At 58.5% G+C, this 55,510-nt stretch carries 54 protein-coding genes, 1 tRNA gene and 3 pseudogenes (1 of these 58 cut by a window edge); 32 read left to right on the forward strand and 26 right to left on the reverse strand.

Annotated elements, in window-relative coordinates; genetic code table 11:
* Positions 1 to 193: 193 nt before the first annotated feature.
* The gene (gene mrdA, locus AC30D7_RS08320) at positions 194 to 2,086 is read left to right on the forward strand and encodes a penicillin-binding protein 2 (RefSeq protein ID WP_490133705.1); all 1,893 of its coding nucleotides are present in this window, start codon (positions 194 to 196) and stop codon (positions 2,084 to 2,086) included.
* Positions 2,087 to 2,097: 11 nt separating this feature from the next.
* On the opposite strand, the pseudogene AC30D7_RS08325 reads toward mrdA, so the two are convergent.
* Positions 2,098 to 3,057 (reverse strand): annotated as a pseudogene (locus AC30D7_RS08325) (LysR family transcriptional regulator).
* Positions 3,058 to 3,178: 121 nt separating this feature from the next.
* On the opposite strand from AC30D7_RS08325, the gene AC30D7_RS08330 reads away from it, so the two are divergent.
* On the forward strand, positions 3,179 to 3,934 hold the full coding sequence (locus tag AC30D7_RS08330; RefSeq protein WP_490133706.1) for a class II aldolase/adducin family protein: 756 nt from the start codon (positions 3,179 to 3,181) through the stop codon (positions 3,932 to 3,934).
* Positions 3,935 to 4,059: 125 nt separating this feature from the next.
* Here AC30D7_RS08330 and AC30D7_RS08335 read toward each other — a convergent pair whose 3' ends face one another.
* Genes AC30D7_RS08335 through mfd form a run of 3 tightly spaced genes read right to left on the reverse strand, consistent with a single transcriptional unit; the run spans position 4,060 to position 10,803 of the window.
* Complete coding sequence (locus AC30D7_RS08335; RefSeq protein WP_490133707.1) at positions 4,060 to 6,753, reverse strand: SNF2-related protein; 2,694 nt, start codon at positions 6,751 to 6,753, stop codon at positions 4,060 to 4,062.
* An 11-nt stretch (positions 6,754 to 6,764) separates the two neighbouring features.
* Complete coding sequence (locus tag AC30D7_RS08340) at positions 6,765 to 7,343, reverse strand: CsiV family protein (RefSeq protein ID WP_028939824.1); 579 nt, start codon at positions 7,341 to 7,343, stop codon at positions 6,765 to 6,767.
* A 10-nt stretch (positions 7,344 to 7,353) separates the two neighbouring features.
* Entirely contained in the window at positions 7,354 to 10,803 is a 3,450-nt protein-coding gene (gene mfd, locus AC30D7_RS08345) for a transcription-repair coupling factor (protein ID WP_490133708.1), read from the reverse strand.
* Positions 10,804 to 11,156: 353 nt separating this feature from the next.
* On the opposite strand from mfd, the gene AC30D7_RS08350 reads away from it, so the two are divergent.
* Positions 11,157 to 12,620 carry a glyceraldehyde-3-phosphate dehydrogenase gene (locus AC30D7_RS08350; RefSeq protein WP_026331975.1) on the forward strand — a complete coding sequence of 488 codons (1,464 nt, stop codon included), beginning with the start codon at positions 11,157 to 11,159 and terminating at the stop codon, positions 12,618 to 12,620.
* 100 nt (positions 12,621 to 12,720) lie between these two features.
* Here AC30D7_RS08350 and AC30D7_RS08355 read toward each other — a convergent pair whose 3' ends face one another.
* From AC30D7_RS08355 to AC30D7_RS08365, 3 genes are all read right to left on the reverse strand, one after another.
* The gene (locus tag AC30D7_RS08355) at positions 12,721 to 13,410 is read right to left on the reverse strand and encodes an endonuclease (RefSeq protein ID WP_018930291.1); all 690 of its coding nucleotides are present in this window, start codon (positions 13,408 to 13,410) and stop codon (positions 12,721 to 12,723) included.
* Between the two features lie 4 nt (positions 13,411 to 13,414).
* On the reverse strand, positions 13,415 to 13,705 hold the full coding sequence (locus AC30D7_RS08360; RefSeq protein ID WP_007940214.1) for a DUF1654 domain-containing protein: 291 nt from the start codon (positions 13,703 to 13,705) through the stop codon (positions 13,415 to 13,417).
* A gap of 164 nt (positions 13,706 to 13,869) precedes the next feature.
* The gene (locus AC30D7_RS08365) at positions 13,870 to 14,958 is read right to left on the reverse strand and encodes an asparaginase (protein WP_490133709.1); all 1,089 of its coding nucleotides are present in this window, start codon (positions 14,956 to 14,958) and stop codon (positions 13,870 to 13,872) included.
* Positions 14,959 to 15,295: 337 nt separating this feature from the next.
* On the opposite strand from AC30D7_RS08365, the gene AC30D7_RS08370 reads away from it, so the two are divergent.
* From AC30D7_RS08370 to AC30D7_RS08405, 8 genes are all read left to right on the forward strand, one after another.
* Positions 15,296 to 15,748, forward strand: coding sequence for a hypothetical protein (locus tag AC30D7_RS08370; RefSeq protein WP_490133710.1), 453 nt, complete (start codon positions 15,296 to 15,298; stop codon positions 15,746 to 15,748).
* 175 nt (positions 15,749 to 15,923) lie between these two features.
* On the forward strand, positions 15,924 to 16,880 hold the full coding sequence (locus AC30D7_RS08375) for a sugar ABC transporter substrate-binding protein (protein WP_490133711.1): 957 nt from the start codon (positions 15,924 to 15,926) through the stop codon (positions 16,878 to 16,880).
* Between the two features lie 56 nt (positions 16,881 to 16,936).
* Positions 16,937 to 18,490, forward strand: coding sequence for a sugar ABC transporter ATP-binding protein (locus tag AC30D7_RS08380; RefSeq protein WP_490133712.1), 1,554 nt, complete (start codon positions 16,937 to 16,939; stop codon positions 18,488 to 18,490).
* Positions 18,487 to 19,464 (forward strand): ABC transporter permease, encoded by a 978-nt coding sequence (locus AC30D7_RS08385; protein WP_490133713.1) that lies wholly within the window; start codon positions 18,487 to 18,489, stop codon positions 19,462 to 19,464. The genes AC30D7_RS08380 and AC30D7_RS08385 overlap by 4 nt, the downstream gene beginning before the upstream one ends.
* 3 nt (positions 19,465 to 19,467) lie before the next feature.
* A complete protein-coding gene (locus tag AC30D7_RS08390) occupies positions 19,468 to 20,487 on the forward strand; it encodes a LacI family DNA-binding transcriptional regulator (protein ID WP_477747231.1) in 1,020 nt (339 codons plus the stop codon).
* A gap of 58 nt (positions 20,488 to 20,545) precedes the next feature.
* Positions 20,546 to 21,463, forward strand: a complete 918-nt coding sequence (gene rbsK, locus AC30D7_RS08395; RefSeq protein WP_490133714.1) for a ribokinase — start codon at positions 20,546 to 20,548, stop codon at positions 21,461 to 21,463.
* Positions 21,460 to 21,864 carry a D-ribose pyranase gene (gene rbsD / locus AC30D7_RS08400; protein ID WP_019582833.1) on the forward strand — a complete coding sequence of 135 codons (405 nt, stop codon included), beginning with the start codon at positions 21,460 to 21,462 and terminating at the stop codon, positions 21,862 to 21,864. Before rbsK ends, rbsD begins: the two co-directional genes overlap by 4 nt.
* A gap of 33 nt (positions 21,865 to 21,897) precedes the next feature.
* Complete coding sequence (locus AC30D7_RS08405; RefSeq protein WP_490133715.1) at positions 21,898 to 22,926, forward strand: nucleoside hydrolase; 1,029 nt, start codon at positions 21,898 to 21,900, stop codon at positions 22,924 to 22,926.
* A gap of 38 nt (positions 22,927 to 22,964) precedes the next feature.
* Here the strand turns inward: AC30D7_RS08405 and AC30D7_RS08410 are convergent, their stop codons facing one another.
* Positions 22,965 to 23,177: a hypothetical protein gene (locus AC30D7_RS08410; protein ID WP_490133716.1), complete on the reverse strand. Its 213-nt coding sequence runs from the start codon at positions 23,175 to 23,177 to the stop codon at positions 22,965 to 22,967.
* Between the two features lie 132 nt (positions 23,178 to 23,309).
* Between AC30D7_RS08410 and AC30D7_RS08415 the strand changes: the two genes are divergently transcribed.
* Together AC30D7_RS08415 and AC30D7_RS08420 are read left to right on the forward strand one after the other, a co-directional pair.
* Complete coding sequence (locus AC30D7_RS08415; RefSeq protein WP_490133717.1) at positions 23,310 to 23,615, forward strand: hypothetical protein; 306 nt, start codon at positions 23,310 to 23,312, stop codon at positions 23,613 to 23,615.
* 167 nt (positions 23,616 to 23,782) lie between these two features.
* Positions 23,783 to 24,100 carry an I78 family peptidase inhibitor gene (locus AC30D7_RS08420; RefSeq protein ID WP_490133718.1) on the forward strand — a complete coding sequence of 106 codons (318 nt, stop codon included), beginning with the start codon at positions 23,783 to 23,785 and terminating at the stop codon, positions 24,098 to 24,100.
* A gap of 71 nt (positions 24,101 to 24,171) precedes the next feature.
* On the opposite strand, the gene AC30D7_RS08425 is transcribed toward AC30D7_RS08420, so the two are convergent.
* Both AC30D7_RS08425 and AC30D7_RS08430 read right to left on the reverse strand, forming a co-directional pair.
* Positions 24,172 to 24,384, reverse strand: a complete 213-nt coding sequence (locus AC30D7_RS08425; RefSeq protein ID WP_003179963.1) for a cold-shock protein — start codon at positions 24,382 to 24,384, stop codon at positions 24,172 to 24,174.
* A 290-nt stretch (positions 24,385 to 24,674) separates the two neighbouring features.
* Entirely contained in the window at positions 24,675 to 24,977 is a 303-nt protein-coding gene (locus AC30D7_RS08430) for a hypothetical protein (protein ID WP_490133719.1), read from the reverse strand.
* 373 nt (positions 24,978 to 25,350) lie between these two features.
* Between AC30D7_RS08430 and thrS the strand changes: the two genes are divergently transcribed.
* The 9 genes from thrS to AC30D7_RS08475 all read left to right on the forward strand — a co-directional run bounded on the left by thrS (position 25,351) and on the right by AC30D7_RS08475 (position 32,807).
* A complete protein-coding gene (thrS, locus tag AC30D7_RS08435; RefSeq protein WP_007940231.1) occupies positions 25,351 to 27,273 on the forward strand; it encodes a threonine--tRNA ligase in 1,923 nt (640 codons plus the stop codon).
* Positions 27,273 to 27,824, forward strand: a complete 552-nt coding sequence (gene infC / locus AC30D7_RS08440) for a translation initiation factor IF-3 (protein ID WP_172435341.1) — start codon at positions 27,273 to 27,275, stop codon at positions 27,822 to 27,824. Before thrS ends, infC begins: the two co-directional genes overlap by 1 nt.
* Positions 27,825 to 27,884: 60 nt before the next feature.
* Positions 27,885 to 28,079, forward strand: coding sequence for a 50S ribosomal protein L35 (rpmI, locus tag AC30D7_RS08445; protein ID WP_002553160.1), 195 nt, complete (start codon positions 27,885 to 27,887; stop codon positions 28,077 to 28,079).
* A gap of 28 nt (positions 28,080 to 28,107) precedes the next feature.
* On the forward strand, positions 28,108 to 28,464 hold the full coding sequence (gene rplT / locus AC30D7_RS08450) for a 50S ribosomal protein L20 (RefSeq protein WP_007905879.1): 357 nt from the start codon (positions 28,108 to 28,110) through the stop codon (positions 28,462 to 28,464).
* Positions 28,465 to 28,573: 109 nt separating this feature from the next.
* Positions 28,574 to 29,590, forward strand: a complete 1,017-nt coding sequence (pheS, locus tag AC30D7_RS08455) for a phenylalanine--tRNA ligase subunit alpha (protein WP_007940232.1) — start codon at positions 28,574 to 28,576, stop codon at positions 29,588 to 29,590.
* A 26-nt stretch (positions 29,591 to 29,616) separates the two neighbouring features.
* Positions 29,617 to 31,998, forward strand: a complete 2,382-nt coding sequence (gene pheT, locus AC30D7_RS08460) for a phenylalanine--tRNA ligase subunit beta (protein ID WP_490133720.1) — start codon at positions 29,617 to 29,619, stop codon at positions 31,996 to 31,998.
* Positions 31,999 to 32,001: 3 nt separating this feature from the next.
* Complete coding sequence (gene ihfA / locus AC30D7_RS08465; RefSeq protein WP_002553164.1) at positions 32,002 to 32,304, forward strand: integration host factor subunit alpha; 303 nt, start codon at positions 32,002 to 32,004, stop codon at positions 32,302 to 32,304.
* Positions 32,285 to 32,641: a MerR family transcriptional regulator gene (locus AC30D7_RS08470; RefSeq protein ID WP_003179985.1), complete on the forward strand. Its 357-nt coding sequence runs from the start codon at positions 32,285 to 32,287 to the stop codon at positions 32,639 to 32,641. Before ihfA ends, AC30D7_RS08470 begins: the two co-directional genes overlap by 20 nt.
* Positions 32,642 to 32,730: 89 nt before the next feature.
* A tRNA-Pro gene (locus AC30D7_RS08475) sits at positions 32,731 to 32,807 on the forward strand.
* Between the two features lie 275 nt (positions 32,808 to 33,082).
* On the opposite strand, the pseudogene AC30D7_RS08480 reads toward AC30D7_RS08475, so the two are convergent.
* From AC30D7_RS08480 to AC30D7_RS08490, 3 genes and pseudogenes are all read right to left on the reverse strand, one after another.
* A pseudogene (locus tag AC30D7_RS08480) lies at positions 33,083 to 33,893 on the reverse strand (LysR family transcriptional regulator); the annotation flags it as partial.
* 133 nt (positions 33,894 to 34,026) lie between these two features.
* The gene (locus tag AC30D7_RS08485) at positions 34,027 to 35,106 is read right to left on the reverse strand and encodes an alkene reductase (protein ID WP_490133721.1); all 1,080 of its coding nucleotides are present in this window, start codon (positions 35,104 to 35,106) and stop codon (positions 34,027 to 34,029) included.
* 88 nt (positions 35,107 to 35,194) lie between these two features.
* Entirely contained in the window at positions 35,195 to 36,034 is an 840-nt protein-coding gene (locus AC30D7_RS08490) for a pirin family protein (protein WP_490133722.1), read from the reverse strand.
* 176 nt (positions 36,035 to 36,210) lie between these two features.
* Here AC30D7_RS08490 and AC30D7_RS08495 point away from each other — a divergent pair, with 176 nt between their 5' ends.
* On the forward strand, positions 36,211 to 37,137 hold the full coding sequence (locus tag AC30D7_RS08495) for a LysR family transcriptional regulator (RefSeq protein ID WP_490133723.1): 927 nt from the start codon (positions 36,211 to 36,213) through the stop codon (positions 37,135 to 37,137).
* 359 nt (positions 37,138 to 37,496) lie between these two features.
* Here the strand turns inward: AC30D7_RS08495 and AC30D7_RS08500 are convergent.
* Together AC30D7_RS08500 and AC30D7_RS08505 are read right to left on the reverse strand one after the other, a co-directional pair.
* Positions 37,497 to 37,592, reverse strand: a pseudogene (locus AC30D7_RS08500) (PAAR domain-containing protein); the annotation flags it as partial.
* Between the two features lie 404 nt (positions 37,593 to 37,996).
* A complete protein-coding gene (locus AC30D7_RS08505) occupies positions 37,997 to 38,359 on the reverse strand; it encodes a DUF6124 family protein (protein WP_490133724.1) in 363 nt (120 codons plus the stop codon).
* Between the two features lie 521 nt (positions 38,360 to 38,880).
* Between AC30D7_RS08505 and AC30D7_RS08510 the strand changes: the two genes are divergently transcribed.
* A complete protein-coding gene (locus tag AC30D7_RS08510) occupies positions 38,881 to 39,288 on the forward strand; it encodes a DUF3224 domain-containing protein (protein ID WP_018930269.1) in 408 nt (135 codons plus the stop codon).
* Between the two features lie 163 nt (positions 39,289 to 39,451).
* Here AC30D7_RS08510 and AC30D7_RS08515 read toward each other — a convergent pair whose 3' ends face one another.
* The 10 genes from AC30D7_RS08515 to AC30D7_RS08560 all read right to left on the reverse strand — a co-directional run bounded on the left by AC30D7_RS08515 (position 39,452) and on the right by AC30D7_RS08560 (position 47,138).
* Positions 39,452 to 40,078, reverse strand: a complete 627-nt coding sequence (locus tag AC30D7_RS08515; RefSeq protein WP_207238826.1) for a LysE family translocator — start codon at positions 40,076 to 40,078, stop codon at positions 39,452 to 39,454.
* Positions 40,079 to 40,204: 126 nt separating this feature from the next.
* Positions 40,205 to 40,411, reverse strand: coding sequence for a hypothetical protein (locus AC30D7_RS08520; protein ID WP_028939807.1), 207 nt, complete (start codon positions 40,409 to 40,411; stop codon positions 40,205 to 40,207).
* Positions 40,412 to 40,498: 87 nt separating this feature from the next.
* Entirely contained in the window at positions 40,499 to 41,407 is a 909-nt protein-coding gene (locus tag AC30D7_RS08525) for a MurR/RpiR family transcriptional regulator (RefSeq protein ID WP_007940239.1), read from the reverse strand.
* Between the two features lie 178 nt (positions 41,408 to 41,585).
* Positions 41,586 to 42,350 carry an ABC transporter ATP-binding protein gene (locus AC30D7_RS08530; RefSeq protein WP_019581925.1) on the reverse strand — a complete coding sequence of 255 codons (765 nt, stop codon included), beginning with the start codon at positions 42,348 to 42,350 and terminating at the stop codon, positions 41,586 to 41,588.
* A gap of 18 nt (positions 42,351 to 42,368) precedes the next feature.
* On the reverse strand, positions 42,369 to 43,481 hold the full coding sequence (locus AC30D7_RS08535) for a succinylglutamate desuccinylase/aspartoacylase family protein (protein ID WP_490133725.1): 1,113 nt from the start codon (positions 43,479 to 43,481) through the stop codon (positions 42,369 to 42,371).
* Positions 43,482 to 43,490: 9 nt separating this feature from the next.
* Positions 43,491 to 44,189, reverse strand: a complete 699-nt coding sequence (locus AC30D7_RS08540; protein WP_018928327.1) for an ABC transporter permease — start codon at positions 44,187 to 44,189, stop codon at positions 43,491 to 43,493.
* A gap of 14 nt (positions 44,190 to 44,203) precedes the next feature.
* Positions 44,204 to 44,893, reverse strand: coding sequence for an ABC transporter permease (locus AC30D7_RS08545; protein ID WP_490133726.1), 690 nt, complete (start codon positions 44,891 to 44,893; stop codon positions 44,204 to 44,206).
* 91 nt (positions 44,894 to 44,984) lie between these two features.
* Positions 44,985 to 45,761: an ABC transporter substrate-binding protein gene (locus tag AC30D7_RS08550; protein WP_007940249.1), complete on the reverse strand. Its 777-nt coding sequence runs from the start codon at positions 45,759 to 45,761 to the stop codon at positions 44,985 to 44,987.
* A gap of 264 nt (positions 45,762 to 46,025) precedes the next feature.
* Entirely contained in the window at positions 46,026 to 46,487 is a 462-nt protein-coding gene (locus tag AC30D7_RS08555; RefSeq protein WP_018928325.1) for a MarR family winged helix-turn-helix transcriptional regulator, read from the reverse strand.
* 198 nt (positions 46,488 to 46,685) lie between these two features.
* Positions 46,686 to 47,138, reverse strand: a complete 453-nt coding sequence (locus AC30D7_RS08560) for an Ohr family peroxiredoxin (protein ID WP_028939803.1) — start codon at positions 47,136 to 47,138, stop codon at positions 46,686 to 46,688.
* 283 nt (positions 47,139 to 47,421) lie between these two features.
* On the opposite strand from AC30D7_RS08560, the gene AC30D7_RS08565 reads away from it, so the two are divergent.
* The 7 genes from AC30D7_RS08565 (at position 47,422) to AC30D7_RS08595 (ending at position 53,834) form a co-directional block, all read left to right on the forward strand.
* Complete coding sequence (locus AC30D7_RS08565; protein ID WP_490133727.1) at positions 47,422 to 48,402, forward strand: quinone oxidoreductase family protein; 981 nt, start codon at positions 47,422 to 47,424, stop codon at positions 48,400 to 48,402.
* Between the two features lie 14 nt (positions 48,403 to 48,416).
* Positions 48,417 to 49,262 carry a TauD/TfdA dioxygenase family protein gene (locus tag AC30D7_RS08570; protein ID WP_230138950.1) on the forward strand — a complete coding sequence of 282 codons (846 nt, stop codon included), beginning with the start codon at positions 48,417 to 48,419 and terminating at the stop codon, positions 49,260 to 49,262.
* Between the two features lie 88 nt (positions 49,263 to 49,350).
* The gene (locus tag AC30D7_RS08575; RefSeq protein ID WP_028939801.1) at positions 49,351 to 50,403 is read left to right on the forward strand and encodes a beta-keto acid cleavage family enzyme; all 1,053 of its coding nucleotides are present in this window, start codon (positions 49,351 to 49,353) and stop codon (positions 50,401 to 50,403) included.
* A gap of 92 nt (positions 50,404 to 50,495) precedes the next feature.
* Positions 50,496 to 51,827 carry an MFS transporter gene (locus AC30D7_RS08580; RefSeq protein WP_490133728.1) on the forward strand — a complete coding sequence of 444 codons (1,332 nt, stop codon included), beginning with the start codon at positions 50,496 to 50,498 and terminating at the stop codon, positions 51,825 to 51,827.
* Positions 51,824 to 52,504: a DsbA family oxidoreductase gene (locus tag AC30D7_RS08585; RefSeq protein WP_490133729.1), complete on the forward strand. Its 681-nt coding sequence runs from the start codon at positions 51,824 to 51,826 to the stop codon at positions 52,502 to 52,504. The genes AC30D7_RS08580 and AC30D7_RS08585 overlap by 4 nt, the downstream gene beginning before the upstream one ends.
* Positions 52,501 to 52,827: a Rieske (2Fe-2S) protein gene (locus AC30D7_RS08590; RefSeq protein WP_026286598.1), complete on the forward strand. Its 327-nt coding sequence runs from the start codon at positions 52,501 to 52,503 to the stop codon at positions 52,825 to 52,827. Before AC30D7_RS08585 ends, AC30D7_RS08590 begins: the two co-directional genes overlap by 4 nt.
* The gene (locus AC30D7_RS08595; RefSeq protein ID WP_490133730.1) at positions 52,824 to 53,834 is read left to right on the forward strand and encodes a YeiH family protein; all 1,011 of its coding nucleotides are present in this window, start codon (positions 52,824 to 52,826) and stop codon (positions 53,832 to 53,834) included. The genes AC30D7_RS08590 and AC30D7_RS08595 overlap by 4 nt, the downstream gene beginning before the upstream one ends.
* Positions 53,835 to 54,051: 217 nt before the next feature.
* On the opposite strand, the gene AC30D7_RS08600 is transcribed toward AC30D7_RS08595, so the two are convergent.
* Positions 54,052 to 55,104: an AraC family transcriptional regulator gene (locus AC30D7_RS08600; protein ID WP_490133731.1), complete on the reverse strand. Its 1,053-nt coding sequence runs from the start codon at positions 55,102 to 55,104 to the stop codon at positions 54,052 to 54,054.
* Between the two features lie 356 nt (positions 55,105 to 55,460).
* On the opposite strand from AC30D7_RS08600, the gene AC30D7_RS08605 reads away from it, so the two are divergent.
* Positions 55,461 to 55,510 carry the 5' portion of an RBBP9/YdeN family alpha/beta hydrolase gene (locus AC30D7_RS08605; protein WP_490133732.1) on the forward strand. The gene runs 517 nt beyond the window's last position, so only the first 50 of its 567 coding nucleotides appear in the window; its start codon is at positions 55,461 to 55,463; the stop codon falls past the right edge of the window.

The raw sequence follows: 55,510 nt of genomic DNA on the forward strand, positions 1-55,510 counted from the left end.
GCCCGCAGGAAAGTGCTTTGGCAACAGAGAGCTAGAGAATGGCCATTCCTGGTAACGGTCGCATCGTTCGTGAAACTTCGGCAGCATGCGCTAAAAACCACGTCGTTTTTGGTATGGTGCAGCTCGTTTCAACGGACTGATTGCAAGCCTACGGATCGGACTCCCGTTTTATAGTCAAAGAGTTGCTACAGAAATGCCCGAACCGATACCGATCAAGGACCACGAAAAAGAGACGCAACTGGTCAACAAAAGACTGATGGCCTGCGCCTTGTTCGTTGCCGCCATTACTTGTGCGCTGGTGGTGCGCATGTACGTCCTGCAGGTCGTCGAATTCGACTATCACTCGACGGTCTCCGAAAACAACCGCGTCCATGTCCTGCCGATCACTCCAACTCGCGGGCTGATCTACGACCGCAATGGTGTGGTCCTGGCAGACAACCGGCCCAGCTTCAACCTGACCATCACCCGCGAGCGCGCCTCTGATGTCAAAGGAGAGCTGGATGAAGTGGTCAACCTCCTGCATCTGCCAGCAGAAGACCGCACACTATTCGACAAGGCGATGAAACAGGCGAGACACCCGTTCGTGCCCGTCACCTTGTTCTATGAACTAAGCGAAGAACAGATCGCCGTGCTTGCGGTCAACGAATTCCGTCTGCCGGGAATCGATGTCGAACCACAGTTCGTTCGCCACTACCCCATGGGCGCGCACTTTGCCCATTCGATCGGCTACGTCGGTCGTATTAACGAAAAAGAATCCAAAGCCTTGGACACGGTGGAGTACCGTGGCACCCAATCCATCGGCAAGACCGGTATCGAGAAGTTCTACGAGTCTGAATTGCACGGCCACGTAGGTTACGAAGAGGTTGAAACCAATGCTCAGGGCCGCGTGTTGCGAGTGCTCAAACACACCGATCCGATCCCCGGCAAAAACATCGTCCTTAGCCTCGACGTCAAACTTCAGGAAGCCGCTGAGGAGGCGTTGGGTGATCGCCGCGGCTCGGTGGTCGCTCTCGATCCGTCGACCGGCGAAGTATTGGCCATGGTCAGCAAGCCAAGTTTTGACCCGAACCTGTTCGTGACGGGCATCAGCTTCAAGGAGTACGCGGCACTGCACGACTCAATTGACCGGCCGCTGTTCAACCGTGTGCTGCGCGGGCTTTATGCACCAGGCTCGACCATCAAGCCGGAAGTGGCGATCGCCGGCCTCGACGCCGGCGTCGTAACCCCGCAGACCCGTGTCTTCGATCCGGGCTATTACCAGTTACCGGATTTCGATCACAAGTACCGTAACTGGAACCACAGCGGCGATGGCTGGGTGAACATGGACACGGCGATCATGCGCTCCAACGACACCTACTTCTACGATCTGGCCCACAAGTTGGGCATCGATCGTCTGCATGACTACATGGCGATGTTCGGCCTTGGCGAGAAGGTATCGCTGGACATGTTCGAAGAGTCTCCCGGGTTGATGCCGTCTCAGGCCTGGAAGCGCGCCACGCGGCGACAGGCATGGTTCCCCGGCGAGACCGTGATCCTCGGCATCGGCCAAGGCTACATGCAGGTCACCCCTCTGCAACTGGCCCAGGCCACTGCGCTGATCGCCAACAAAGGTGTATGGAACCGACCGCACCTGGCCAAGACCGTGGATGGCGTCGCGCCGGTGGACGAGCATCCGATGCCGAACATTCTGCTCAAGGATCCGCGTGACTGGGAGCAGGTTAACCACGGCATGCAGATGGTGATGCATGACGCCCGCGGGATTGCCCGAGCGGCGGCGGAGGGCGCGCAGTACCGCATCGCCGGCAAAAGTGGTACTGCGCAAGTGGTGGCGATCAAGCAGGGCGAGCGCTACAACCGGGCGAAAACCCTTGAGCGCAACCGCGACAACGCCTTGTTCGTCGGTTTCGCCCCGGCTGAACATCCGAAGATTGTCATCTCGGTAATGATCGAAAACGGCGAAGCCGGTGGTCGCGTTGCCGGTCCTGTCGTGAGGCAGATCATGGATGCCTGGCTACTTGATCAGGACGGCCACCTGAAGCCGCAATACGCCGCGCCGAGCAAAGCCCCGGGCGACCCTCACGTTTAAGAATCAAGGTTTCACAGCACAGGCTCACGAATGCTGAGCATGTGCTGGAAGCTTTCCAGGAACACGGTTTCGGCCTGACTCATCTTCTGCTCGCGATTCCACAACAGCTGGATATCGAAATCCACCACGCCATCTTCTGGCGGCAAACGCCAGAGCAAACCTTGCTCGACATCCCTGCGCACCAGATGAGTCGGCAGACACCCAATACCAAACCCTGCGCAGATCAAGCGGTAAATCTCTTCGAAACTGGTGGATGAGGCAACGATCTTGCCGGTAAAACCTTGCTGGTCGCGAAACAGGGTCAGGGGGGAAAGGTTGCCGCCGAGCTGATCGCTGGTGAAGCTGACGAAGTTCTCTGCAGCGAGCTGTTCCAGGGTCAGATTCTCTTGTCCGAAAAGTCGATGACGCTGCCCGCAAAAGTACGCATAACGCTCGCGAAACAATACCCGCTGTTCCAGTCTCGGTTGCGGTAAACGGCACAATCCGACGCCAATGGTCGCGGTCTTTTGCAGCAACGAACTGATGATGTTCGAACTGCCCATCACCTCGACTTCCAGCTCGACTTTCGGGTGGGTTTCGTGGAAATCGGCGAGGAACTCATCGTAGTGTCGCGCTTGCACGCCGCTGACGGTGAGGATGCGAATCTTGCCGACTACGTCATCGTGCCGACTCTCCAGCACAGTTCCCAGGCGCGAAATATCGCCGTAAATGTCCGTTGCGATGCGCAGGACTTCTTCCCCGGTTTCCGTCAGATCGAACCGTCGCCCGCTGCGGGCGATCAACACACATTCCAGTTGTTCTTCCAGACGCTTCAATGCCTAGCTAACCGCCGACTGGGTGATGTGCAGTCGCGCGGCAGCCCGACTCATGCTGCCTTCCTGACCGATCACCAGATAAGTGCGCAGCAAGTTCCAGTCGAGGCGGTCATTCAGAAAGCGGCGACCGACCCACGGGTTGGAGGTGGAGGGCATAAAGATTCCATGTAGTAGCAGTGCTAATAGTAAAGATAAGTATATGAAAATTGACTAATCCTGGCACGGAAGCGATAAAGCCCACAAGCGCCACAGAGTGCGCTGCTAAAGAGGTGTATTCGTGAGCAAACCTGAACACATTGATACGGTTGAATGGCAAGCCCGTTGCGAACTTGCTGCGTTGTATCGCCTGGTCGCGCACTTTCGCATGACCGACCTGATCGACACCCACATTACCCTGCGGATTCCAGGGCCTGAGCATCACTTTCTGATCAACCGCTACGGGGTGATTTTCGATCGCATGCGCGCCTCGGATCTGGTGCGCATTGATCAGGAGGGGCGAGTGGTCGATCCGGCGTACGAAGGTCATCGAGTCAATGCAGCAGGTTTTGTGATCCACTCAGCAATCCACATGGCTCGCCCTGACCTGAATTGTGTGATCCATACCCACACCGCCGCCGGCATGGCCGTCGCCGCGCAGAAGCACGGCTTGTTGCCGATCAGTCAGCACGCGTTGAAGTTTTACGGCAAATTGGCGTATCACACCTATGAAGGCATTGCCCTGTCACTGGATGAGCGCGAGCGTCTGATTGCCGATCTGGGGCCGCATCGCGCGATGATCCTGCGCAATCACGGCCTGCTGGTCGGCGGCTCCGGCGTGGCCCAGGCATTTCAGGAAATTCACTTCCTGGAGCGTGCCTGTCAGGCACAGGTCCAGGCGCTGGCCGGTGGTTCGGCGTTGCATTACCCGTCTCCGGAAGTCTGTGTGCACACCGCCGAGCAGTTTGACCGCGATGAACAGGACAACATTATCGACCTGGCCTGGGAGGCCGCTCTGACCCTGATCGAATCCCAGCGCGAGTCCTACTTATCGTAAACTCTGTCATCAACACCATTGTTTTGCTGTCCCGCGAATGCGTCAGCACATTCAACATCAGACGTTGTCTGACACACTGCCTTCGCGGGCAAGCCTCGCGCCTACAGATGGCGATCTGATTCCTGCTACTTATCAATTTTTTCCGGCAACGGCGCAAACAACGCTTCAATATCGTCGCTCTGCAACTTCCAGTCCCCGGTCTTGCGTCCATCCAGCACGCCTGCGGCCAGATCGGATTTTTCCTTCTGCAGATGCTGAATCTTCTCTTCCACCGTGCCCCTGGCAATCATCTTGTAGACGAACACCGGCTTCTCCTGACCAATGCGATACGCACGATCCGTCGCCTGATTTTCCGTCGCCGGGTTCCACCAAGGGTCGTAGTGAATCACCGTATCGGCTTCGGTCAGGTTCAGGCCCACACCGCCAGCCTTCAAACTGATCAGAAAGATCTGACGCTTGCCGCTCTGGAATTCCTTGACTGGCGTGCGTCGGTCACGGGTCTGGCCGGTCAGGATCGCATACGCCACGCCGCGTTTGTTCAGCTCGTCCTCGATCAGCGACAACATTGAGGTGAACTGCGAGAACAGCAGAATCCGCCGACCTTCCTCGAACAGCTCTTCAAGCATTTCCATCAGGCTATCGAGTTTGCCGGAGGTGCTGCCGCGAGCGGGCAGGGCGGCATCGTTGACCAGGCGCAAATCACAGCACACCTGACGCAGCTTCAGCAGTGCCTCAAGAATGATGATCTGGCTGCGCGCCACGCCTTTGCGGGTGATCTCGTCGCGGACTTTCTTGTCCATGGCCAGGCGCATGGTTTCGTACACATCGCGCTGGGCTTCATTGAGCTCGACCCAATGGACGATTTCGGTTTTCGGCGGCAGTTCGGTGGCCACTTGTTCCTTGGTCCGGCGCAGCAGGAACGGTTTGATCCGACCGTTCAGGTGTTGAAGTCGTACTTCACTGGCACGCTTTTCTATCGGCACGCGGTAATCGCGGTTGAAGCTTTTCACGTCACCGAGCCAACCCGGCAGCAGGAAGTGGAACAGCGACCACAGCTCGCCCAAGTGATTTTCCAGCGGCGTGCCACTCAGGCACAGGCGCTGGCGAGCATTCAGCTCACGGGCGGCATGAGCGGCCTTGCTGTTGGGATTCTTGATGTACTGCGCTTCATCCAGCACCAGTACGTGCAACGGCTGCGCGGCCAGGTGTTCGACGTCCTTGGGCAGCAGTGCATAGGTGGTCAGGATCAGGTCGTAATCGGCCAGATTATCGAAATGCTTTTTGCGACTGGCACCGTACAGCGCCAGCACTTTGAGTTGCGGCGTGAAATGCGCCGCTTCGTCGAGCCAGTTGGGGATTAGGCTGGTGGGCATGACGACCATGCACGGCCGATCAAGGCGCCCGGCGTTCTTCTCGCTGAGAATGTGCGCCAAGGTCTGTAGGGTTTTGCCCAGGCCCATGTCGTCCGCGAGAATCCCGCCGACTTCCAGTTGTCGCAACGATTGCATCCAGCTCAGACCTTCCAGCTGATACGGGCGCAACGTGGCATTCAAGCCTTCGGGCGCGGCGGCGGTGTGGTCCTTGATGTCGCGCAGACGTTGGGCAAAGGTGCGGATCTGCTCGCCACCTTCCCAGAGCAGCGGCAGGCCTTCCAGCGGGTTCAATCGCGTGGCGTCGGCCTTGCTCAGGCGCAGTGTGGTTTCGCCGGGTTCTTGCAGGTAAAACTCGCCGAGGGTGGCCAGCACCGGTTTCAGGCGGCCGAAGGGCAGGGCGACCTGCAACGGGCCCTGGTCGGTGCTGCGGCGTTGCGGAATGTTCACCAGGATCAGTTCGTCGTCGCGACGTCGGGCGAGCCGTTCCGGGTTGAGGATTTCGGTGTGGGAGCGCATCAGGTTCAACAGGATCGGCAGCAGGCTCAGGCGTTCGCCGTTGACGATGATCCCCAGTTCCAGGTCGAACCAGTCGCGTTCCGGCGCCTGCTCGACGGTGGCGTACCAGTCGTCCACGGCAGTCAGGTCGAAGCCGAAATCCTCGTCGATCTGCAACTCCCAACCCTGGGTGCGCAACTTCGGCAGTTCGTTGAGGGTAAAGGTCAGCCAGGCGCTGTCGTTGACCATCTCGTAGAGTTCGCCGGCACTTTCCGGCAAGGCTTTGCTTTGTCGGGTGGCGACTTTGAAACCGAGGATCCGCAGCTGCTCCCTGTAGGTCTGTTCGACTTCCGGGTGACGTTTTATCCGCAGCGTCTGTGTCTCCTGACGAATCAGGATGTCAGCGTTTTTCTGTCCGCTGACGTATTCGTCCAGATAGCTGAAGGACAGCGCCGCGCGATGCTGAATGTAACGCTGCATTTTGCCGTTGCGCGGTTCGAAGGCGCTGAACTCGATGCTCGCCAGCCACAGGCGCGGCACCGGTTGCACGTTGTCCACCAGCACTTGCGGCGGCGCTTTCGGGCTACGGTTTTCCAATACGGCCTGAAGTTTTTCCAGCAGTTCGGCGTCTTTCGCGGCCGCCGGATACGCGAGGGTTTCCTGCACTTGCAGTAGCACCGCCGCGCAATGTTTGCAGTTGCTGTGAACCGGGCAGGTGCACGTGGCGTCGATCATCAGCAAGGTGCCTTTGGCCGACTCGCGCAGGCGAATGGTCTGACGGTAAACGTTACCGCCAGAGCCTTCGCAACTGGCGGTGATGGTGGCGTCGCCGACTTCGACGATCCTGACGCGGTTCTCCAGTGCGTAGCGGCGGCCACGCTCCAGGCTCTGTTCCTTGAATCGGCTGACCCAGGATGTTGCCAGGGGTTTGCTCAGGGTCGCGGAGGACATAAGGGCTTCAATCAGTCCGGAATTTCATCGGGGACTGGCCGAGGTGCAGGGGCGGTCAGCGAGGTGATCTTGATCAACAGGCCCAGGTGGCCATTGTCGAGGAAGTTCAGCAGGCCGTTCTTGGTGTGGCTTTCCTGCTTCAGGCGTTCGCTGGCGGTGACCATGCCGTTGGCGTCAATCTGATTGACCCAGAAGTCGGCGTCGACGTCAGTGAAGCGCCCCAGTTTCAGGTTCAGCGTGCCCTCGATCGGGAATTGGCCAAACTGTTCCTTGCCTTCGCTGATCGCGATTTTGCTGGCTTCTTCACCCAGGTGCTGTTGCCAGGCCTTGTGCAGCAACACCGTGTACTCGTTGCTGGCGGTGAGCTTTTCCACTTCGGCATTCAGGCTTGGCGTACGAAAGCTGTCGGGGCTGATGCGTTGGGCACCGGCAGCCCAGTCTTCTGGCGCGGCGCGGCTGACGATGGCAGGCACGGCGTTTTGCCGTACCAGAATCATTTCAACCTGATACAGATCATCGGCAAACGCGGTCGAGGCGAGCAGCGACATCAACAACGTCATCAGCAAGGTCAGTGAGCGAAACAGGCGCATGCGGCGTCCTTCAAGCAGTGGTCGGAATGAGGCGCTCGAATAGCGCCTCTACAGTATTAAAGCGTTCTTCGGGGCGCTCCATCGGCACGAGGAATTTGAACATCGTGGCGCCTTCGAATTTGTAGCGTTTAGGCTGGCTCTGGATCAGTTTGATCAGCGTCAGCGGATCGACCGGGGTCTGTGCCGCGAACTCGATACGACCGCCTTGCGGGCCGCCGTCGACTTTCTTGATGCCCAGCTGTTCGGCCTGCAATTTCAGCGCCGTGATCCGCACCAGGTTCTTGGTCGGTTCTGGCAACAAACCGAAGCGGTCGATCATCTCCACTTGCAGATCCTTGAGGCCTTCTTCATCGGTGGCCGAGGCAATGCGTTTGTAGAGAATCAGGCGGGCATGAACGTCCGGCAGGTAGTCTTCGGGAATCAACGCCGGTACGCGCAGATTGACTTCCGGACCGCCGCCCAACGGCTGATCGAGGTTCGGCTGTTCGCCCTTGCGGATCGATTTCACCGCACGCTCGAGCATTTCCATGTATAGCGTGAAGCCCACGGCCTGGATCTGCCCGCTCTGGCCGTCGCCCAGCAGTTCGCCGGCGCCACGGATTTCCAGGTCGTTGGTGGCGAGTACGAAGCCCGCGCCGAGGTCCTGGGTATTGGCGATCGCTTCCAGGCGTTTTTCCGCATCGGGAGTGATTTGCTGGCGCGGCGGTGTCAGCAGGTAAGCATACGCCTGGTGGTGACTGCGACCGACCCGACCACGCAACTGGTGCAACTGGGCCAGGCCGAACTTGTCGGCGCGCTCGATAATGATGGTGTTGGCGCTCGGCACGTCGATGCCGGTCTCGATGATGGTCGAGGCAATCAGCACGTTGAAGCGCTTGTGGTAGAAGTCGCTCATCACCTGTTCGAGTTCACGTTCGCGCATCTGCCCGTGGCCGATGCCGATCCGCGCTTCCGGCACCAGTTCGGCGAGGTCGGCGGCGCATTTCTCGATGGTCTTCACGTCGTTGTGCAGGTAGTAGACCTGGCCGCCACGCAGCAACTCACGCAGCAGGGCCTCTTTGACCGTGCTCTTGTTCTGTTCCATGACGAAGGTGCGCACCGACAAACGACGGGCCGGCGGTGTGGCGATGATCGACAGGTCGCGCATGCCCGACACCGCCATGTTCAGCGTCCGCGGAATCGGCGTTGCGGTCAGTGTCAGGATGTCGACTTCACTGCGCAGTGCCTTGAGCTGTTCTTTCTGACGGACACCGAAACGGTGCTCTTCGTCGATGATCACCAGCCCCAGGTTTTTGATTTTTACGTCATCTTGCAGCAGCTTGTGTGTGCCGATAACGATGTCGATCTTGCCTTCGGCCAGGTCCGCAACTGCGGCGTTCACTTCCTTGGCCGACTTGAAACGGCTCATCACTTCCACGGTCACCGGCCAGTCGGCAAAGCGGTCGCGGAAGCTGTTGTAGTGTTGCTGGGCGAGCAGGGTGGTCGGCACCAGGATCGCCACCTGACGACCGCCATGCACTGCGATGAACGCCGCGCGCATGGCCACTTCGGTCTTGCCGAAACCGACGTCGCCGCAGACCAGTCGATCCATCGGTTTGGGTGCGAGCATGTCTTCGCGCACCGCTTCGATGGTGGTCTGTTGGTCCGGGGTTTCTTCGAACGGGAAACCGGCGCTGAAGGTCGCGTAATCGGCTTTCGGGTCAGCGAAGGCATAACCCTCGCGAGCGGCGCGGCGGGCATAGATGTCGAGCAGCTCGGCGGCCACGTCGCGCACCTGTTCGGCGGCTTTGCGCTTGGCTTTCTGCCAGGTCTCGGAGCCGAGGCGGTGCAGCGGGGCCAAAGCATCGTCGCTGCCGGTGTAGCGGGCGATCAGGTGCAGGTTGGCTACCGGCACGTACAGCTTGGCGCCTTCGGCGTATTCGAGGGTCAGGAACTCGGCGGCCTGGTTGTCGATTTCCAGGATCGTCAGCCCCAGATAGCGGCCGACTCCATGATCGATGTGCACCACCGGCGCACCTTCGCGCAGCTCGGTGAGGTTTTTGATCACCGCATCGTTGTTCGCGTCGGCGCGTTTCTCGCGGCGACGGCGCTGCATTACGCGCTGACCGAACAATGGGCTTTCGGCAACCAGGGCCAGCGCTGGGTCGTCCAGCAACAGGCCTTCGTCGAGTGGTGCAATGGTGATCGCCAGGCGCTCTTTGCTGGCGACAAAGTCCGGCCAGCTGTCGACGGTTTTCGGTCGCAGCTTCAAGCGTTCGAGCAATTCCAGCAGTACTTCACGACGGCCCGCGGACTCGGCGGTAAACAGCACGCGGCCGGGGAATTCGTCGAGGAAACTGGCCAGTGCCGCCAACGGCTGAGTGGCCTTGGCTTCGATGGCCAGGTTCGGTAGCGGCTGAGCCGGGAAGCGTTCGCGGCCGACACCGGTTTCGACGTCTTGTTGACTGGCCACCACACGGGGCCAGCTCTTCAGGCGCGCAAAGCAGTCTTCCACCGGCAGGAACAACTCGGCCGGTGGCAGTAAAGGACGGGACGGATCGACGCGGCGTTCTTCATAGCGGTTACGCACGTCATTCCAGAAATTCTCCGCGGCCTGCTCGATGCCCGGCAGGGAAAACACTTGCGTGTCCTGGGGCAGGTAATCGAACAGGGTAGAAGTTTCCTCGAAGAACAGCGGCAGGTAGTACTCGATGCCTGCCGGGGTAATCCCGCTGTTCAGGTCCTGGAAGATCGGGCAGCGCCGGAAGTCGACATCGAAGCGCTCACGGAAGCGCGCCTTGAAGCGGGTGACGGCTTCTTTCTCCAGCGGGAATTCTTTGGCCGGTAACAGCTTGACCGAATCGACCTTGTCGATGGAGCGCTGGTTTTCCGGGTCGAAAGTGCGCAGGGTCTCGATTTCGTCGTCGAACAGGTCGATACGATAAGGCAGCTTGCTGCCCATCGGGAACAGGTCGATCAGCGAGCCGCGCACGGTGAATTCGCCATGCTCGTACACGGTATCGACGTAGCGATAACCGGTGGCTTCAAGCCGGGTGCGCATCTGCTCGACATCGAGTTTCTGGCCGACATCCAGCACCAGACTGCTGCCGAGCAGGAATTTGGTCGGCGCCAGGCGATGCAGGGCAGTGGTGATCGGCACGACCAGAACGCCATGCGCCAGCTCCGGCAACCGATACAGGCTGGCGATACGCTGCGAGATGATGTCCTGGTGTGGCGAGAACAGGTCGTAGGGCAGGGTTTCCCAGTCGGGGAAGTGCAGGACAGGCAAATCCGGGGCGAAGAAACTCAGCTCCTGTTCCAGCCGTTCGGCACTCTGGCTGTCGGCGGTCAGTAGCAAGGTAAAGCGCTTGGCAGCGCTGGCGGCCTCGGCGATGGCCAGGCTCAGGGCGGCACCTGGCAGGTTGCCCCAGTGCTGTTTACCTGCCGCGGCAGGGAGAAGCGGTAGACGCAGAACGGGCACGGAAGGTTGAGCTCCAGCGTTGCGACAAAGTCGGTAATTGTAACGGCCTCGGGTGCCGGCTGTCAGTTGCAGACTGTGTCTATATACACAGGTTGGGCAAAATGTAGTGGTAATGACAAAAACTGGCGATTTAATACTGAAGATGTAGTGCCAAAACCGCTCAGTGTTACGGAGGGTTACGGACACTGTGGCGTTATCGTCGAAAAATTGACTGCGCTGAAAGCCCCGTATTTACTGGGCTGGCGCGGGGCGTGATTTTTTTGAACGGAATTTTGTTACCGCTCGTGCGACAGGCGCGCATTGCTACGGGAGGCTCTCGGCGGCATAATGTAGCCCCTTTTTTCTGCCCCTACATGTGGAAGGTTACCGTGACTCAGAAGCCCGACCAGTGTCTTGGTGAATGGATCGACCGTGAAGCACTCGCGGAAGCGATGATTCCGCTTATCGGTCAGCTCTACCGCAATAACAACGTGGTGAGCTCGATCTATGGCCGCAGTCTGATCAACCAGTCTGTCATCGCGATTCTCAAAGCTCACCGCTTTGCTCGCCATCGCCAGTCCGATGACAGCGAATTGTCCGTCCACGAAACATTCCCGCTGCTCAAGGCAATGAGCGAGCTCAAGCTCGGCGCTGCTTCGGTAGATCTGGGCAAGTTGGCCGTCAAATTCAAGGCCGAAGGCAATGGCCGTACCGCCGAAGCGTTCGTCCGTGACGAACTGGCTGATGTGGTCGGCAAGCAGAATGGTTCCGGCCGTACCGGCACCGACGTTGTCCTGTACGGCTTCGGTCGTATCGGTCGTCTGCTGGCGCGCATCCTTATCGAGAAAACCGGTGGTGGCGACGGTCTGCGTCTGCGTGCCATCGTTGTCCGCAAGGGCGCCGAGAACGACTTGGTCAAGCGTGCCAGTCTGCTGCGTCGCGACTCGGTGCATGGTTCGTTCAACGGCACCATCACCATCGATGAAGCCAACAACACCATCACCGCCAACGGCAACCTGATCCAGGTTATCTACGCGAAGAACCCGACTGAAGTGGACTACACCCAGTACGGCATCAAAAACGCGCTGCTGGTGGACAACACCGGTGTATGGCGTGACGCCGACGGCCTGGGCCAGCACCTGGCCTGCCCGGGTATCGACCGCGTTGTTCTGACCGCGCCTGGCAAAGGCAAGCTGAAGAACATCGTTCACGGTATTAACCACGGTGAAATCACCGCTGACGACAAGATCGTTTCTGCCGCTTCCTGCACCACCAACGCCATCGTGCCGGTGCTGAAAGCTGTCAACGACAAGTTCGGCATCGTCAACGGTCACGTTGAAACGGTTCACTCGTACACCAACGACCAGAACCTGATCGACAACTTCCACAAAGGCAATCGTCGTGGCCGTAGCGCCGCGTTGAACATGGTGATCACCGAGACCGGTGCTGCCACTGCTGCCGCCAAGGCGCTGCCTGAACTGGCCGGCAAGCTGACCGGTAACGCGATTCGCGTTCCGACACCAAACGTGTCGATGGCCATTCTCAACCTGAACCTTGAGAAAGCCACCACCCGTGAAGAGATGAACGAGTACCTGCGCTACATGGCGCTGCACTCCGATCTGCATAAGCAAATCGACTTCGTCAACTCGCAGGAAGTGGTTTCCACCGACTTCGTGGGCTCGCGCCACGCAGGCGTAGTGGACGCTGAAGCGACCATCTGCAACGACAACCGCGTTGTTCTGTACGTTTGGTACGACAACGAATTCGGTTACAGCTGCCAGGTAGTTCGCGTGATGGAAGACATGGCCGGTGTAAACCCGCCAGCATTCCCGCGCTAAGCCTTCGCCGCACATGAAAACGCCCCGACTTCGGTCGGGGCGTTTTTGTTTGGGCGCCCGACGAGGGCGCAATCTGCCAGGAGAAGATCCAGGCAGCCGGTTAGCCGCAGGCCTTCATGTCTACTGGCCCGACAAACTCGTTGCCGCGGCCCATTACGCACGCCACGCTCTGATTGCGCTGACGTTCCCAGGCCTGAACCGGGTAGGTCTTGTTCCAGGCTTCGTACAATTGCCGATCCTGTTTCGACAGGCGCAAGCCGTACTGTTTGCTCATGTAGAAATACGTTCGGGCGATCATGCCGCGAATGGAAGGGCGGGGCATGACCTTCTTCGCCTTGAAGTCGATCTGAGTCAGGCACGAGCCATATTGACCCGACTGCACGGGTAGCCAGCCAAAACTGAAATTGCTCCGATCGCCATTCACCTCGCCGATGCTGGGCACCAGATTGTGCAGGTCGGCCTCGGCTTTTTGATAGGTCGGGTCGTAGCGCGTGCAGTTCTTGCGACCTCCTTGTTGCCAGCACTGACGCTGATGGCCGATCTGCCAGGCAGGAACAATGTGTTCCCACTCAATGCGCGAGGCGCGCTTGGCATTTTTGCGTGGCACATAACCGCAGGCGGCGAGGTTTACTCGGTTGCCGGTATATTTGCAGCCGCAATAAAACTCGGTGGACTGCGGAGCGTACAACTTCCAGGCGACTTTCTTGGCTTCGTTGAAGGTGCGTGGGGCGCCAGCCTGGGCGCCAAGGGTGATGAGCAGAAACAGCAAAGCAAGCCAGCGGACACTCATTGACTCAATCTTCCTTCGGCACAACCCAGAAAATCTGCACACCGCCGTCATCGCGATGGGCGAGGGTGACGTTGTCGTTCTCATCGATTTCTTCGAGCAAGCGCTCCCACTCATCCACGGGTTCGTCCGGAAGGCGGAAGATCAGTGCGGCTTTGGCTTTCTGGGCGGTGGGGGAATTGATGATTTTCTGAACGCGCATACCCAGGCGTTCGTAAGCGTCAGGAGAGGCAGAGGTAGTGGCCACGGAGTTATCCTTATTAAGCTGTACGTGCATACAGTATTTAACTGTAGGCATTTTCGCAACTGCTTAAAATTCAAGAAAATCCTCTGACAGTGGTTTTTTCCGTTTGGTGTAGGGCGGTGGGGAGTTTTTTATCGGAAGAAGTTCGTGAACCACTCGCCAAGACTGGCGAGTGGTTACAGCGGTGCCCGACCGCGAACGGGTCGGGCGAGGGTGAATCAGTATTCCCAGAACATCCGTTGCAGCTCTTTGCTGTCGTTGGTCTTGGTCAGTGCGACCATGGCCAGGATGCGGGCTTTTTGCGGGTTCAGGTCGTGAGCAACAACCCAGTCGTACTTGTCGTCAGGCTGTTCGGCGTTACGCAGGACGAAACCGCCAGCATTGACGTGGGAAGAGCGAATGATTTGTACACCGTCCTTGCGCAGAGCCTGCAGGGCGGGAACCACGCGGGACGAGACCGAACCATTGCCGGTGCCGGCGTGGATGATGGCTTTGGCGCCCGATTGAGCCAGGGCTTTGTAGGCGGTGTCGCTGACGTTGCCATAGGAGTAGGCGATTTCGACGTCAGGCAGGCTCTTGATGGTTTTGATATCGAATTCCGAGTCCATGGTGTGGCGCTTGGCCGGTAGACGGAACCAGTAGGATTTTCCTTCGACCACCATGCCCAGCGGACCCCAGGCACTTTTGAACGCCTCGGTCTTGATGTTGATCATTTTGCTGACATCACGACCCGACTGGATTTCATCGTTCATGGTTACCAGTACGCCTTTGCCGCGTGCGTCTTTGCTGCTGGCCACGGCGACGGCGTTGTACAGGTTCAGCATGCCGTCGGCCGACATGGCGGTGCCAGGGCGCATGGAGCCGACGACGATAATCGGCTTGTCAGTTTTTTCAACCAGGTTCAGGAAGTAAGCGGTTTCTTCCAAGGTGTCGGTGCCGTGGGTGATGACAATGCCATCGACGTCTTTACTGTCGGCCAGTTCAGCCACGCGACGACCCAGTTGCAGCAGGTTGTCGTTGGTGATGCTTTCGGACGCGATCTGCATGACTTGTTCGCCGCGAACGTTAGCCAATTGGCTCAGTTGCGGGACCCCGGCTATCAATTGTTCGATGCCGAATTTCGCCGCTTGATAGGTGGCGCTGTTAGCGGCGCTGGCGCCCGCGCCGGCAATGGTGCCGCCGGTGGCCAGAATGACCACGTTTGCGAGTTTCTGTTGGGTTTCGACTTCTTTTGCCTGAAGGGCGGTCGGCAGAAGCATAAGCAGGGCCAAAGCGCCCGGAATAAAAGTGTTGAAGGCAGATTTCATTATTGTTTTCTCTAGTAGTGAGACGGTGCAGATGCAGGTTCATCTAGAAGCGCCCCAGGCAGATCTGAACGCCGGGGGTGTAGAAGAAGAGCAGGATCTGTACCAGTCGGACGCTGGAGGAAGTGATCTTTTAACTTGCTGATTTTTAACGATATTGTTATTTTGACTGGCGATGCTTCGCGTCCGACCGTCCGGGTTTCCGAATAGGGTCGGCTTTTATGTTCGGCTCCCCGACCTTCATTGAGGCGGTTATCTTGCAAAATCGAAAATCGGTGCTAAAGAAACCTGCACGCAGGTCGATGCTCCTTTAGAAGGATCTTTTTTTTCAGGAGTTCACATGTCGTTTACTGTCGGTTTTGCAAATGCGGGTGCAATCACTATCGGGGGCAAGTCCGCGGCGACCATCAACGACTTGAGTGAAGCGACATCCGACGCCTCGACCCAGGCGCTGGGTGAAGAGCAGGGCGACGACAATCAGGTCAGAACCGGTGGCGGCGCGGCGGCTCAGAGCGAAAGCAAATCCGAGAAAACCAGCAGTCAGAGTATTGCGGTGCAGGTATTGCTCAAGCGCATGCAGGAACTGCAGCAGCAACTGCGCGAACAGCAGCAACAACTGGCGGCCGCTCAGGCGGCGAATTATCCGACGCCGGAAGCCAAGGCCAGCGCTGTCATGACGATCCAGGGGCAAATCGCCGATACCAGCGGTGCGCTCGCGCAAGTGACAGGCAATCTGGTCAAGGAACTGGCCAAGGATTCCAGCGGCGGCGGTTTGGTCAACACCACGGCGTGATGCAAAACGGGTTGGTTTTTGCCAACCGAGACACAGAACGGGTCGTTGACAAATCTCCACAGGGTTCGCATAGTTCGGTCTACGCAAACGTTTGCGCGGTCGCCGTCGATGGGCTGATCCATTGATGATCCAGCGCAAGCGTTGCCAAGAATAATCATAAGATCGGAGTGAACCCATGAAGCTGCCATTCGCTGGACGTCTTCTCGCTGTCGCTATGCTGGCTGCCGCATCCGCCGCGCTGCCTGTCTCTTCGGCGTTCGCCGAAACCCCTGAAAAGCCTAAAGTCGCGCTGGTCATGAAATCCCTGGCCAACGAGTTCTTCCTGACCATGGAAGACGGCGCCAAGGCCTACCAGAAAGACCACTCCGGCGACTTCGAGCTGATCTCCAACGGCATCAAGGACGAAACGGACACAGCCGGCCAGACGCGCATCGTCGAGCAAATGATCCTGTCCAAAGTCAACGCACTGGTCATCGCCCCGGCAGACTCCAAGGCCATGGTCCCGGTCATCAAGAAAGCAGTCGATGCCGGCATCACCGTGATCAACATCGATAATCAGCTGGATCCGGCTGTCGTCAAAAGCAAAAACATCACCGTTCCATTCGTAGGCCCGGACAACCGCAAAGGCGCGCGCCTGGTGGGTGAATACCTGGCCAAGCAACTGAAGGCCGGTGACGAAGTCGGCATCATCGAAGGCGTTTCCACCACCACCAACGCCCAGCAGCGCACTGCCGGCTTCAAGGATGCGATGGAAGCGGCGCAGATCAAAGTCGTGTCCCTGCAGTCCGGCGATTGGGAAATCGACAAGGGCGGCAAGGTGGCTTCTTCGATGCTCAGCGAATATCCGAACATCAAGGCCCTGCTGGCCGGCAACGACAGCATGGCGGTCGGCGCGGTCTCTGCCGTGCGTGCCGCGGGCAAGGCCGGCAAGGTGCAAGTGGTCGGTTACGACAACATCAATGCGATCAAGCCAATGCTCAAGGATGGCCGCGTCCTGGCCACCGCCGACCAGTTTGCTGCCCGGCAAGCGGTGTTCGGCATCGAGACCGCGCTGAAAATCATCAAAGGCGAGAAAGTCGATAGCGGCGCCAACGGCGTCATCGAAACTCCGGTAGAGCTGGTTACCAAGTAGTCTTTCTGGCGACACAACGGTGCTCGCCTCCAGGGGCGAGCGCATGGAGAGTTTTTATGTCAGTTTCCGCCCCGAACGCTGTCCTCTCGGTCAGCGGTATCGGTAAGACCTATGCTCAACCAGTCCTGACCGGCATCGATCTGACGTTGATGCGCGGCGAAGTGCTGGCGCTGACCGGCGAGAATGGCGCCGGCAAAAGTACGTTGTCGAAAATCATTGGCGGACTGGTCGCGCCGACCACCGGCCAGATGCGATTCCAGGGTCAGGATTACTGCCCCGGCAGCCGCAGCCAGGCCGAAAAGCTGGGCGTGCGCATGGTCATGCAAGAACTCAATCTGTTGCCGACATTGTCGGTGGCGGAAAACCTGTTCCTCGACAACCTGCCCAGCCTCGGTGGCTGGATCAGCCGCAAGCAACTGCGCAGGGCGGCGATCGAGGCCATGGCTCAGGTCGGCCTCGATGCCATCGATCCGGACACCCTGGTCGGTGAGCTGGGTATCGGTCACCAGCAGATGGTGGAAATCGCCCGCAACCTGATCGGCGATTGCCATGTGCTGATCCTCGACGAGCCGACCGCGATGCTGACGGCCCGTGAAGTCGAAATGCTGTTCGAGCAGATCACTCGTCTGCAGGCGCGCGGCGTGTCGATCATCTACATTTCCCACCGTCTCGAAGAACTGGCACGGGTGGCCCAGCGCATCGCGGTATTGCGCGACGGCAACCTGGTGTGCGTCGAGCCGATGGCCAATTACAACAGCGAGCAACTGGTCACCCTGATGGTCGGCCGTGAGCTGGGCGAGCACATCGACATGGGACCGCGCAATATCGGTGCTCCGGCCTTGACGGTCAAAGGGCTGACTCGCTCCGACAAGGTTCGCGATGTGTCTTTCGAAGTGCGCGCCGGCGAGATCTTCGGGATCTCCGGTTTGATCGGGGCAGGGCGCACCGAATTGCTGCGCCTGATCTTCGGTGCCGATACAGCCGACAGCGGCACCGTTGCGCTGGGGTCGCCGGCTCAGGTGGTGGATATTCGTTCGCCGGCCGACGCGGTTGGTCATGGCATCGCGCTGATCACCGAAGATCGCAAGGGCGAGGGTCTGCTGCTGACGCAATCGATCAGCGCCAATATTGCCCTGGGCAATATGCCGGTGATTTCCAGCGGCGGCTTCGTCAACAACGGTGACGAGATGTCGCTGGCCCAGCGTCAGATCGATGCCATGCGCATTCGCAGTTCCAGCCCGACGCAATTGGTCTCGGAATTGTCCGGCGGTAATCAGCAGAAAGTGGTGATCGGCCGTTGGCTCGAACGCGACTGCACGGTGATGCTGTTCGACGAGCCGACCCGAGGCATCGACGTCGGCGCCAAGTTCGACATCTATACATTGCTCGGTGAGTTGACCCGTCAGGGCAAAGCACTGGTGGTGGTATCCAGCGACCTGCGCGAACTGATGCTGATCTGTGACCGCATTGGCGTGCTGTCGGCAGGGCGTCTGATCGACACGTTCGAGCGTGACAGCTGGACGCAGGATGATTTGCTTGCCGCCGCGTTCGCCGGCTACCAAAAACGTGATGCGTTGCTCAACGAAGCAGCGCCTAGGGATCTTCCATGAATACTGCAACTCTGGCCGGCAAACGTAGTGGCAATTTTTACGGCCTCGGCACTTACCTGGGCCTGGCCGGTGCCTTGCTGGCGATGGTCGCGCTGTTCTCTGTGTTGAGCAGCCACTTCCTGTCTTACGACACCTTCAGTACCCTGGCCAATCAGATTCCCGATCTGATGGTGCTGGCGGTCGGCATGACCTTCGTATTGATCATCGGCGGAATCGACTTGTCGGTGGGTTCGGTGCTGGCGCTGGCGGCGTCGACAGTCAGCGTGGCGATTCTCGGCTGGGGCTGGAGCGTGCTGCCGGCGGCGTTGCTGGGAATGGGCGCCGCGGCACTGGCGGGCACTATCACCGGCTCGATCACCGTGGCCTGGCGGATTCCTTCGTTCATCGTGTCCCTCGGTGTGCTGGAAATGGCGCGGGGTCTGGCGTACCAAATGACCGGTTCGCGTACCGCTTATATCGGTGATGCCTTCGCCTGGCTGTCCAACCCGATCGCGTTCGGGATCTCGCCATCGTTCATCATTGCCTTGCTGATTATCTTCATTGCCCAAGCCGTGCTGACCCGTACGGTGTTCGGTCGTTACCTGATCGGCATCGGTACCAACGAAGAGGCGGTGCGTCTGGCGGGGATCAATCCGAAGCCCTACAAGATCCTGGTATTCAGCCTGATGGGGCTGCTGGCCGGTATCGCTGCGCTGTTTCAGATTTCTCGCCTGGAAGCGGCGGACCCGAATGCCGGCTCCGGTCTGGAACTGCAAGTAATCGCCGCGGTGGTGATCGGCGGCACCAGCCTGATGGGCGGGCGCGGTTCGGTGATCAGCACCTTCTTCGGTGTATTGATCATCTCGGTACTGGCGGCTGGTCTGGCGCAGATTGGTGCGACCGAGCCAACCAAACGCATCATTACCGGTGCGGTTATCGTGGTGGCGGTGGTGCTCGATACCTATCGCAGTCAGCGCGCAAGCCGGCGGACCTGAGTCATGGCAACGATCAAGGATGTAGCGGCACTCGCGGGCATTTCCTACACCACGGTTTCCCATGTGGTGAACAAGACGCGGCCAGTCAGTGAGGAAGTACGGATCAAGGTAGAGGCGGCGATCAAAAGCCTCGACTACGTGCCCAGCGCCGTGGCTCGCTCGTTGAAAGCGAAAACCACCGCGACCATCGGCCTGCTGGTGCCCAACAGCCTCAACCCGTACTTCGCCGAGCTGGCCCGTGGCATCGAGGATTACTGCGAGCGCAATGGCTACTGCGTCATTCTCTGCAACTCCGACGACAACCCGGACAAACAGCGCAGCTACCTTCGCGTGCTACTGGAAAAACGTATCGACGGGTTAATCGTTGCGTCTGCCGGCGGGGATAGCAGCCTGGCTGAAGGCCTGACGGGCGTGCGTACGCCGATGGTGATCATCGACCGTGACCTGGAAGGCGTCGATGCGGATCTGGTGCGCATCGATCACGAATACGGCGCCTATCTGGCGACCCGGCACTTGCTGGAACTGGGGCATCGGGACATCGCCACGATTGGCGGGCCGGCGAGTACCAGCGTGGCGCAGATGCGTCTGGCCGGTTATTGCCGGGCGTTGAAAGAGGCGGGCGTCGAGGTGCCGCGTGAGCGCATGCTGGAAAGCGACTTCACCAGCACCGGCGGTTACAACGCCGCCGCGATCCTGCTGGAAAAGAACCCGCCCAGCGCGATCTTCGCCGGCAACGACATGATTGGCATCGGTGTGTTGCGCGCCGCTGCCGAACGCAATATTCGGGTGCCCACCGAGCTATCGGTGATCGGCTTCGACGATATCCAGATGAGCCGTTACGTCTATCCGGCATTGACCACCGTGGGCCAGTCGATCCTGCAGCTTGGCGAGATGGCGGCCGAGGTGTTGCTGCGCCGGATCGCCGCGCCGGATCTGGCGACCGATCAGCGCATCGTGACGCCCAGTATTGTCCTGCGGGAATCGACCGCGCCGCTGGCTGGTGTGTTTGCCCAATATCGCTGAAGCGAAAGCATCGTTAAACAAAAAGCACCGCCGAAACAGAATTGATGAGTAATGACGTATGCCAGCAAAAGTAGTGGTAGTAGGCAGCCTGAACATGGACCTGGTGACCCGGGCGCCACGGCTGCCCCGTGGTGGTGAAACGCTGATCGGCCAGTCATTTGCCACGGTTTCCGGCGGCAAGGGCGCGAACCAGGCCGTGGCTGCGGCGCGGCTGGGGGCGCAGGTGTCGATGGTCGGTTGCGTGGGCAACGACGCTTATGGCGAAGCGCTGCGCGGGGCGCTGTTGGCCGAGCAGATCGATTGCCAGGCGGTCAGTACGGTCGAGGATTCCAGTGGTGTGGCGTTGATTGTGGTCGATGACAACAGTCAAAACGCGATCGTTATCGTTGCCGGTGCCAACGGCGCGCTGACCCCCGAGGTGGTCGACCGTTTCGACAGCGTATTGCAAGCGGCGGATGTCATTATCTGTCAGCTGGAAGTGCCGGATGCCACGGTCGGCCATGCTTTGAAACGCGGGCGTGAATTGGGCAAAACCGTGATCCTCAATCCGGCACCGGCCAGTCGCCCGCTGCCGGCGGATTGGTATGCGGCCATTGATTACCTGATCCCCAACGAAAGCGAAGCCTCGGCCTTGAGCGGTTTGCCGGTGGACTCCCTGAGCACTGCCGAAGCCGCCGCGGCCCGCTTGGTCGCCATGGGCGCGGGTAAAGTGATCATCACCCTTGGCGCCGAGGGATCGCTGTTCGCCAATGGCATCACCTTCGAGCATTTCCCAGCACCGAAAGTGAAAGCAGTCGATACCACCGCGGCCGGCGACACGTTTGTCGGTGGTTTCGCAGCGGCCCTGGCGGCCGGCAAAAGCGAGGCCGAGGCGATCCGTTTCGGTCAGGTCGCCGCTGCGCTGTCGGTCACCCGGGCCGGCGCGCAACCTTCGATTCCTACCTTGTCCGACGTTCAGGCATTTAAAGCACCATGAAAAAGACACCTTTGCTCAACGTTGCGTTGTCGCGGCTGATCGCGTCCCTGGGTCATGGCGATACTGTCGTGATCGGCGATGCCGGCCTGCCGGTTCCGCCCGGCGTTGAATTGATTGACCTGGCCTTGACCCACGGCATTCCGGATTTCATCAGTACCTTGAAGGTCGTGCTCAGCGAAATGCAGGTCGAAAGCCATGTGCTGGCCCATGAAATTCTGGACAAAAAACCGTCGGCCTTGAGCACGCTGGATGAACTGAATGCCGACGGTGCGCTGGGCCGGCGCGAACTGCTCAGCCATGACCAATTCAAAGCGCTCAGCCGACAGGCACGGGCGATTGTTCGTACAGGCGAATGTCAGCCGTACTGCAACATCATTTTGGTGGCTGGCGTAACGTTCTAACTTTCCGTTCTTCCCACGCACAAGGAGTGCGCTATGCATCGCTATGCCCAGAAACTGCATCACCTGCTTCGGAGTCTGCTGCTCTTGTCCCTGATTACCGCAACAAGCGCCTACGCGGCGGAAAAGATCGACTTGATCATCGACACCGATCCGGGTGCCGACGACGTGGTCGCCTTGCTGTTTGCCCTGGCCTCGCCGGAAGAGCTGAACATTCGTGCGCTGACCACCGTCGCTGGCAACGTGCGTCTGGACAAGACCTCGCGTAATGCGCGTCTGGCCCGCGAATGGGCGGGCCGCGAGGAGGTGCCTGTTTACGCGGGTGCGCCGAAACCGCTGATGCGCACGCCGATCTATGCCGAAAACATTCACGGCAAGGAAGGGCTGTCGGGTGTCACCGTGCATGAGCCGAAGAAAGGCCTGGCCGAAGGCAATGCGGTCAATTACCTGATCGATACCCTGAAGGCCGCCAAACCCCATAGCATCACCATCGCCATGCTCGGCCCGCAGACCAACCTGGCCCTGGCGCTGATCCAGGAACCTGAAATCGTTCAGGGCATCAAGGAAGTGGTGATAATGGGCGGTGCGCACTTCAATGGCGGCAACATCACCCCGGTGGCCGAATTCAATCTCTTCGCTGACCCGCAGGCTGCCGAAGTGGTACTGAAAAGTGGTGTCAAGCTGACCTATCTGCCGCTGGATGTGACCCACAAGGTCCTCACCAGTGAAGCGCGCCTGCAGCAGATCGCCGCACTGGATAACAATGCCAGCAAACTGGTAGGCGATATTCTCAACGAATACGTCAAAGGCGACATGGAGCACTACGGCATTCCGGGTGGCCCGGTGCATGACGCCACGGTCATCGCTTACCTGCTCAAGCCGGAACTGTTTACCGGTCGCTCGGTAAACGTGGTGGTCGACAGTCGCGAAGGGCCGACCTTCGGTCAGACCATTGTCGACTGGTATGACGGCCTGAAGGCACCGAAGAATGCCTTCTGGGTGGAAAATGGCGACGCTCAGGGCTTCTTCGATCTGCTGACCCAGCGCCTGGCTCGCTTGAAGTAATCCATAGACCCGCAGGTGCCAACCTGCGGGGTTTTCCGCTACTCGGTATCTGTGGCACTCATGCCCTTATAGTCGATGGAGTACTTCTCGAGAACCTGGGTTATGAAGGTCTGGGCAGCCTGCGTCCCCAATTCCTTGACCAGCAAATCGATACCAATGATTGCCAGCTCTTCCGGACTGCCCGGGCTGTAAGAGCTGTGGCCCTGTGGCCACTTGATTGTGATATTGGCGTCGATGCTTACGGTGGTCATGATGGCGCTCGTGAAGTCGGGAAAGTCTGAGTGTCGAGTTAACCATTTTGCAGGACGTTTGGCACTGCGACTTAGGCATCAGGGGAGGGCTATGCGACACTTGGTCTTTGACGAATTTTCAAGGATTGTGCTGTGCAGATCGATTTGAACACTCCTGACGGCTTGACCCTCGAGGCAGTGCGTCAGCTACTGGCCTCTGCCAGCGACGATGAGCACACCCAGTTGCGGGTCACCAAGGGCGGCATCGCCTACATTTCGTCGGGTGTCGTGGGCGGTACTGATATCAACGGGCTGCAGTTTCGCCTGGAAACATGGGCCAAGGGCTCAGGTTATGTCGGACGGGTCGCAGCCAGCGATGAGGTGTGGGTCATGCAGATCTTCAACGCGCTGAAAGACAACTGGCCGAATCCGCCGTACGACTACATCGACGTCTATTGAACGCTGTTCATATTCGGTCACGATTGCGAGATGAACGGTAGGGCGATGCTCAGGCAAACTCGCCGCTTGTCCGGACCGAGGGCAGGGCGATAGCGCCCGCCTTGAAACCAAACACCAAAATGGCGGTCGCACGATCTCTGCTTAATTTTTGAAAAAAAGGAGGCGTCATGCCTTGGAAGCTCGCGTCATTGGGTACGTTGTTGGCCGTTACTCTGCTGGCCGGTTGCAGCAGTACGTCCACCGAGTCGGCAAAGGACCCTGTGGCGACCGATACCGGCCACAGCCGTTGTGAAGCAAAGGCTGCCGAATTCACCATTGGCAAAAAGGCTTCGCCCCAATTGCTGGAGCAGGCACGTACCCGCGCAGGCGCGCAGAATGCCCGGTTCCTCAAGCCTGACGACATGGTGACTCTGGAGTACCGCTCCGATCGCCTGAACCTGAACACCGACAGCAATCTGGTGGTCACTCGCGTCAACTGCGGCTGATTGCTTCAGGTTTTTGTTTCGCCCATAAAAAACCCCGTCACATGGACGGGGTTTTTTAGTGCGCCAGGAAATTACTCTGGGCGAACTTGTGCAGCTTGCATACCCTTTTGGCCTTTCTCAGCCACGAAGGAAACGGTTTGGCCTTCTTTCAGGCTTTTGAAACCGTCGCTTTCGATAGCTTTGAAGTGTACGAACAGGTCGTCACCGCCACCTTGAGGAGTGATGAAGCCGAAGCCTTTTTCATCGTTGAACCATTTAACGGTGCCGGTTTGGCGATTAGACATGGTGTATCTCCAAGAAACATATATTTTCAGTAGTACTGTGCTGCTCAGGCCAACTGGGCACACCGGAGTATCATAGTCGAAATGTTCGCTTTGGGAGCCCCCCGGACGTGCTGTTTGCCCTACAGTCGCGTTCTCTTTGTTGCTTTGTATGGCTGAAAGCCCCGTTTTAAAAGGCTTTCAGCCAAAAGTAAAGACGATAAAAAAAGCTGTAAAACCTGCATAAATCGTACGAAAAAGCTGAAATCCATCACTTTTTATCAGCGTTGGGCTGAGTCAAAAGGACTTTTTCCTCACTTTTTCGCCGGTGGATTGGCCTTGCATTTGGCGATCTCGCCCAGTGCCTTCTGTTGCAGTTCCGGGGTGGCCTTGTTGTCCATCAGCGACTGAATATCGCTGGCCGGGTAGGATTTGATCGCGTCGGCGCCACAAGCGCAGTGGGATTTTGCCGCAGCAGCGCCAATCTGAGGGGAAGCCGCCTGTGTGCACTGAGCCATGTACTTCTCGCGCTCACCCTTTGGCCAGTCGGCGTGGGCCGCCAGCGGCAGCAACAGGACGACGGGTGCGACTACTGCGAATAAACGATTCAGACGCATGCTGAGATGCTCCTTTCGGGTCAATGTCTTTTATCTGATGGGTGACACGGGGTTCAAGTTCAGCACTCTGGCACAAAAAAGCCTGATTTGCCCCAGCAGAAAACCTCAGTGCATCGATGACCGTTCATCTGTGCTAGCATGCCTGGCTCGGGTGTTTGCAGGCTCCGGATGACCTTCCGTCCCGGCAGCGGCAAATGCGCGAATAACCCTGATTTGAATCCCAGTCACTCTGGTTCGGTTTTCCGGTTGGCCGCAAGGCTCCTGCCGCTGTAAGGCAGGCGTTCGTCATTGAATGGCCTGGATCGGATCTTGTACTGGCTCATCCCAACCCACGTGACCTTTGGTAGGGGTCACCACTAGGAGAGGAGGCGCCATGCCAACTATTACTCTTCCCGACGGCAGTCAACGTTCATTCGATCACCCGGTTTCCGTAGCCGAGGTCGCCGCATCCATCGGTGCAGGCCTGGCCAAGGCCACCGTAGCCGGCAAGGTCAATGGCAAGCTGGTCGACGCCAGCGACATCATCGACAGCGATTCTTCGCTGCAAATCATTACGCCAAAGGATGAAGAGGGGCTGGAGATCATTCGCCACTCTTGCGCCCACCTGGTTGGCCACGCGGTCAAGCAGCTGTACCCGACGGCCAAGATGGTCATCGGTCCGGTCATCGAAGAAGGTTTCTATTACGATATCGCCTTCGAGCGTCCTTTCACGCCTGACGACCTGGCCGCCATCGAACAGCGCATGCAGCAGCTGATCGAGAAAGATTACGACGTGATCAAGAAAGTCACTCCGCGCGCCGAAGTGATCGAAGTGTTCAAGGCCCGTGGCGAAGACTACAAACTGCGCCTGGTCGAAGACATGCCGAACGAGCAGGCCATGGGCCTGTACTATCACGAAGAATACGTCGACATGTGCCGCGGTCCGCACGTGCCGAACACCCGTTTCCTGAAATCCTTCAAGCTGACCAAGCTGTCCGGCGCCTACTGGCGTGGCGATGCCAAGAACGAGCAATTGCAGCGCGTTTACGGCACCGCATGGGCGGACAAGAAGCAGTTGGCGGCTTACATCCAGCGCATCGAAGAAGCTGAAAAGCGCGATCACCGCAAGATCGGCAAGCGTCTGGGGCTGTTCCACACCCAGGAAGAGTCGCCGGGCATGGTGTTCTGGCACCCGAACGGCTGGACTCTGTACCAGGTGCTCGAGCAGTACATGCGCAAGGTTCAGCGCGACAACGGTTATCTGGAGATCAAGACTCCACAAGTCGTTGACCGCAGCCTGTGGGAGAAATCCGGGCACTGGGCCAACTACGCCGACAACATGTTCACCACGCAGTCGGAAAACCGCGACTACGCCATCAAGCCGATGAACTGCCCGTGCCACGTGCAGGTGTTCAATCAGGGCCTGAAAAGCTACCGCGAGCTGCCGATGCGTCTGGCCGAGTTCGGTGCCTGCCACCGTAACGAGCCGTCGGGTGCGCTGCACGGCATCATGCGCGTTCGCGCCTTCACTCAGGACGATGCTCACATCTTCTGCACTGAAGAGCAGATGCAGGCCGAATCCGCCGCGTTCATCAAGCTGACCATGGACGTCTATGCCGACTTCGGCTTTAAAGAAGTCGAAATGAAACTGTCCACTCGTCCGGAAAAACGCGTCGGTTCCGACGAGTTGTGGGATCGCGCCGAAGCGGCATTGGCCGCAGCCCTTGATAGCGCGGGCTTGCCGTACGATCTGCAGCCGGGTGAGGGGGCGTTCTACGGTCCGAAGATCGAGTTCTCGCTGAAAGATTGCCTCGGCCGTGTCTGGCAGTGTGGTACCCTGCAGCTCGATTTTAACCTGCCTGTCCGTCTGGGAGCCGAATACGTCTCCGAAGACAACAGTCGCAAGCACCCGGTGATGTTGCACCGGGCGATCCTGGGTTCCTTCGAGCGCTTCGTCGGAATTCTGATCGAGCACTACGAGGGTGCATTCCCTGCGTGGCTGGCGCCGACCCAGGCAGTGATTATGAATATCACTGATAAACAAGCCGATTTTGCCGCCGAGGTTGAAAAAACTCTCAACGAAAGCGGATTTCGTGCCAAGTCTGACTTGAGAAATGAAAAGATCGGCTTTAAAATCCGCGAGCATACTTTGCTCAAGGTTCCCTATCTCTTGGTTATCGGAGATCGGGAAGTCGAGATGCAGACTGTCGCTGTGCGTACTCGTGAAGGTGCTGACCTGGGCTCGATGCCCGTCGCCCAGTTCGCTGAGTTTCTCGCGCAAGCGGTTTCCCGGCGTGGTCGCCCAGATTCGGAGTAATTATTATTAAGCGTGAAATGAGACAAGATAAACGAGCTGCACCGAAAGCCCCGATCAACGAGAATATCTCGGCACGCGAGGTTCGGTTAATTGGGGCTGAAGGTGAACAGCTTGGGATTGTGTCAATTGAAGACGCGCTTCTTAAGGCTGAAGAGGCCAAACTGGATTTGGTGGAAATTTCCGCCGATGCAGTACCCCCTGTTTGCAAACTGATGGACTACGGCAAATCGATCTTCGAAAAGAAGAAGCAGATTGCCGCGGCCAAGAAAAACCAGAAGCAGATTCAGGTTAAAGAAATCAAGTTTCGTCCAGGGACGGAGGAAGGGGATTACCAGGTAAAACTGCGCAACCTGGTACGTTTCCTGAGTGACGGGGACAGGGCCAAGGTATCCTTGCGATTCCGCGGCCGTGAGATGGCCCACCAGGAGCTGGGGATGGAACTCCTCAAGCGAGTTGAAGGTGACTTGCTCGAGTACGGTTCGGTCGAACAGCATCCTAAGATGGAAGGACGCCAGCTGATCATGGTCATCGCCCCGAAAAAGAAGAAGTAATCAACAGGGCACGGCAGGCCTTCTGATTATGTTTATCAACTGAATGCGGAGTATCCGAACATGCCAAAAATGAAAACGAAAAGTGGTGCTGCTAAGCGGTTTTTGAAAACTGCTAACGGTATCAAGCACAAGCACGCTTTCAAGAGCCACATCCTGACTAAAATGTCGACCAAGCGTAAGCGTCAACTGCGCGGTAGCAGCTTGCTGCATCCGTCTGACGTGGCAAAAGTCGAGCGCATGCTGCGCCTTCGTTAATTTTAGTCAAGAATAGAGGAAGTAACTCATGGCTCGTGTAAAGCGTGGCGTCATTGCCCGTAAACGTCACAAAAAAATTCTGAAACTTGCTAAAGGCTACTACGGCGCTCGCTCGCGCGTATTCCGTGTTGCCAAGCAAGCGGTAATCAAGGCAGGCCAATACGCCTACCGTGACCGTCGTCAGAAAAAACGTCAGTTCCGCGCTCTGTGGATCGCTCGTATCAACGCTGGTGCACGTATCAACGGTCTGTCCTACAGCCGTTTCATCGCCGGCCTGAAAAAAGCGTCCATCGAGATCGACCGTAAGGTTCTGGCTGATCTGGCAGTGAACGAAAAAGCGGCGTTTGCTGCGATTGTCGAGAAAGCTAAAGCCACCTTGGCTTAAGTACCCCCGACAGTCACCCGGCCTCACCTCTGTGGGGCCAGGTGTTAAACGTCATAAATAGGGGAAGAGCCTTCAAGCTCTTCCCCTATTTTGTATCTGGAGTCTGTACATGGAAAACCTGGATGCGCTCGTCTCTCAAGCACTAGAGGCTGTGCAAAGCGCTGAAGATATCAATGCCCTGGAGCAAATCCGGGTTCACTACCTTGGCAAAAAGGGTGAATTGACTCAGGTGATGAAGACCCTGGGGAATTTGCCGGCAGAAGAGCGTCCGCAAGTCGGCGCGCTGATCAACGTTGCCAAGGAGCGTGTCACAGAGGTTCTCAATGCGCGCAAGGCGTTGTTCGAGGAGGCCGATCTTGCGGCCAAGCTCGCCGCCGAATCCATTGACGTGACCCTGCCTGGCCGCGGCCAGACCTCAGGCGGTCTGCATCCGGTTACCCGGACTCTGGAACGTATCGAGCAGTTCTTCACCCACATTGGCTACGGCATCGCCGAAGGTCCTGAGGTTGAAGACGATTACCACAACTTCGAAGCGCTCAACATCCCAGGCCATCACCCGGCCCGGTCGATGCATGACACCTTCTATTTCAATGCCAACATGTTGCTGCGCACCCATACCTCGCCGGTACAGGTCCGCACCATGGAATCGAAACAGCCGCCGATCCGCATCGTCTGCCCAGGCCGTGTGTACCGTAGCGACTCCGATATCACCCACTCGCCGATGTTCCACCAGGTCGAAGGCCTGTTGGTCGACCGCGATATCAACTTCGCCGACCTGAAAGGGACCATCGAAGAGTTCCTGCGCGTGTTCTTCGAAAAAGAACTGGCCGTGCGTTTCCGTCCTTCGTACTTCCCGTTCACCGAGCCATCCGCCGAAGTCGACATGGAATGCGTGATGTGCAGCGGTAAAGGCTGCCGTGTCTGCAAGCAGACTGGCTGGCTGGAAGTCATGGGCTGCGGCATGGTTCACCCGAACGTGCTGCGTATGTCCGGGATCGACCCGGAAGAGTTTTCGGGCTTTGCCTTCGGCATGGGCGTTGAGCGTCTGGCCATGCTGCGTTACGGCGTGAACGACTTGCGTCTGTTCTTCGACAACGACTTGCGGTTCCTCGCGCAATTTCGCTAGTCGTAACGAATTCTTAGGAGAGCAGGATGAAATTCAGTGAACAATGGCTGCGTGGCTGGGTAAGCCCGCAGGTAAATCGCGACGAGCTGGTTGCTCGTCTGTCGATGGCCGGTCTTGAGGTCGATAGCGTTACGCCGGCCGCCGGTGAATTCAGTGGTGTGGTGGTGGGCGAGGTGCTGAGCACCGAGCAACACCCGGACGCCGACAAGCTGCGCGTTTGCCAGGTCAGCAGTGGCGCGCAGACCTTCCAGGTTGTGTGCGGTGCGCCAAACGTGCGCCCGGGCCTGAAGATCCCGTTCGCCATGATCGGTGCCGAACTGCCAGGCGATTTCAAAATCAAGAAAGCCAAGCTGCGTGGCGTTGAATCCAACGGCATGCTGTGCTCCCAGGCTGAGCTGCAAATTGGCGAAGGCAACGACGGCCTGATGGAATTGCCGGCCGATGCGCCGGTCGGTCAGGACATTCGTGAATACCTGAACCTGGAAGACGCCAGCATCGAGGTCGACCTGACCCCGAACCGCGGTGACTGCCTGTCTCTGGCCGGTCTGGCCCGCGAAGTCGGTGCGCTTTATGCTGCCCCGGTGGTGCGCCCGGCCATTGCCAGCGTTCCTGCCGTGCACGACGAGGTGCGTTCGATCGAAGTACTGGCGCCGAACGCTTGCCCGCGTTACCTGGGTCGCGTGATCCGTAACGTTGACCTGTCCAAGCCTACGCCACTGTGGATGGTCGAGCGCCTGCGTCGCGCCGACGTGCGCAGCATCGACGCCGCCGTCGACATCACCAACTACGTGATGCTGGAACTGGGCCAGCCGCTGCACGCATTCGATCTCGCCGAAATCAATGGCGGCATCCGCGTGCGCATGGCTGAAGATGGCGAGAAGCTGGTGCTGCTCGACGGTCAGGAAGTCAGCCTGCGTAGCGATACGCTGGTGATCGCCGACCACACCCGTGCCTTGGCTATCGCCGGCGTCATGGGGGGCGAGCACAGCGGCGTCAACACCGCGACCACCCGCGATATTTTCCTGGAAAGCGCGTTCTTCGACCAGATTGCCGTCGCTGGCAAGGCGCGTTCCTACGGCCTGCACACCGACGCTTCGCACCGCTACGAGCGTGGCGTGGACTGGAAGCTGGCCCGTGAAGCCATGGAGCGCGCTACTGGCCTGCTGCTGGACATCACCGGTGGCGAAGCCGGCCCGATCGTCGAAACCGTCAGCGAGCAGCATCTGCCGTCGATCGCACCGATCACCCTGCGTGCCCAACGCATCACCCAGATGCTGGGCATGGAAATGGATTCGGCCGAAGTCGAGCGTCTGCTCAGCGCTTTGGGCCTGACCATTACTGCCGATGGGGCAGGGCAGTGGCGCGTTGAAGTGCCAAGCTTCCGTTTCGACATCAGCCTGGAAGTCGACCTGATCGAAGAGCTGGCCCGTCTGTACGGCTACAACCGTCTACCGGTTCGCTACCCGCAAGCCCGTCTGGCACCACAAGCCAAGGCTGAAGCGCGTAGCGATCTGCCTGAGCTGCGTCGTCTGCTGGTGGCCCGTGGTTATCAGGAAGCAATCACCTACAGCTTCATCGATCCGAAACAGTTCGAGTTGTTTAATCCGGGTGTCGAGCCGCTACTGCTGGCCAACCCGATTTCCAACGACATGGCGGCCATGCGTTCGTCCCTGTGGCCGGGCCTGGTCAAGGCGCTTCAGCACAACCTGAACCGCCAGCAGGATCGCGTCCGCCTGTTCGAAAGCGGTCTGCGTTTCGTTGGTCAGCTGGAAGGCCTGAAGCAAGAGCCGATGCTGGCTGGTGTGGTGTGCGGTAGCCGTCTGCCGGAAGGCTGGGCGCAAGGTCGCGATGTCGTGGATTTCTTCGACGTCAAAGCCGATGTGGAAGCGGTGCTGGGCTTCGCCGGTGCACTGGATGCGTTCACGTTTGTGCCGGGTAAACACCCTGCGTTGCACCCGGGTCAAACCGCACGCGTCGAGCGTGAGGGTCGCCTGGTCGGCTACGTTGGTGCCATCCACCCTGAATTGTCGAAAACCCTCGGTCTCGACCGTCCGGTCTTCGTTTTCGAGCTGGTTCTGGCCGAAGTGGCTTCGGGCAAAATGCCAAAATTCAGCGAGTTGTCGCGCTTTCCTGAAGTGCGTCGTGACTTGGCATTGATTGCGGCCACGGACGTGCCGGCCACTGCTGTGCTGGATGTAATCCGTGAAAATGCAGGCGAATGGCTCACGGACCTCAGGCTATTTGACGTGTATCAGGGTAAAGGCATTGATCCTGATAGAAAAAGCCTTGCGGTCGGCTTGACCTGGCAGCATCCATCGCGCACTCTTAATGACGATGAGGTGAATACCGCAACGCAAAACATCCTCACCTCGCTCGAACAAAGGTTGAACGCCACGTTAAGGAAGTGACGTATGGGGGCTTTGACGAAAGCTGAGATGGCGGAACGTCTGTACGAAGAGCTGGGCCTGAACAAGCGGGAGGCCAAGGAATTGGTCGAACTGTTTTTCGAAGAAATCAGGCACGCGCTCGAAGACAACGAACAAGTCAAATTGTCCGGTTTCGGCAATTTCGACCTTCGGGACAAACGCCAGCGGCCTGGCCGCAATCCGAAAACGGGAGAAGAAATCCCGATCACGGCTCGCCGTGTGGTCACCTTTCGTCCAGGGCAGAAGTTGAAGGCCCGAGTTGAGGCTTATGCTGGAACCAAGTCATAACGACGAACTACCCGTCATCCCGGGCAAACGCTACTTCACCATTGGTGAAGTCAGCGAACTGTGTGCGGTAAAACCACACGTGCTGCGCTACTGGGAGCAGGAGTTTCCTCAACTCAACCCCGTCAAACGCCGCGGAAACCGCCGGTATTATCAGCGCCAGGACGTGCTGATGATCCGGCAGATCCGCGCGCTTCTTTACGATCAGGGGTTCACCATCGGCGGCGCACGCTTGCGTTTGTCCGGCGATGAAGCCAAAGACGACACCACCCAATACAAACAAATGATCCGCCAGATGATCGCTGAGCTGGAAGATGTTCTGGTGGTCCTCAAGAAATAAATTCCTGCTTTTAAATACTTCCAGTTTTCAAAAGCTTGCGATATATTCTTGAGCGTTCCTCGAGATGAGGAACAGAGTCAACGCCTAGTCGGGGCGTAGCGCAGTCCGGTAGCGCACTAGCATGGGGTGCTAGGGGTCGAGTGTTCGAATCACTCCGTCCCGACCATATTGTTCAAAGGGGTCGCGAGATTTTATCTCGCGACCTTTTTTATGTTTGGTCGTTTTTACCCCCACAGAACCACTGGCTCTGGCTGGAATCTCAGCGGATATCAAGGAGCTGGTTGGTGTTCTGTCGCACTATCAGCGCACCAATAGAGGCCTGCACCTGCTTTATTTAAGTCGGTGGCATTGCCTATGGCGGTTTCGGCGTTCATTGAGCCGGTGATACCTCAGACTCAAGGCATTTCCGCGTTTAACATTCGTCGAATGGTTATTGATGAACTACGTTCGCTGGGCATTGATAAAGTCTATAAATGCCCTCAGAGGCGAGGGCAGATAGCGTCTACCTGGGTAATAGAGAAACGGCCCGGTAAAGCTCTGCCACCATGGTTCCAGCACCGGTTCAAGTGCCCCACTTTCCAGATAGGGCTGAAGCCAGTCCTCAAACAGGTAGACGATACCCAGCCCATCAATCGCAGCCTGAACAGTCAGGTCCACGGCACCTCCCACCCTGACAATCAACGGCCCAGTCGGGTCCACGCTCACGGTTTCGCCATGACGTTCGTACTCCCAGAGCGGCATCGCGCCACTGGGAAATCTGCCCCGCAGGCATGCGTGTTTCAACAGATCTCGTGGGTGCTCTGGTCGACCTCTGGCATCGAGATAAGCCGGTGATGCGGCCGTCGCGAAGCGTTGAAGTCGTGGGCCGATGGGGACTGCAATCATGTCCTGCTCAAGGCGTTCATCGTAACGAATACCCGCGTCACAACCTGCCGCAAGCATGTCGACGAAGCTCTCCTCGATCGTCACTTCCAGACTGATGTCGGGATAGGTTTGCAGGAAGGGGGTAATGATCGACAGCAGCACAAGTCTTGCGGCGCTGGCAGGAACATTCAGCTTGAGGGGGCCTGAGGGGGCGGTCTCGGAAGTTGTTCACCACATCAAGCACCGACTCGACTTCGCCCAATGCGGGCACGATGCGTTCCATCAGCATTGCGCCAGCTTCAGTCGGAGCCACGCTCCGGGTGGTGCGATTGAGCAGCCTCACACCTAGCCTGGCTTCCAGGCGTCGCACCGCGTCACGGCGCTGGGATAGCGGACAGCGAGTTCAGGACTGATTAGTTGGAGCTTTTACTAAGCAGCCCAGTAAGCGCCAGCGAATGGCTCGCGATCGCCGTGAGACATTACGCTGACTGACGTCTAATCCAGTAAATTGCTCATAGTGCCTATCGGGATTGCGCCATGGTCGGATAGTCCGTGTAACCGCGATCCTCACCTTGGTAGAACGTCGTCGGGTCGGCTTCGTTCAGGGCTCTATTGTGTTTGAATCGCTCTACCAAATCCGGGTTGGCCAGGAACGCGGTGCCAAACGACACCAGATCAGCATCGCCTAAGCTGAGCGCCGTTCCGGCTCGCTCTGCGTCATAGCCACCATTGGCGATGTAGGTGCCACCGAAACGACGCTTTAGTTCTCTGAAATCAAATGGCCCTGCACCGAGTTCAACCACGTGAAGGTAGGCCAACCCATAGCGACTGAGCATCTTCGCCGCGTAGTTGAAAGTTGCTTGGGGATCGCTGTCGCTCATGGAGAAATAATTGAAGATTGGCGACAGGCGAACGCCTACGCGGCTGGCCCCGAAGACCTCGATGACGGACTCGACTACCTCCTTGAGAAATCGAGCGCGATTCTCTACAGATCCGCCGTAGGTATCGGTTCGGGTATTGGTGCCATCGCGTAGGAACTGGTCGATCAAATAACCGTTTGCACCATGGATTTCAACGCCGTCGAATCCAGCACGTTTTGCGTTTTCAGCACCTTGGCGAAAATCAGCGATCACGCCAGGAACCTCATCGAGATCCAGAGCTCGTGGCAATTCGTAAGGCTTCAGTCCCTCAGGCGTATAGATCTCGCCATCAGCCTTGATCGCTGAAGGTGCTACTGGCAGGGCGCTGTTGATCTGCACCAATGGATGTGAGAGCCGTCCGACATGCCAGAGTTGCAGGAATATCCGTCCACCTTCTGCATGAACAGCGTCGGTCACTTGTCTCCAGCCGGCGATTTGTTCGGAGGTGAAGATGCCCGGCGTTCTCATATAGCCTTTGCCTTGTGCCGAGACCTGAGAACCCTCGGTGATGATGAGTCCGGCACCGGCACGTTGCCGGTAATACTCAACCACGGTGGGCGTCGGAGCATCGCCTTCACCGGCGCGGCTTCGCGTCAAAGGCGCCATGACCATGTGGTTTTTCAGAGGGAGGGAGCCGATTTGTGCAGGGGACAAAAGCAGGTCGAGATTGCTCGTGGTCATGATGTATCTCAGTAGGTGAGGATTAATAATTCGGGATTGGTGGGATGTTTAGCGGGGAGTCGTATCGACTGAAGGCGCACCTCAGGGGCTAGCTCAGTCGTCCCTCCTGCCGCAGGCGTTCGCCGATGCGCTGTATCTCAGTTTCGCCCTGTGCCAGAGCTGCCCTGCTCGTGTGTACCGAGTAGTAGCCCGTCACCAGTTCGTGCGGATGCTTCACTGCTGAGCCCAGTACGAATGAGCATTCGCCTTGAGCCACGAAATCGATGTATTGCTCGGACTCCTCGAATACGGCGAGTTCGCCGACATTAATCAGGCTCCCTGTGTCCAGCCGTCCTGCATTAACCGCGAGCCAGGCCACGGTGTGTCCGGACGGCGGGGTATACCGCCAGCGCTCGCCGTCTTTCAAATTCACGGCGAGATAGTTCATGTCACTCGGCGCTTCAATCAGGCTCTGCGCATTACCGTAGCGGCCCAGGAGCACGCGCGCCGGGCCTGATTGCGGAACTTGGGAGGGCGCAAGATAGACACTCAGCGCGGGGGCGTTTTCCAACGACGGTGGTAGTGCCACCCAGAGCTGGAATCCCTGCATTGAGGACTCGTTGGCTAGCGTAGCGTCGTGCCAAACCCCATTGCCGGCGCGCATCCACTCAACACCACCGGCAAGCAACACACCTGTCGCGCCAGTGGTGTCTTCATAGGCGACGTCGCCTTTGGTCATGAAGGTAACCGTCGCGATCCCTGAGTGCGGGTGCATGCCGAAATTGGACTTACCGCGACTGGCGTTCAAACTGAAAATATCAAGGAAAATGAAAGGCTTCAAAAGCTCGCCCAGATCGCCCGGGCTCATAAGCCGCGTGATAGGGCCATGGGTGCTGCCTTTAGTGCGATGGACAATGGCGCGTTGCAGAACAGCGACGGTGGCGGTCATATGTTTTCTCTCGGGGTTTTGAGCGCCTGGGCCCACCAGACAATGTCATCGAGCAGCGCTTTGGCTGTCTGGGAGGTCAAATGCAGCAATGCCTGAAGGATATGCGTCTTCGGATTGCTTTATTAGATGGCATAATTGGATTGAACCAATCCATTTAGCGAAGGGGTGGCGATAAAGTGATTGACCTGAATGACGTCGCCTTGTTTGTACAAGTGGTACGCAACGGCAGCTTTGCCGAAGCGGCGCGGCAGCTTGGAATGCCGCCCAACACCTTAAGCAGACGGGTTCAACAACTCGAGGCGCAGCTCGGCACACGGCTGCTGCAGCGCTCCACGCGCAAGCTCACACTTACCCATTCAGGTCAGGCTTTTCATGACCGCTGCTCTGGCGCGGTAGCAGGCCTGATCGATGCCGGACAGCAATTAATGACGGGAAACCAGGAGCCGAGTGGCATCGTGCGCATTGCGGCGATGGCTGATTTCTTCGACTTCTTCCCGATGGAATGGGTGGCCGATTTTCTAGCCTTGCATCCACGGGTTCAGCTTGACTTCGTGCTAAGTGATGCGCGCGCCGATTTGATCGCTGATCGGATCGACATCGCGTTTCGAGGGGGCACTTTGCAAGATTCGGGATACGTCGGTCGCCAACTCATTGGAGCAGGCAATGAAGGTTTGGTCGCCAGCCCCAAGTACCTCAGTAACCGAGGTGTGCCCGTTACGCTAGAGGATCTGGTCAATCACGACTGTGTGAGTTTCGGTCATCCTAGCGGCGTCACCACGTGGCGTCTTAATGGGCCAAACGGTGTTGAGGAAGACGTGCAGATTACCAGCCGTTTCAATGGAAACACGGCTCAGGCATTGCGTAAGGCCACGGTGGCTGGCTTGGGTATTGCGTTGCTGCCGCCCACGATAGTTGATTTCGATCTTCGGGCTGGCCGCCTTGTGCCTGTGCTACCGCATTACCATCGCACTGGATACGGCCTGCATGTGCTTTATCCTAGTCGGCAACATTTGCCGTTGGCGGTATCAGCCTTTATAGGACTGGTGATGGAGAAGCTAAAAGTGGAAGCATTCCCAGCAAGGGTTTTACCTGAGCAGGTTTGACACGGTATTTGGGCTTATGACTTTCACACAGCGGGACGGGTAGTAATTTCCTCCACTATTAGTCACGTCATCTGTATTTACGGACCGAGATTCGACCGGCCAAATTGCCATCCTCCCTGAGGAACAGGCCGGCATCGTTGGCGGTCAACGACTCGAGTTCTGTGATGGTGATTTTGGCCATGAGATGGGTTTCCCCTACTTTTCCCCCCACAAAAACGTCGGCTCTTGATGGACGTTACTGGACTCTCGTAGAGCAGAACACCGCTGGAGCTCAAGCAAATACTGGCTTGGAAAAATCCAGAGTAAAATTTTGGAAGCTTTCAAGAAGCATGAAAAAGGAGATGGGGTGCTAGGGGGCGAACATCGGGGGAGCCGCTGACAATCGGATTCGTACCGTGCCCTGGAAGCGGACAATTGGTGGGAGCTGTTATTCGGGCAGCAGGTTTGCCACTCATGGGAAATTCCTTTTCAAGGTTTCAAACGGGGTAATGGTTGTCGATGGGCGACTCGGAAAAGCGCCAGAACTCATCCGGAATCTGACGATGCGAACTAGTCCATTAAAGGTAATGAGGTTTTCAGGCCGCTGGGATGAAGCGAGGTATCGAGCGTGCAGGCGCAGGAGATAGGCACATCTATAGGTGAAGAGCGCATCAAATATTACCGTCCATGTAAATTTGCGTCGCGAAGAATGCCCCCGGCAGGAGTCGGGTTCAACAATCTTTGCAGTATTCAGATTAAGGAAAGGATCACGGATTCGAAATCGGGTCGACCAACTCGCCAGCGCTAGATTTAGATCGCATGAAGAGGAGCAGATATTCCCCGTGGCGATGGTATGCACCCTCGCCACAGGGCGCGACGATTACTCCTTCAATTGGACGTGATCCAGTGCCTGGTTCACCGCCAGTTCACCTAGCATGACCACTTGCGCAATGCCCAGCAGGGTCTTGCGATGTGAGGTTTCCAGCAATGCTGCGAAATTGGTGAGCATGAGGGTGGCCGAGCCGAGTGTTTCGCTGGCGTTGGCCAGCAGGGATTCGGTGTTGTACTTCGGGTTGGCGAAGTACATAGGCTCGGGTTCGTTTGTGGAGGCCATGATCTGAGCAGCCGGGTTTAGGTAGTGGTCGAGGGCGCGCTCGGCGGCTTCGTGTAGCTTTTTGGAATCGAGGGATTCGTACGGAGATGTCGGGTCTGTGATCGGCGGATTGGGTGTAGGTTTGAACATAGATGAAACTCCTCATGCCATAAGTAAGGAGCCATCCACCCTCGCTACCAAACGGGGTGGCGGCCATGCGCAGGTTGGTAGACCGGGACATGAGGAGGCCGGCGCACCCGAAGGTGCCCTGTGCATGACCACCATAAAACCGAGACGACAAAACGCCGCGAATGGTGATGCTGTGCAAATCTCATGTACGGGCTACCAAACCCGATCACTGTTTTTCAGTGACCGGGAAACGATAAAACCCGAGCCCAAAGCGCACAAGCCGGCGGATTCTGGCGCAGGCGTAGGCAACGACGCAAGGCGTTGTAGCCTCGATGAAGTAACACCGGGTGTACTTAAACACGCAGCTAAACATCCAGGGTAAGGCGAGCGGATATACAGAGCTACGGCCTGCCTACGCACCAGGCTGGTAATATTCAGCAACTGCCGCCGCATAGGTGGCAACGGGTATCATTAGGCAGAACGGTGTTCCCGGCACATCAGACCACCACATTCCCTTACTACGACGAAAGAGCTAAATCCCCATGAAAATGACTGTTAGCTGCACGTTTCAGATTACTGGCTGGGACGAGAAGCCGTCTCAAGAACTTGAGGGCACTCCGAAACTCTCACACGCCAAAGTCACGCAGTCCTATTCTGGCGCCATCGAGGGAACAAGTAGCGTCGAATACCTCATGTCTTATAGCGTCGACGGCACAGCTAGCTTTGTTGGTTTTGAGCGGATTTGTGGTGTGGTAGCAGGTAAGAGCGGAACATTTGTTGTTCGGCATTCGGGATCATTTTCGGAGGGAAAGGCACGCAGCACTTGGAGTGTCGTGAAGGGGGCAGGCACGGGGGATCTAGTCAATCTTAGCGGTAATGGTAACTACGTTGCTGGTCATGGTGAGCCGGCACAAGTGTCATTTGAATATTCGTTTGAACCTGACAGCTAAAGTGTATTGGCTGGACGCATCCACTCTGGCACAGCGATGCGATTATGGGTGGGGGGTGTCCATCCCATTGCTTACGAAAGATCAGCCTTAAAGTCGTCAGCCTCATAATCACAGAAACCCAGCGAGGCTGGAATTCCAGCCCCGCAGCACCAAGACATTGATCCTATTTTTGGCTGAGCGCCGCTATCGATACTCCCGAAGCGACGAAGGTGAGTCCTGCCCCTACGTTCAGGCCATTTACCAGCCGTGGGCTCTGACGCAAAAATCGGGACAGTACAGTGGCAAATACGCCCATAAGCGCGAATCCCACTGCCGTAAGTACAGCGAACCATATGCCGTACACCAGCATCTGCACGCTCACTGAGCCGCGTTGTGGGTCGACGAACTGCGGGATGAACGCAAGGACGAAAAACCCAGGCTTCGGATTGAGTGCTGCCGAGAGTAATCCCGTGAGGAAAATGCTCGGCAGTGATTGCCGAGTCGCTGGCTGGAAGCTGATCAGGCTACGGGAGCGTAGGACTTTTATGCCAAGCCAAAGCAAATAACCGGCACCGATAAGCTTGACGACCCAGAAGGCAACGGCGGACGTCTGCATCAGCAAAGTCAGTCCTAGCGAAGCGGTTGCCACATGAAAGAGAATTCCCGCCCCGGATGCCATCCCCGACACGATAGCGGCGATCTTGCCCTGGCTGAGTCCTCGGCCTACGGCCAGCAGATTGTCCGGGCCTGGTGCGAGCACCAATAGCAAGCACGCGGCAGTGTAGGCAAGCCAGATATTGATCGGAAACACGGCATTCTCCTTAAGCCTCACCGAGGCATCCATCCTCACGTAGCACCAGAATGTGCCTGTGCCAGACTGCAAAGTCAAAGCCACTGCGTTTGAGAATAACCTCAACCGCCGATTGACTCGTGCGTCTTAATGCAGAGTCGAAATCCTTCGACTTTCTCCAATCCTGATCCGGTCAAGCGCCCGGTTTAGTGCGTCCAAGGCATCAAGGAGGGCCTTCGCCTCAGCTTCCCGGCCATCCCCCCAAAGGCGTTCTGCCATTTTGTTCAGGGCCTGGATGGAGCGCTCAATTTCAGCAGCTGTCGCCGCTTTGCTTTCCGGTTGTTTCTTCGGCATTGAGTAACCTTTCTGCAGGGCAGTACTTGCCTTCAGTTTCTAGCCCAAGAGTATCGGCCACCAGGGACAACTACCCCTCGCCAGATATCACTTCTTCGACGATTTGCTGCTGGCAGGAATATGCAAATAAGACATCACGCTCTCGGTCAGCTCGGTCGCCAGCTTGACCGCTTCTTTATTACGCGCCATCACACCCGCCACCAAACCTTCAATCAAGGCGAGCACGGCGATGTTGGAGCTGGTCATTACCGGATGGTCGGCGGGGGCAAACAGCACGTGTTCGGCAATGCTGGTGAGCGGCGATGCGGGTGAGTCGGTGATCGCCAGCACCGAGGCGCCGCGCTCATTGGCGAAGCGGGCGAGTTGCAGGGTATCGAGGGAATAGCGCGGCAGGGAGATCGCCAGCAACACATCCTGATCGGTGATGGCGGCCAGGCGGTAAGCGGCATTTTCGTTGCCGCCCTCCATGCTGATGGCGGTGGCGTCGGCACAGAAGGGCATCAGGGTCGAGGCGGCGAGGCCGGCGAAGTAGACGCTGTTGCCAAAGCCCAGGATGTAAATTTTGCGCGCTTCGATCAGGCGGGTGACGAAGGCTTCAAAGGTGTCGGCGTGGTTGTTGGTGGCTGCCGTGGCGAGGTTGCTGGTGGCGCTCTGGATTTGCTCATGCAGGCCAAATGCACCGCCAGGACGATGCGCCAGTTCGTTGCGCAGTTTGTCGACCGGCGACACCATCTGCTGCAACGTCGCGACCAGCTCGGCCTTCATGCCGGTGTAGCCACCCAGGTTCAGTGCCTTGGCCAGACGATTGACCGCGGCCGGCGAGGTGGAGGTTTCATGGGCCATTTCTTCGATGGTCAGCGTCGCGGCCCTTAGCGGGTGACGCAGGATAAAATCCGCCACCTTGCGCAGTGAAGGCTGTAGATCGGAAACGATTTCCGCCAGTTTACGCATCACCGGCGCGGCATAGACCGTGGTGTCTTTCGAAGGGGTCGGCATATCCGGCTCTACAGTTCCTGAGGGTTGGAGATGGGGCAGGCGCATAACCTGTAGGAGCGAGGCTTGCCCGCGAAGAACGATAACGCGCAATGCCTGAAAAACCGCGGTGTTCGCTTCGCGGGCAAGCCTCGCTCCTACGGGGTTTTGCGCGGGGGCATAAGTTGGCTGGAGTGTATGATTATTTCAAGCTGCCGGCCAGAAACTGCCGAAGCCGCTCGGACTGTGGATTGACCAGCACTTCACGCGGATTGCCGCGCTCCTCGACCAGGCCCTTGTGCAGGAACACCAGCTGGTTCGAGACCTCGCGGGCAAAGCCCATTTCGTGGGTCACGACTACCATGGTGCGGCCTTCGAGTGCGAGGTCCTGCATGACTTTCAGCACTTCGCCGACCAACTCGGGGTCGAGGGCTGAGGTCGGTTCATCGAACAGCATCACTTCCGGCTCCATGGCCAGCGCCCGGGCAATCGCCACCCGCTGCTGCTCACCACCCGACATGTGCGCCGGCCAGGCGTTCATGCGGTGCGCCACGCCGACTTTGTTCAGGTAATGCTCGGCCTTTTCCCGTGCTTCTTTCTTGTTGATGCCCAGCACATGCACCGGGGCCTCCATGACGTTTTCAAGGGCGCTCATGTGCGACCAGAGGTTGAAATGCTGAAACACCATCGACAGTCGCGAACGCATGCGTTGTAGCTGTTTGGGCTCGGCAGCCTTGAGCCCGCCGAGTTTGTTGGTCACCAGCTTGAGCGGTTCGCCATTGAGCACGATGTTGCCGGCGTTGGGCTGCTCCAGCAGGTTGATGCAACGCAGGAAGGTGCTTTTGCCGGAACCGCTGGAGCCGATGATGCTGATCACGTCACCGGCCTTCGCCTCCAGGGACACGCCCTTGAGCACTTCGTGGGTGCCATAGCTTTTGTGAAGATCCTGAATTTCAAGTTTGTACATGGTTTCAACTCTCTGGAATCAGTCGCTGAGCAAGCGGCCTTGGCGAATAGGGCGAGTACCGGCCACTTTGGCCAGCCACAAACCGGGCTGGGCAAAGCGCAGACGTTCACGGGCATAGAGGATGCCGTCGGTGCTGGCGCGCACGATGCTGTGGCGATCGGTCAGCGGATCAATCACTTCGAACAGCGGGTCGCCGACCCTGACCCGGGCACCCAGCGGTTGCAGATAACTCACCACCCCCGGGTGCGGTGCGTAGGCGTACTGCGCACCGGCGAATGGCGTCGCTTCACACTCGGTCGGTGGCGCGGCGGGCCAGTCACCGCTGATCAGGCCTTGTTCGGCGAGATAGCCGAGAATGGCCTGCGCGCTGTCGATGCAGGGCTCGCGTTCGGTATCGGCCATGCCGCGCAGTTCAATGGTGGTCGCCACACAGGCCAAAGAAATATCGGCTTCAGGAAAGAGTTCGGCCAGACGCAACCAGGGAATCGCGCAGGCTTCATCAAAGGCACTGCCGCCCGCATCCTCGGCCAGCAATGCGGCGCCGGCACCCAGTCGAGCGGCCAATGAGCGCAGGTGCGGCCAGTGTTGCGGCATGGCGTAAAGCAGCATGATCGACTCGAAATCGCAGTGCAGGTCCAGCACCACATCGGCGTCACAGGCATGTGAAAGCAACAGGCGGCGCAGGCCATCGAGTTCCGAGGTCGGCGGTGGCATGTCGGCGAGAACATCGGCCATGGCGCGGCGGATCAGCCCGGTGTTGACGTCGGCGTGGGCGCCCAGTCGACCTTTCACCAGCGCCGCCACAGCTTCGGCCAGCTCTGGAAAATCACGATTGAAGTTCTTCCCGCTGGAGAACTCAAAACGACCTTGATGGGTGGCCTGGAACATCTGGGCGATGCCAATCGGGTTGGCCATCGGCACCAACTCGACGACCCCATTCAGGCGACCTTGTTCTTCCAGCACGCGCAGACGCTGCTTAAGTTCAACCGCCACGCGCATCCCCGGCAGCTCGTCGGCATGCAGGGAGGCCTGGATGTAGGCCTTGCGTGGCCCGCTGCCAAAACGAAACAGCGACAGCCGTCGTTCTGTGCCCGAGGCCCCCCACGGCAACAGGTATTCAATGTGCTCCATAACAACTCCTTAGTGCTTGCGCGGTGCCAGATAGGCCAGCCAGCGGCGCTCGGCCAGCTTGAACAGGCGAACCAGGATGAAGGTCAGGGCCAGGTAGATAAGGCCGGCGGTGATGAACGCCTCGAATGGCAGATAGAACCGCGAACTGACCGTACGAGCGGCTCCGGTGATGTCGACCAGGGTGACGATCGACGCCAGGCTGGTGGTCTGCAGCATCATCAGCACTTCGTTGCTGTATTGCGGCAGTGCCCGGCGCAAGGCTGACGGCAGGAGCACGCGGCGGTACAAGGTAAAGCGCGACATGCCCATGGCCTTGGCGGCTTCGATCTCGCCGTGGGCCGTGGCCTTCAAACTGCCGGCCAGCAGTTCCGCGCTATAGGCACTGGTATTGATCGCGAAGGCCAGGCAGGCACAAAAGGTTGCGCTGGACAGGTAAGGCCAGAGCACGCTTTGGCGTACCGCTTCGAACTGCGCCAAGCCGTAATAGATCAGGAACAATTGCACCAGCATCGGGGTGCCGCGAATCACATAGGTGTAGAGCCAGGCCGGGAAGCTGATCAACGGCGATCGGGAGACGCGCATCAGCGCTAAAGGAATCGCCAGCACCAGGCCAACGGCCAGGGAAATCAGCAGAACTTTGAGGGTCAACAAGGCGCCATTGAGGTACAGCGGCAGGTTTTCCCAGATCAGGTTGTAGTCGAGAATCATGGCTGTGCTCCCCGTCACAGTTCGGCGGCTTTGATGCCGACCGAGTAGTGTTTTTCCAGATAGCGCAGCACCAGCAATGACACGCTGGTCAGCATCAGGTAGAGCGCGGCCACCGCGAGGAAAAACGTGAACGGCTCATGGGTGGCGTCCGCTGCGTTTTTGGCTTTGAACATCATGTCCTGCAACCCGATCACCGAGATCAGCGCGGTGGATTTGGTCAGCACCAACCAGTTGTTGGTGAACCCCGGAATGGCGAAACGAATCATCTGCGGCACCAGAGTCCGCCAGAACACCTGAGCGCCACTCATGCCATAAGCCGCGCCGGCTTCGGCCTGACCTTTAGGGATCGCCATAAAAGCGCCACGAAAGGTTTCAGAGAGATAGGCACCGAAAATGAAGCCCATGGTGCAGACGCCGGCGATAAAGGGGTTGATGTCGATGTAGCGGGTGTAACCGAGCGCGAGGGCCATGCGGTTCACCAGATCCTGGCCGCCATAGAAGATCAACAGGATCAACACCAGGTCGGGAATACCGCGAATCAGGGTGGTATAGCCTTCGCCCAGCATCGCCAGCCATTTGAACGGTGACAAACGAAAGGCGGCGCCGATCAGACCCAGGGCAATCGCCATGGTCATGGAAGTCAGGGCCAGATTAATGGTCAGCCAGGCGCCATCGAGAATGCTCGATCCGTAGCCGTGAAGCATGATGAAGTTCCTCAAGCGAGCGCCGGGAGGCGCGCGAGACAAGCCAGAAGTGGCACCCGCAAACGCCGGCGCCAGGGTTTCGGGTAACGGCTTATTCGCCGTAGATATCGAAGGCGAAGTACTTGGCCATCACTTGCTGGTACTTGCCATTGGCGCGGATGGCGTCAATCGCTGCGCTCAGGCGTGCAACGTTCGCACTGTCGCCTTTACGCACCGCGATCCCGGCGCCTCTGCCGAAGTATTTCGGGTCGTTGATGTCCGGCCCAACCAGAGCGAAACCTTTACCTATGGGGGTTTTGATGAAGCTCTCATCGGTGTTGACGATGTCGGCGAGGGTGGCGTCCAGGCGACCTGATGCCAGATCGAGGAAGGCTTCATTTTGTGAGCCGTAGCGGACCACTTCGACGCCGGCTTGCGCCAGTTGCTCAGTGGCGAAACGGTCGTAGGTCGAGGCGCGTTGCACGCCGACTTTCTTGCCTTTGAGATCGACCAGCGGGTCGTTGATCACACTGCCGGTCTTCATCGCGAACTTGCCCGGCGTGTGGTAGTACTTTTTGCTGAAGTCGACCGACTTCATACGGTCTTCAGTGATCGACATCGACGACAGCACTGCGTCGATCTTGCGCACTTTGAGCGACGGGATCATGCCGTCGAATTCCTGGATGACCCACTCGCATTTGACCTTCATCTCTGCGCACAGCGCGTTGCCGATGTCGTAATCGAAACCACTGACATTGCCCTCCGGCGTCTTGAAGGAGAAGGGCGGGTAGGCGGCTTCGATGCCGATACGCAGGCTGTCCTCGTCGGCGTGTGCCAGCAAGCTTGCGGCGCACAGTGCCAGAGCACCTAGAAGTTCTGTCTTGTTCATATTGTTGACTCCTTGGATGGGGCGTTGGTGATACGGGGCTGCCGTCCGGTCTGGCGAGGTGGACTGTCCTGATGATTTGCGAGGCTATAAATGACATAAAATATTTCACAAATCAATCGTGTGAAAATAAACATATCAACGCGGGGCGACAAGCGGAGTACTCATGGGCAGTAGCCGCAGCCCTGCCAGCGAGCCTTTGAATAAAAAACGGGCGCCGATCAGGGCGCCCGTTTTTTCATTTCGGTATCAAGGTATTTGTTTTGCTCATCCCTCGGCTTTCGTCGATTTGATGAGGTTGTTGCGCAGTTTCACGATCGCGTTCTGCAACTGTGTGAACTCGTCCGGTTCCAGACCCGTTGCGTGGGAAAGGCCCGTTTCGGGGCGGTCTTCGCGTAGCTGTCGACCGCTTTTCGTCAGGCTGATCCGCACCTGCCGCTCGTCCTCGGGATCACGCTGCCTTTGCAGGTAGCCCATCGCTTCCAGTTTCTTCAGGATCGGTGTGAGCGTGTTCGATTCGAGAAACAACTTCTCGCCCAGGCTGCCCACGGTTTGGTGGTCTTCCTCCCATAGCGCAACGATGGTGATGTATTGCGTATAGGTGAGCCCCAAGTGCTCGAGTATCGGCTTGTAGGCCTTGCCGAAGGCCAGGTTCGTGGAATAGACCGCAAAACACAGGAAGTCGGAGAGCTTCAGATCAGCGGGGACGGTCTTGTCAGTGCGTTTCATGTGCTTCCTCATTGGCCAAAGTAGAAGGCTCGCAAAGGCAAAATATACCTCGTATACGATTGTGTCGGAACAGCTCTGATTTGTTGACGGTGGCCGGTCTGACAGCAACGTCTGACCGGCCGCACGTATGGGTTGTTATTCGCATGCGCTTAAAGCGTGTGCGATGTATTTGCAGAAAAAAATGCCAATCGCGGTGCGTTAAACCGTGAGGACGTTCAGGGCCACGTCGATATTGCCGCGCGTCGCCTTCGAGTACGGGCAAATCTGATCGGCGGTGTGCGCCAGTGTCGTCGCAACGTCGTGCGCCAGACCCGGCACGCGGAGCGTCAATCGAGCCTGAAGGAAGTAGGCCGCACCGGTCTGGCCCAGATCGACTTCGATGTCGACCGACAAATCAGACGGCAGCACCACGTTCATGTCATTGGCCACCAGCCCGACAGCGGCGGTGTAGCAGGCCGACCATGCACCGGCGAACAATTGCTCGGCGGTCGGGTGTGGCTGAATGGCGGTGAACACGTGCGCCGGTTTCGCGCTTCCAGGCGACGACAGCGTGATGTCGAGGCTGCCGTTATGGCCACGCGACGTGTTGCCAGCGGCGCTGGCGGTGGTGTGAGTCTTGCCGGTCATCAGGACTTTTTCGATCTTGCTCATGGGGTGGATCCTCAACGTTTCGAATGATGTGATTTGTGTGTCGTATACGTTTGTATCGCATGCGATGTAATAATAATTGCGCAGGCACCCATCGCTGTCAATCAGTCGGGTTGCGTCGCCCGACGAGTGGCCTGTGGATGCCACCCCTGCCTGCCGGCTTACTGTCATGAAATGAAAAGCCATTGTCGTCTGATGAGAAGCGGCTTGTCAGGCGGCGTCCTACAGTCCAGTCAGCGCAAATCGACGCTGCACGCCAACCTTGCAGACTGGAGAATAAGAAAACATGGCCAAAGCCGTACGCTTCTACGAAACCGGTGGTCCCGAAGTCCTTCGTTATGAGGACGTCGAAGTCGGCGAGCCCGGTCCAGGTCAGGTTCGTCTGCGTCATGTGGCGGTGGGTCTGAACTATGCCGATACCTACTTTCGCAATGGCACTTATCCGATCCCGATGCCCAATGGCATGGGGGTCGAAGCCTCCGGCGTGGTCCAGGCGATCGGCGAGGGGGTTACCAACGTGCGCGTGGGGGATCGCGTCACCTACACCGGTTTTCTCAATACATTGGGTGCCTACAGCACCGAACGGTTGATCCCGGCCGCACCGCTGATCAAATTGCCGGAAACGATCAGTTTCGAGACCGCCGCGGCGATGACCATGCGCGGCCTGACGTCGTCGTACCTGATGCGGCGCATTTACGATTTCAAGGCTGGCGACAGCATTCTGCTGCACGCCGCCGCAGGTGGCGTGGGCCTGATCGTGGCGCAGTGGGCCAAGCTGCTCGGCCTGACCGTCATCGGCACCGTGTCCACAGAGGTCAAGGGTGAAATCGCCAAGGCCCATGGCTGCGACCATGTGATCAATTACAGCCATGAAGACGTCGCCCAGCGTGTGCGCGAGTTGACGGACGGCGTTGGTGTCAACGTGGTGTTCGACAGTGTCGGCAAGAACACCTTCATGGGTTCCCTGGATTCGCTCAAGCGTCGTGGCCTGATGGTGTGCGTCGGCACGGCTTCCGGTCCGATCCCGGCCGTCGATCCGGTACTGCTGGCGATGAAAGGCTCGCTGTTCATGACCCGTCCGGCCCTGGCCGACTACATCGCCGACCCGGCGGAAAAAACCGCGTTGGCTAATGAGTTGTTCGACCATGTCGGCAGCGGCCGGATCAGGATCGAGATCAACCAGCACTATGCCTTGCAGGATGCTGTCCAGGCCCATCGCGACCTGGAATCACGCAAGACCACGGGCTCATCGATTTTCGTCATTTAAGGGAGTCGTCTTCCATGAAAGTCGAACAGTTGACTTGCAGCATTGGCGCGGAACTGGTGGGCGTCAACCTCGCCGATGCGGTGCATGACGACGGTCTTTTTGCCGAGATCCGTGCTCAGTTGCTCACGCATCGCGTGGTGTTCCTGCGGGATCAGGAAATCACCCGCGCGGAGCACGTGGCCTTCGCCCGGCGCTTTGGCGAGCTGGAGGATCACCCGGTGGCCGGCAGTGATCCGGATCATCCAGGGCTGGTGCGCATCTACAAGCGCCCGGACCAGCCGATGGACCGTTATGAGAACGCCTGGCACACCGATGCGACCTGGCGCGAAGCGCCGCCAATGGGCTGCGTGTTGCGTTGCGTGGAATGCCCGCCAGTTGGCGGCGACACCATGTGGGCCAACATGGTGGAGGCCTACGCGCGGTTGCCGGATGACGTAAAGGCGAAGATCGCCGACCTGCGTGCGCGCCACAGCATCGAAGCGAGTTTCGGTGCCGCGATGCCGATTGAAAAGCGTCTGGCGCTCAAGGCGATGTACCCGGATGCCGAGCATCCGGTGGTCCGTACCCATCCGGAGACTGGCGAAAAGGTCCTGTTCGTCAACGCCTTTACCACCCACTTGAGCAACTACCACACCCCCGAGCGGGTGCGCTTCGGCCAGGACGCCAACCCGGGTGCCAGTGAGTTGCTGCGCTACCTGATCAGCCAGGCTTACATCCCCGAGTACCAGGTGCGCTGGCGCTGGAAACCCAACAGCATTGCCATCTGGGACAACCGCAGTACCCAGCACTACGCCGTCATGGATTACCCGCCGTGCCATCGCAAGATGGAACGCGCCGGCATCATCGGCGACAAGACTTAACGATCGACCGCAGCTGCATTCGCTCTCACAGACACGTCCGCCCGGCGCGATCCGGGCGTGCGGACAACCATAATAATAGGAGTAACCCATGCAATTCTTCGACGATTCCCTGCACCCGGAAAACATGGAAAAGGTAGTCATCACCGTGGCCCCGTATGGCCCCGAGTGGATGCCGGAAGACTTTCCCGAAGACATCCCGTTGACCATGGATGAGCAGGTGCAGAAAGCGGTCGATTGTTATGAGGCGGGCGCCACCGTATTGCACCTGCACGTGCGCGAACTGGACGGCAAGGGTTCCAAGCGTCTGTCCAAGTTCAACGAATTGATCGCCGGCGTGCGTGAAGCCGTACCGGACATGATCATCCAGGTCGGCGGTTCGATTTCCTTCGCCCCCGAAAGCGACGGTGAAGCGGCCAAGTGGCTGTCTGACGATACGCGCCACATGCTGGCGGAGCTGACGCCAAAACCGGATCAGGTCACGGTGGCTATCAACACCACCCAGATGAACATCATGGAGCTGCTGTATCCGGAATACCTGGAAGGTACGTCCCTGGCCAACCCTGCCTATCAGGCGGCCTACAGTGAAATGACCGTACCGGCAGGCCCGGCCTGGGTCGCCGAACACCTCAAGCGCCTGATGGATAACGGCATCCAGCCGCACTTCCAACTGACTGGCATGCATGCCATGGAAACCCTTGAGCGTCTGGTGCGCAAGGGTGTCTACAAGGGCCCGTTGAACCTGACCTGGATCGGCATCGGCGGCGGTTTCGATGGCCCCAATCCGTTCAACTTCTTCAACTTCATCCATCGCGCGCCGGACGGTTGCACCCTGACCGCCGAATCGCTGCTCAAGAACGTACTGCCGTTCAATACCATGGCGCTGGCGATGGGGCTGCACCCTCGCGTGGGGATTGAAGACACGATCATCGATCAGAAGGGCAAGCGTTTCAGCTCGGTGCAGCAAATCGAGCAAACCGTACGCATCGCCCATGAACTGGGTCGCGAAATCGCCACGGGCAAAGAAGCCCGCGAGATCTATCGTATTGGTGTGCAGTACCAAAGCATCGAAGAAACCCTGTTGGCCAATGGCATGGCCCCCAACCGCAAGGCTGGACAAAAAGGTGTGCCGCAGCGCGGCTGATCGGCAGATGAAGCGGGCGGTCTATGACCTCCCGCTCGCTGCACTGCAACACGCTTGATAACAACAATAAAACGAAGCTTTGAGGAGGCTGCATGGCCTTTCACCCAATCGCCGCAGACGATGACGACGGCAGTGGCGTCGGCGTTGCGCGCAAGTATGCCTGGATCGTCTTTGCACTGACGTTCGGCCTGCTGATTTCCGATTACATGTCGCGTCAGGTACTGAATGCGGTGTTTCCGATGCTCAAGGGCGAGTGGGCCCTGAGCGACGGTCAGCTCGGCCTGCTCAGTGGCATTGTTGCCCTGATGGTCGGCCTGCTCACCTTCCCCTTGTCGCTGGTGGCGGATCGCTTCGGTCGGGTCAAAAGCCTGGCGTTGATGGCGCTGTTGTGGAGCCTGGCCACACTGGGCTGCGCGTTGGCGCAGGACTACCAGCAGATGTTTATCGCCCGCTTCATGGTGGGTGTCGGCGAGGCAGCCTATGGCAGCGTCGGCATCGCGGTGGTGATTTCGGTGTTTCCCAAACACATGCGTGCAACGCTGGCCAGTGCCTTCATGGCGGGCGGCATGTTTGGCTCGGTATTAGGCATGGCGCTGGGCGGTGCCATCGCCGCCAAACTGGGCTGGCGCTGGTCGTTCGCCGGCATGGCGCTGTTCGGCCTGCTGCTGGCGGTGCTTTACCCGATCATCGTCAAGGAAGCACGCATTACTCCGCAGCGTGCCGCGCAGGCGGCGAACAAGGCGGCTGCCGCGGTCAAGCGTCCGTTGCGTACGCTGTTTTCCAGCCGCTCGGTGATCGCTGCCTACATCGGCAGTGGCTTGCAACTGTTCGTCGGCGGCACCGTGATCGTGTGGATGCCCAGCTACCTCAATCGTTATTACGACATGGCCACGGACAAGGCGGGCGGCGTCGCGGCGATCATCGTGCTGTGCAGCGGCGCGGGGATGATCCTGTGCGGCATGCTCAGCGATCGACTGTGTCGCCCTTCGCCGGAGCGCAAAGTCGCTTTGGCCATCGCCTATTGCCTGGGCAGTTGTCTGCTGTTGTCGACGGCCTTCGCCCTGCCGCCAGGGCCTGTGCAATTGGTGCTGATCTGCCTGGGGATGTTGATTGCCGCCGGCACGACCGGTCCTTGCGGAGCCATGGTTGCCAACCTGACCCATTACTCGGTCCATGGCACGGCCTTCGCCACGCTGACCTTGGCCAACAACATGCTGGGGTTGGCGCCTGGGCCGTTCATCACCGGCCGGGTGTCCGACCTCATCGGCTTGCAGGCGGCTTTTCAAATGGTGCCACTGGTCAGTATCGCGGCAGCGGCCGTGTTCTTTTACGCCAAGTGTCATTACCACAAGGACATGGCCCGGCTTCAGGGCGAGCAAGTCCACGATTCGATTGGCAAAGCGGTGTTAGAGGTGAAGTTGTGAGTGGTCGTTTACGTATTGATGTGTTTTTCGATTTCATCTGCCCCTGGTGCCTGATCGGCAAGCGCCAACTGGAGCGCGCGCAAGACCTGCTGCGTGTCCGGCAACCCGGCGTGGAAATCACCACGGTGTGGCACGGGGTGCAATTGCTGCCGCAGCTGCCGGCACAGGGTGAGCCCTTTGTCGATTTTTACCTCAAGCGCCTGGGCAGTCTTAAAGCCGTAGCGATGCGCCTGGCACAGGTGCAGCAGGCTGCGATGGCGGTGGGCGTGCCCATCGATTTGAGCCGCATCGTCCGCATGCCTAATACCGCCGACGCCCATCGCTTGCTGGAGCGTGCGAAGGTGCTGGGCAATAGCGCCCAATGCGATGTTTTGCTTGAGCGTTTGTTCGCTGCTTACTTCCAGCTTCAGGGATCAGAGAGCGGTGAGGATCTGGGCTGCGAGGAGACCTTGCTTGCCATCGCCCGGTCGTGTGGTTTCGACCCTGATGCCATGGCCTCCTGCCTGCAAGGCGACGGCGAACCTTACATCGGCAATGAGGCGGGAGCCGCCAGTGGCGTGCCCAGTTTTCAGTTCGATGGTCGCCTGACAGTGGTGGGCGCTCAGCCTGCCGAGGCGCTATTTGACGCCATGTGCGAAGCCTTGCTCGACAGTCATCGCGAGCGGCAACCGGCATGAGTCTTCGAATCCCCGTGCCCGCTGGAAAACTCCCGCCGGCAGGCGGTCGTGCGCTGTTCGAATGCGATGGCAAAAGCCTGGCGCTATTCAACATCGAAGGGGACCTGTTCGCCATTGACGACAGTTGTCCGCACCAGGGCGCCTCGTTGTGTGGCGGGCGCCTTGAGGGGCGGGTGATCCAGTGCTGCGCCCATGGCCTGCGCTTCGATCTGCGCAGCGGTTACTTGCTCAATTCAACCCAGGTCAAAGTTGCCAACTATCCGGTCGAGACAATAGACGGCCAGGCATTCATCGTCATCGCTTGCGAGGAGCCCGCGCCATGAACGCTATCGCGCTTACCCGTATCCACAGCCGAACGCGCGAATTGGCGCCAGGCTTTATCGTCAGCTTGATCGTGGCGGCCGCCGCGTCCTTTTTGTCCGAGCATTACGGTGCGCCGGTGATGCTGTTTGCCTTGCTGTTGGGCATGGCGCTGAACTTCCTGGCCAGTGATGGTGCCTGCAAGGCCGGCATCGAATTCACCGCACGCACGGTGTTGCGCATTGGCGTGGCCTTGCTGGGTATGCGCATCACCCTCGAACAGATTGCCGCGCTGGGCTGGAAGCCTGTGGCCCTGGTGGTGATTCTGGTGGTGGTGACGATCAGCGTTTCGGTGATCGCGGCCAAGGCGATGGGGTTTCAGCGCTTGTTCGGCATGCTCACCGGCGGGGCCACTGCGATTTGTGGTGCCTCGGCGGCGTTGGCGCTGGCGGCGGCGTTGCCCAATCATCCACAGAAAGAACGCGCGACGTTGTTCACGGTGATCGGGGTGTCGGCGCTGTCGACCCTGGCAATGATCGTGTACCCGATGATTGCCAATTGGCTGTCGTTGTCGCCGCAAGTGGCGGGGGTGTTCCTGGGGGCGACCATCCACGATGTCGCCCAGGTCGTCGGCGCTGGTTACAGCCTGTCGACCGAAACTGGCGATACCGCCACGGTGGTCAAGTTGATGCGGGTGGCGATGCTGCTGCCGGTGATCGTTTGTGCGGCGATGGTCACGCGCATGCAGGGTGCCGATCCGACCGGCAAGCGACCACCGTTGCTACCGTGGTTCGCCGTCGGTTTTCTGCTGCTGGCCTGTATCAACAGCACCGGCTGGGTTGCCCCGGTGGTGCAAGGTTCGGTCAATGAACTGTCGCGTTGGTGCCTGGTGGTGTCCATCAGCGCCCTGGGCATGAAGACTCAGCTCAAGGAACTGGCGGCGGTTGGCATCAAGCCCATTCTGCTGATGGTGGGGGAGACGGTGTTCCTGGTCGTGCTGGTGTTGTTATTGCTGCGCTGGGGACTGTAAGTACACAAAATCCTGTGGCGAGGGAGCTTGCTCCCGTTGGGGGGCGAAGCGCCCCTTTTTTAAGGCCACTGCATTTTTTCAGAAAGTATGCGGCGACCGTTTTGGGGCTGCTTCGCACCCCAGCGGGAGCAAGCTCCCTCGCCACAGGACTCTCGGCCGGTGTCACTGACACCGGTTCTTTTACGGCGACTGTGCCAGCAGTCGCCGTTTTTTTTGCTCAGGGTTTTTGCGGCGCAGCCAGGGTGGTTGGGACAGTCGGTGACTTGACGGTGTGTTTTTGTGCGCTGCGCCAAGCGGCGGGCGGCATGCCGAACTGGGTGATGAACCAGCGTGTGAAGGAACTCGCCATGGAGTAGCCGAGCATGTCGGCGATACGGCCCAGCGAGTAACTCGGATTGTCCAGGTAGCGCAGCACCAGGTCGCGGCGCACGTCGTTGATCAGGTCGTTGAAGGCGCAGCCGTCGTCTTTGAGGCGGCGCTGCAGGGTCCGGACATTCATGCCCTGGGTCTGGGCGATCTGCTCGATGGTGGCACGTCCCATCGGCAGCAGCAGGTAGATGGCTTTGCGCACCTCGAACAGTATCGACGGGCCTTCGTGGTTGAGCAGCGAGTCGAGGTAACTCTGGGCGTAGCGCGCCATGGCCGGGTCGGCATGGGGATTGGTTATGTCGAGGCTGGCGTCGGAGCAGACAATGCCATTGAACTCACTGCCGAACTCCGGATTGCAGCCGAACAGGCGGCGATGCAGTTGCAGGTTGTCCGGGGGCTGGTGCGTGAAGTTGACGCTGTAGGGGTGCCAGTGGGTGCCGAGCAGGGCGGCGCACAGGCGGAACATGACCCCGATGGCCAGCTCGGTGGCCTGGCGGGAGGGCATGGGCGATTCGGTGACCACCTCTTCGCGAATGATCACCATCTTGTCGGCCTCTTCAATGAAGATGGCCAGCGAATCATTCATCAGGTGACGGTAATTCACCACGACCTGCAAGGCATCACGCAGCGTACGTTGGTGGCTGAGGAGCAGGCTGACGACTCCGAAGTCCGAGAGCTGGCGCGACTCGGCCATGCTCAGGCCGAAATTCTGGCAGCCGCTGGCGGCGGCCGAGTCTTCCAGCAGGCGTACGGCGGCATCAATGGGAATGCGGTGTTCGGGCGCTTGCAGCAGGGCTTTGCTCAGGCCGACGCCGGCCAGTACATCGCGCGGGTTGAACCCCAGGTATTGAGTGACCTCCAGGTAGTTGGTCAAGACGGCGGCGCGAACAAGCTTGGGCATGCGAAGGTCTTTCCTGGGCCGGTAGCGATTCAAATGAGCGTGGCGACTATATCCAGCGCATCAACAATTGAACAGTTGCGAGGTTGTCGAGGGCGCTCGCTCGAATCTGTTCAGAATCACCTTCGTTGTAGTGCAGCAATCGACGCTCATCCATTGATTACAGTGACCTGTAGAGAACCTGCGGGGATTTTCGACCGATGGTCGCCGCGTGCCGGTCCCTGAAAATTTGTCATGAAAAGAAAAGTGCCTGACGTCCAATGAAAAGCACCTCGGGTGGGCGCTCTTTAATGTCAGTCCTACAAAAAGCCCCTGGCCAATAGAGCCAGTCGAGTCATCGAGAAAGCGAAGGTGTAGACGTGGACAAACTGCAAACTGCCGCAACCGTTCTGATCGTACCGGGCCTGCG

Source organism: Pseudomonas sp. DF5 (assembly GCF_058148225.1).

What these genes read in the sequence shown, in the direction of transcription:
- AC30D7_RS08365 (WP_490133709.1), bottom strand. Translation starts at nt 14,958, where the DNA reads ATGAAATCTGCCTTCAACACTTTTATTCCGGGCGCTTTGGCCCTGCTT.
- AC30D7_RS08560 (WP_028939803.1), bottom strand. Translation starts at nt 47,138, where the DNA reads ATGAGCAAGATCGAAAAAGTCCTGATGACCGGCAAGACTCACACCACC.
- AC30D7_RS08425 (WP_003179963.1), bottom strand. Translation starts at nt 24,384, where the DNA reads ATGTCTAATCGCCAAACCGGCACCGTTAAATGGTTCAACGATGAAAAA.
- AC30D7_RS08420 (WP_490133718.1), top strand. Translation starts at nt 23,783, where the DNA reads ATGCCTTGGAAGCTCGCGTCATTGGGTACGTTGTTGGCCGTTACTCTG.
- rpmI (WP_002553160.1), top strand. Translation starts at nt 27,885, where the DNA reads ATGCCAAAAATGAAAACGAAAAGTGGTGCTGCTAAGCGGTTTTTGAAA.
- AC30D7_RS08535 (WP_490133725.1), bottom strand. Translation starts at nt 43,481, where the DNA reads ATGGAGCACATTGAATACCTGTTGCCGTGGGGGGCCTCGGGCACAGAA.
- AC30D7_RS08340 (WP_028939824.1), bottom strand. Translation starts at nt 7,343, where the DNA reads ATGCGCCTGTTTCGCTCACTGACCTTGCTGATGACGTTGTTGATGTCG.
- AC30D7_RS08405 (WP_490133715.1), top strand. Translation starts at nt 21,898, where the DNA reads ATGCATCGCTATGCCCAGAAACTGCATCACCTGCTTCGGAGTCTGCTG.
- AC30D7_RS08555 (WP_018928325.1), bottom strand. Translation starts at nt 46,487, where the DNA reads ATGAAACGCACTGACAAGACCGTCCCCGCTGATCTGAAGCTCTCCGAC.
- AC30D7_RS08485 (WP_490133721.1), bottom strand. Translation starts at nt 35,106, where the DNA reads ATGACCACGAGCAATCTCGACCTGCTTTTGTCCCCTGCACAAATCGGC.
- AC30D7_RS08540 (WP_018928327.1), bottom strand. Translation starts at nt 44,189, where the DNA reads ATGATTCTCGACTACAACCTGATCTGGGAAAACCTGCCGCTGTACCTC.
- ihfA (WP_002553164.1), top strand. Translation starts at nt 32,002, where the DNA reads ATGGGGGCTTTGACGAAAGCTGAGATGGCGGAACGTCTGTACGAAGAG.
- AC30D7_RS08370 (WP_490133710.1), top strand. Translation starts at nt 15,296, where the DNA reads ATGTCGTTTACTGTCGGTTTTGCAAATGCGGGTGCAATCACTATCGGG.
- mrdA (WP_490133705.1), top strand. Translation starts at nt 194, where the DNA reads ATGCCCGAACCGATACCGATCAAGGACCACGAAAAAGAGACGCAACTG.
- thrS (WP_007940231.1), top strand. Translation starts at nt 25,351, where the DNA reads ATGCCAACTATTACTCTTCCCGACGGCAGTCAACGTTCATTCGATCAC.
- AC30D7_RS08505 (WP_490133724.1), bottom strand. Translation starts at nt 38,359, where the DNA reads ATGTTCAAACCTACACCCAATCCGCCGATCACAGACCCGACATCTCCG.
- AC30D7_RS08590 (WP_026286598.1), top strand. Translation starts at nt 52,501, where the DNA reads ATGAGTCTTCGAATCCCCGTGCCCGCTGGAAAACTCCCGCCGGCAGGC.
- AC30D7_RS08545 (WP_490133726.1), bottom strand. Translation starts at nt 44,893, where the DNA reads ATGCTTCACGGCTACGGATCGAGCATTCTCGATGGCGCCTGGCTGACC.
- AC30D7_RS08525 (WP_007940239.1), bottom strand. Translation starts at nt 41,407, where the DNA reads ATGCCGACCCCTTCGAAAGACACCACGGTCTATGCCGCGCCGGTGATG.
- AC30D7_RS08575 (WP_028939801.1), top strand. Translation starts at nt 49,351, where the DNA reads ATGCAATTCTTCGACGATTCCCTGCACCCGGAAAACATGGAAAAGGTA.
- AC30D7_RS08530 (WP_019581925.1), bottom strand. Translation starts at nt 42,350, where the DNA reads ATGTACAAACTTGAAATTCAGGATCTTCACAAAAGCTATGGCACCCAC.
- rbsD (WP_019582833.1), top strand. Translation starts at nt 21,460, where the DNA reads ATGAAAAAGACACCTTTGCTCAACGTTGCGTTGTCGCGGCTGATCGCG.
- AC30D7_RS08375 (WP_490133711.1), top strand. Translation starts at nt 15,924, where the DNA reads ATGAAGCTGCCATTCGCTGGACGTCTTCTCGCTGTCGCTATGCTGGCT.
- AC30D7_RS08490 (WP_490133722.1), bottom strand. Translation starts at nt 36,034, where the DNA reads ATGACCGCCACCGTCGCTGTTCTGCAACGCGCCATTGTCCATCGCACT.
- pheS (WP_007940232.1), top strand. Translation starts at nt 28,574, where the DNA reads ATGGAAAACCTGGATGCGCTCGTCTCTCAAGCACTAGAGGCTGTGCAA.
- AC30D7_RS08385 (WP_490133713.1), top strand. Translation starts at nt 18,487, where the DNA reads ATGAATACTGCAACTCTGGCCGGCAAACGTAGTGGCAATTTTTACGGC.
- AC30D7_RS08510 (WP_018930269.1), top strand. Translation starts at nt 38,881, where the DNA reads ATGAAAATGACTGTTAGCTGCACGTTTCAGATTACTGGCTGGGACGAG.
- AC30D7_RS08520 (WP_028939807.1), bottom strand. Translation starts at nt 40,411, where the DNA reads ATGCCGAAGAAACAACCGGAAAGCAAAGCGGCGACAGCTGCTGAAATT.
- AC30D7_RS08430 (WP_490133719.1), bottom strand. Translation starts at nt 24,977, where the DNA reads ATGCGTCTGAATCGTTTATTCGCAGTAGTCGCACCCGTCGTCCTGTTG.
- AC30D7_RS08600 (WP_490133731.1), bottom strand. Translation starts at nt 55,104, where the DNA reads ATGCCCAAGCTTGTTCGCGCCGCCGTCTTGACCAACTACCTGGAGGTC.
- AC30D7_RS08350 (WP_026331975.1), top strand. Translation starts at nt 11,157, where the DNA reads ATGTGGAAGGTTACCGTGACTCAGAAGCCCGACCAGTGTCTTGGTGAA.
- rplT (WP_007905879.1), top strand. Translation starts at nt 28,108, where the DNA reads ATGGCTCGTGTAAAGCGTGGCGTCATTGCCCGTAAACGTCACAAAAAA.
- AC30D7_RS08595 (WP_490133730.1), top strand. Translation starts at nt 52,824, where the DNA reads ATGAACGCTATCGCGCTTACCCGTATCCACAGCCGAACGCGCGAATTG.
- AC30D7_RS08410 (WP_490133716.1), bottom strand. Translation starts at nt 23,177, where the DNA reads ATGACCACCGTAAGCATCGACGCCAATATCACAATCAAGTGGCCACAG.
- AC30D7_RS08565 (WP_490133727.1), top strand. Translation starts at nt 47,422, where the DNA reads ATGGCCAAAGCCGTACGCTTCTACGAAACCGGTGGTCCCGAAGTCCTT.
- AC30D7_RS08580 (WP_490133728.1), top strand. Translation starts at nt 50,496, where the DNA reads ATGGCCTTTCACCCAATCGCCGCAGACGATGACGACGGCAGTGGCGTC.
- AC30D7_RS08355 (WP_018930291.1), bottom strand. Translation starts at nt 13,410, where the DNA reads ATGAGTGTCCGCTGGCTTGCTTTGCTGTTTCTGCTCATCACCCTTGGC.
- pheT (WP_490133720.1), top strand. Translation starts at nt 29,617, where the DNA reads ATGAAATTCAGTGAACAATGGCTGCGTGGCTGGGTAAGCCCGCAGGTA.
- AC30D7_RS08550 (WP_007940249.1), bottom strand. Translation starts at nt 45,761, where the DNA reads ATGAACAAGACAGAACTTCTAGGTGCTCTGGCACTGTGCGCCGCAAGC.
- AC30D7_RS08335 (WP_490133707.1), bottom strand. Translation starts at nt 6,753, where the DNA reads ATGTCCTCCGCGACCCTGAGCAAACCCCTGGCAACATCCTGGGTCAGC.
- rbsK (WP_490133714.1), top strand. Translation starts at nt 20,546, where the DNA reads ATGCCAGCAAAAGTAGTGGTAGTAGGCAGCCTGAACATGGACCTGGTG.
- AC30D7_RS08470 (WP_003179985.1), top strand. Translation starts at nt 32,285, where the DNA reads ATGCTGGAACCAAGTCATAACGACGAACTACCCGTCATCCCGGGCAAA.
- AC30D7_RS08380 (WP_490133712.1), top strand. Translation starts at nt 16,937, where the DNA reads ATGTCAGTTTCCGCCCCGAACGCTGTCCTCTCGGTCAGCGGTATCGGT.
- AC30D7_RS08570 (WP_230138950.1), top strand. Translation starts at nt 48,417, where the DNA reads ATGAAAGTCGAACAGTTGACTTGCAGCATTGGCGCGGAACTGGTGGGC.
- AC30D7_RS08360 (WP_007940214.1), bottom strand. Translation starts at nt 13,705, where the DNA reads ATGCCTACAGTTAAATACTGTATGCACGTACAGCTTAATAAGGATAAC.
- AC30D7_RS08390 (WP_477747231.1), top strand. Translation starts at nt 19,468, where the DNA reads ATGGCAACGATCAAGGATGTAGCGGCACTCGCGGGCATTTCCTACACC.